Genomic DNA, 57,671 nt, shown 5'->3' with positions numbered 1-57,671 from the left:
AGCTGGTTATCGTGAAGGGTGAGTCAGCAGCCGTATCGCAATATATCGTACAGCAAGTTACAATGCATGCAGCCGAGAATAAATGTGGTGTGTTGTGCTTCAAAGAAAATGCACACCACTACGAACAGGCCGATCTTGTCCTTAGCTTAGGTAGTGTCAATCAGCTAGAGCAGGCAGCCTCGCGGTTATACGAAGCGCTTCGTAAGTTTGATGAATATGGCGTTACACGCATATGGTCGGAGGCTAGTACGACAGAAGGCATTGGAGCGGCGTTTATGAATAGGTTGTTGAAGGCTGCAGGTCACAACGTTATTAACCTTTAGAAGATGAAGTCAAAAAGTCCAGGCTTGATGACGAAGTAACTCGATGTAGTTTAATCGACGTCGAATCTTGAATTCAGCCAGGGCTTCGAATGCTCACGTACCAATTACGTACGCTGCGCTTCTCAGTCCTTAGGCTTCTTTCAACCTTCTTGGTCCTGAAGCCCGAACTTTTTGAACCCTTATTTGAAGAGGACGTTCAAAAAGTCCAGGCTTGATGACGAAGTAACTCGATGTAGCTTATTCGGCATCGAATCTTGAATTCAGCGGGCCTTCCGGTGCTCACGTACCCATTACATAATAAGTTGTCAACTTTTCCTACTTGTTCGCATATGCTTGTACGAGTATATCGGACAAGGAGATAGGGAATATGGAGATGAATGTTTGGCTAGGACAGCTCATGACGATTACGATGATAGCACTCGCACTAGGCTTTGATGCTTTTTCTCTCGGCATTGGGATTGGGTTAAAAGGGATACGTTATCTGCATATATTGAAGCTCGGTATAGTGATCGGCTTGTTCCACATTCTGATGCCGATTGGCGGTATGTTGATGGGTAAGATGATGAGCGTTGTTCTTGGGGAATGGGCGACGATAGCTGCTGGAGTTTTACTTATTATACTTGGACTGCATATGATTATTCACTCCTTAAAGGAAGAGGAAGCACAGCTCTTTGATCATCGAACGATATGGGGCTTGTTGCTATTATCCTTTAGTGTAAGTGTCGATTCCTTCTCCGTAGGCATCACGCTTGGTATGTTTCAACTACCGCTATGGCTGACGGTATTGCTGTTTGGATGCTTTGGTGCTGTGATGGCAATGCTAGGCTTGACATTAGGGAAGAGAGTTAGTCATTCACTTGGAGACTATGGTGAAACGCTAGGTGGTGTCATTCTAGTCGTTTTTGGAATTTACTTTATTGTATAATAGAGAACGTAAAGGAGTTGGCGATGATGAAACAAATATTGTTCTTATGCACCGGCAATACATGTCGATCTCCAATGGCCGAAGCGTTTTTTAGAAGCTTGGCTCAAAAGAAAGGGCTGGCAGTTACCGTTCGATCCGCTGGCATCTCAACCGTTGATGGCATACCTGTATCAGCGAACTCTGTTCATGCTTTGCAGCAGCACGGCATTCAGCATCATGGTCATTCTACGGCATTGAATGATGAGGTGCTGCAATGGGCTGATCTGATCTTAACGATGACAGCTGGTCATAAGCGCGAAATTATTCGGCGCTATCCCGCAGTGATGGATCATATCTACACGGTCAAGGAATTCGCATATATGGACGATCAGCTTCAGGCTAAGCTTACAGAGCTAGAAGGGATATATTCTGATCTTCAAATGCAGCAAGCGTTAGGCCAGCCACTAGATGAGATGAAGCGTCAACGCGCAATGGAGCTTGAGCAAAGCATTCCAAGCTTTGATGTGGCAGATCCGTTTGGAGGTTCTCAATTCGTATATGACGAGTGTGCGAAGGAGCTAGAGGAAGCAATTCACAAGGTAGTGGACAGGCTTATATCGATGAAGACTTCTTAATTAGATGTGAATAATCATATCCGATAAAGTTAGCGTACATTTTCATCTTAGGTGATTGATATTTCAACAAAGATCGGATATTATAAATATAACATAACGGTCTTCGATGTAACTGGCGACTTCAGTGGGTAACCACAATGGAGCATCGAAGTATACGGCCGGTCGCCTGGGCAAAGAGCAGCGTGCTGTCATTCAGCATGTCTTGCTCTTTTTTCATTTTTTTCGAAAAAGCGTTATACTACTACTATAAATATAAGTTCAAAGTTCGACTTTCAGTACCGATTCGTGATCAAAGTCGGCCCCTTTGAACAACCATAAGTATGACGTAACTGCATCAAGTTCCTTATCCTAACAGAACGAAAGGGTGTTTTACCTTGAAAATTGCAATAAGCGCTGACCATGGCGGCTTTCGCTTAAAAAATGAAATCGTACCGTTCATCCAGTCATTAGGACATGAAATTGTTGATTTTGGCTGTGACTGCGATACATCAGTTGACTATCCAGACTATGCACTTCCTGTATGCGACCTTGTTGCAGAAGGCAAAGCAGATCGTGGAATTTTAATTTGCGGTACTGGCATTGGGATGTCGATCGCAGCTAACAAGCGTGCGGGCATTCGTTGTGCACTCGTTTCTGATACATTTTCTGCCCATGCAACGCGTGATCATAACGATACGAATGTATTGGCGCTTGGCGAGCGTGTACTTGGCCCTGGCCTTGCCCTTGATATCGTTAAAATCTGGTTGGAAACTCCGTTCTCAAAAGGTGAGCGCCATGTCAATCGCATCGGTAAAGTGATGGAGATCGAAAAGCGCTACATTAAAGGGGAGTAGTTGTATGTCCTATTCACTAGATACAATTACTGCCGAGGTAGCTAAAGTAACGAGTGAATTAATGGAAAGATGCCAATGGACCAAGGCGAAGCTTTTCATCATTGGTGCCAGCACAAGTGAGGTAGCAGGAGCGCATATTGGCTCAGCTGGCGCAGAAGATATTGCGGAAGCGATCTACTCTGGCATTCAGCAAGTAGCTAGCAGCTATCCCCTTATACCTGTGTTCCAATGCTGTGAGCATTTGAACCGCGCGATCGTTATCGAGCAGGAGCTGGCTGAAAACCTAGGACTCACGATTGTACAGGCACGGCCTATCCCCAAGGCAGGCGGATCTATGGCTGCATATGCTTACAATCAACTGAAGCAGCCTTGTCTTGTAGAAAGCATAGCTGCTGACGCTGGAATTGATATTGGAGATACCTTTATTGGCATGCATTTGAAGCAGGTTGTTGTACCGTTCAGAGCATCGATTCAATCGATTGGATCAGCACATGTTACGCTAGCTTTTACACGCCCGAAGCTAATTGGCGGCGAGCGAGCAGTATATGAATAAATTGAAATTATTTAGGGAGGCATTTTAATGGAGCATTTACGTAAGCAAGACCCACAGGTTTTAGAAGCACTTGGATTAGAGCTTCAGCGTCAACGCGATAATATTGAACTAATCGCATCGGAGAACATCGTAAGTCCAGCAGTATTGGAAGCAATGGGATCTGTTCTAACGAACAAATATGCAGAAGGATACCCTAGCAAGCGTTACTATGGCGGCTGTGAGCATGTTGATATCGTAGAAGATATTGCTCGCGATCGTGCGAAAGAGCTATTTGGTGCAGAGCATGCTAACGTACAGCCACACTCTGGCGCTCAAGCGAATATGGCTGTGTACCTGGCGGCATTAAAGCCTGGCGATACTGTGCTTGGTATGAACCTTGCGCATGGTGGTCACTTAACGCATGGTAGCCCTGTTAATGCTTCCGGGCTTCTATACAATTTCGTAGCTTATGGTGTGCAAGAGGATTCCTTCACGATTGATTATGAAGAAGTTCGCAAGCTTGCCTTCAAGCACCGTCCACGTCTAATCGTAGCGGGTGCTAGTGCATATCCACGTATTATTGATTTTGAAAAGCTTGGTCAAATTGCTAATGAGGTTGGCGCATTGTTCATGGTTGACATGGCTCATATCGCAGGTCTTGTTGCTGCTGGCTTGCATCCAAACCCAGTACCACATGCTCACTTTGTTACGACAACAACGCACAAAACACTTCGCGGACCACGCGGTGGTATGATCCTTTGTCGTAAAGCTTGGGCTCCAGCAATTGATAAAGCAGTATTCCCTGGCTCACAAGGCGGCCCGCTTATGCATATCATTGCTGCAAAAGCTGTTGCATTCGGCGAAGCATTGCAGGATGAGTTTAAGCAATATGCTACTAATGTAGTGAACAACGCGAAGGTGCTAGCTGAAGCGTTAAGCGCACAAGGCATTAATCTAGTATCAGGTGGAACGGACAACCACTTAATGCTTATCGATACTCGCAACCTAAACATTACTGGTAAAGATGCTGAGCACGTACTAGATGAGGTTGGTATTACGGTTAATAAAAATGCGATTCCATTCGATCCTACTAGCCCATTTGTAACAAGCGGTATCCGTATCGGTACGCCAGCTGCTACAGCGCGTGGTATGGACGCAGCTGCGATGAGTGTCATTGCAGAAGTAATCGCATCAGTGTTGAAGAATCCACAGGATGAAGCAGTTAAAGACGCAGCTCGTAAAAAAGTACGCGATCTAACAGCAAAATTCCCTATCTACCCTGGATTAACTTACTAATATTCATAACGAATAACGGAAACCATAAAAAGGTAAACCTATACCTTTTTATGGTTTTTTTATTTGCAAAAGTAGCTGTAAATCATTGAAAAATTGTGTATATCTCAACGCATAAAATGCATGATTATGACAATTGAAGTGTATAGAGCAGTGTAATTATGCAAATAGTAAAATAGAAAACGTGGCAAAATAGGTAAATTATTTATCATGTATTTCCAATGCAGTTAAATTAACACATCCATTAACTGTATTCGAAAGTTGTTCACAAAGTGTAAATAGCTGCTTCAATTTCAGTAATAACAATTGGTTCACAAATTTGACCTTGTAGGGAGTCGCTTTCATAGGCCGGCTGCTGTCTTGACAGAGGTGTTGAATTAGAGTTATATTCATCTCCGTCTTTTTATTAAGGAATTGTAACCTTGCATTACAAGTAGGAATATTAAGGCGATTGAATATTCATACATGCATGATGGCTATCGTCAATTTCTTTACTGATGCATTCACTCGATTCCACACCAAGTGCTTTATACATCAAGAAAAAGGGGAGTATCAGCATGAAGAAGAACAAATTGGTTTCCATGCTCTCGTTGGTGCTAGTGCTAGCGCTTGTTGTTACAGGCTGCGCATCTGGCTCAAAAAATGAGAGCGGAGCAAACAACAATGAGTTTCGCATCAATTTAGCAAGTGAACCACCAACTCTGGATCCTGCTCAGGCAACAGATCAGGTGTCATTCACAGTCATTAATGCGATCTACGAGGGCTTGACGATCATTGATGAGAATGGAAACGTACAGCCAGGTATTGCTGAGAAATGGGATGTGTCTGAGGACGGTAAAACGTACACATTCACTATTCGTTCTGATGCAAAATGGAACAACGGTGATCCTATAACAGCACATGACTTTGAATTCTCATGGAAACGTGCACTAGATCCGAAGCTAGTTCCTAAGCCATCTCAATATGCTTACCAAATGTACTATATCGAAGGTGCAGAAGCATATAATACGGGCTCTGGCTCTGTCGACGACGTAAAGATCAATGCGACAGACGATCATACATTAGTCGTAACGCTTAATGCTCCGACCGTGTATTTTGAATCCTTGCTTTCTACAGCAATCTACTTCCCAGTTCACCAATCGGTAACTGAGAATGAAGCATTTGCTGCAGCAGCAGATACAATGATTACCAACGGTCCATTTACGATGACGGAGTGGAAACGTAATACATCCATCGTCCTAGAACCAAGTGAATCTTATTATGCTCGTGATGATATTAGATTCGCTAAAGTATCCTTCACGATGGTTAACGATTCTAACTCTGAGCTTAATATGTATGAGACTGGTAAGCTGGACTATGCTGGTTACCCTACAGGTGCTCTTCCAACCGATCAGTTTGCGAGCTTGAAGGAGAAATATCCTAATGAGTTCCAAATTAAAGGTACAGCTAGCTTGTACTACTATTTGATCAATACAACGGAAGCGCCATTTACAAACAAAAAAATTAGACAGGCATTGTCTCTATCCATTGATCGTGCAGCGATTACTGAAAAAGTAACGCTTGGCGGACAAATTCCTGCTTACGGCTTAGTTCCTCCGGGTATTAAAGGCGTTGAGGATGAATATCGCAATGAAGTCGATGATAACTACTTCCAAGAGGATCTTGAGCTTGCAAAACAATTGCTTGCAGAGGGTCTTGCTGAAGAAGGACTTACAGAGCTTCCAGCTTTCTCATTAACGTTTAACACGAATGAACTACACCAAAAGGTTGCTGAAGCTGTCGTTGATATGTGGAGCAATAATCTTGGTGTTAACGCTCAAATCGGTAACGAAGAGTGGGGCGTATTCCTAGATAATCGTACAGCAATGAACTATCAGGTTGCACGTGCAGGCTGGGGTGCTGACTACAACGATCCGATTTCATTCATTGGACTCTTTACTTCAAAAAGCGGGAACAACAACACGGGCTATGCTAACGCTGAATACGACGCGCTTGTAAGACAAGTGGATCAGTCAACAGACGCAGCTGAACGTGTTCGTTTAATGGCCGAAGCTGAAAAAATGATTATTGATTCGCATTCGATCATTCCAATTTACTACTACAGTACAGTGTATCTAATGAAGCCTGACGTTAAAGGTGTTTACGTTGACTATAAAGGCGATGTTATCTTCACGCGTGGTTATTACGAAGCAGAAGCAGAATAAGTACGTTAGAAAAATCGAGGGATATATGCGCAGTTGGTAGCATATATCCCTTTCTTTCAGCATGATATGGAGGTGTACAAGCAATTGGTTCGATACGTTATCAAGAAGATACTGTTTATGCTGCTATCGCTTTTTGTATTAGCTTCAGCAACATTCTTCTTAATGAAGGCCATACCCGGCAATCCGTTTCAATCTGAAAAAAACATTCCTCCAGCTATTCAACAAATGCTGATGGAAAGATATGGATTTGACCAGCCTTTATGGAAGCAGTATATCACTTATATTGGTAATTTACTGCAGTTTGACTTGGGTACATCAATGAAACAGCAGTACGTTACCGTAGAAAGCGTAATAAAAAATGGCTTTGCCTATTCAATGCAACTTGGTGTGTTAGCAATTTTAGTATCTATTGTTGTCGGGGTGCTGCTTGGTCTTGTCGCAGCATTGAATCATCGTAAGTTTCTAGACGGATTTACTATTTTTATAGCCGTACTAGGAGTTTCTATTCCTAACTTTGTCGTTGCTTCTGCATTGCAGTATATATTTGGTGTTCAGCTGCGCTGGTTTAATGTAACCGGCCTGTATGGACCGCTCGATTATGTTCTACCTGTGATCGCACTCTCTTTCTTGCCTACCGCGTTTATCGCTCGATTAACGAGATCCAGCATGCTAGAGGTGCTTTCGGCTGATTATATTAAAACGGCTCGCTCAAAAGGCTTGTCGGGCAGAGTTATTCTCGTAAAGCATGCTTTGCGTAATGCGATTTTGCCTGTTGTAACCTATGTAGGTCCTATGACAGCTAACATTATTACCGGTTCAGTCATTGTCGAACAGATTTTTGGTATCGGCGGACTAGGTAAAGACTTTGTAAGTAGCATTACGAATCGTGACTATACACTCATTATGGGCTTGACGTTATTCTATGCTGTCATCCTCATGATTGCACGTCTCATTACGGATGTCGCCTATGGCTTTGTTGATCCTCGGATCAAACTAACAGGCGGGAAAGGAGGTTCGTAATGTCAGATCAAACGCTAAAAAAGCAAGATTTTGCTAAATTAAACAGATCCGAGCAGCCGAAAGAGCTCGTTGTACGTGAAAGTATATCGGCTTGGAAGGATGCGTGGCTTCGTCTAAAAGAAAATAAACTAGCGATGATTAGCTTGTATGTGTTAATCGTTATTGCTTTGTTTGCGATTTTTGCTCAGTTTATGACACCGTATGATTATAAAACAAATGATCTTTCAAGTACGAACCTGCCTCCTGGTCCTGACCATTGGTTTGGTACTGATGCACTTGGCCGCGATATGTTCGAGAGGACGTGGATGGGCGCAGGGATCTCCTTGCAGGTTGGTCTGTATGCTGCACTTGTAGACCTTGTGCTTGGTGTCATTATTGGCGGCATTATGGGCTACTATGGCGGTAAAGTCGATGAAATCTTAAACCGCTTTTGTGAAATTATGTACTCAATTCCTAGTATGCTCGTTGTCATTCTACTCATTGTTGTTCTAGAGCCTAGTATGTTTACGATCGTTCTCGCACTAAGTATTACAGGCTGGATCAATATGGCCTGGATTGTACGCGGACAAGTCATGCAGCTAAAAAACCAAGAGTATGTGCTTGCTGCACGTACGATCGGTGCAAGTACAAGCCGCATAATGTTTAAGCATCTTATTCCGAATGCGCTAGGACCAATTATCGTTACGATTACGATGACTGTGCCATCAGCAATATTCGCAGAGGCTTTTCTAAGCTTTCTTGGCTTAGGTGTACAATCGCCTGCTGCTTCCCTAGGTACGTTGATTAATGACGCCTTGAAGGCGATGACTGTATATCCATGGCGGATGCTGTTCCCTGCCATACTCATCAGCTTAACAATGCTTTGCTTTAATATTTTTGGAGATGGCTTACGTGATGCGCTTGATCCGAAGATGAAAAAATAGGAGGTGGAAACATGGAAAAGCTACTTGAGGTTCATGATCTAAAGGTTAACTTTAATGTTCGCGGTGGTGTCGTACAAGCAGTACGCGGCGTGAATTTTCATATTAACAAGGGTGAAGCAGTAGCTATTGTAGGTGAATCAGGTTGTGGTAAAAGTGTCACCGCTCAATCCTTGATGCGCCTTATTCCGAGTCCTCCTGCTAATTTGAGTGGTGAAATATTATTTAATGGGGAAGATCTATTAAAAAAATCAGATAAAGAGATGGAAGCTGTTCGAGGTAAAGATATCGGGATGATCTTTCAGGATCCGATGACATCATTGAATCCTACGCTAACCATCGGTACTCAAATTATCGAAGGTCTTAAAAAGCACGAAAAAATAAGCAAAGCAGATGCACGAGAGCGTGCGATCGAAATGCTTAAGCTTGTTGGTATACCAAATCCAGAAAGCCGTGTAGACCAATATCCCCATCAATTTTCCGGTGGTATGCGTCAGCGTGCTATGATTGCTATTGCGCTGGCTTGCAATCCCGCATTATTAATTGCGGATGAGCCAACGACCGCGCTTGATGTAACGATTCAAGCTCAAATTATGCAGGTCATGAAGGACTTGCAGCAAAAAATGGGCACTTCCATTGTGCTTATTACACACGATCTAGGCGTTGTTGCCGATGTATGTGATCGCGTCATCGTAATGTATGCGGGTAAGGTTGTAGAAACAGGAACGAAGCATGAGATTTTCAACAATCCGCAGCACCCGTATACAAGAGGTCTTCTTCGTTCTGTTCCACGTCTTGATCAGAAGAAGGACGAGCCATTAGTTCCTATTCATGGCACACCGCCAGATTTGTTCTCGCCACCGAAGGGCTGCAGCTTCTGCGCTCGATGTGATGAGGCAATGAGAGTATGTGTGGATAATGACCTAGATCTTGTCGCAGCTGAAGAGGGCGATGAGCATACTGGTCACCGAGCAGCCTGCTGGCTGTTGCACCCTTATGCGAAGGGGGAAGTGAATCAATGAGTAAGCCGCTTATAGAGGTTAATCATTTAAGTAAATTTTTTAATCTAGGTAATAATAACATTCTTAAAGCAGTCAATGATCTTAATTTTTCGATAGAGCAAGGTGAGACCGTAGGGGTTGTAGGTGAATCTGGATGCGGGAAGTCAACTGCTGGCCGCACGATGATGCGCTTATACGAGCCAACGGAAGGTGAAGTACTGTTCAATGGAAAAAACATTTATTCGATGCGCGGTTCAGAGCTGAAGCAGCTTCGCCGCGATATGCAGATGATCTTCCAGGATCCGTACGCTTCACTCAATCCTAGAATGACGGTTATGGACATTATCGGTGAATCCCTTGATGTGCATAAGCTCGTTAGCAGCCGTAAAGAGCGTAAAAAACGTGTTGAGCAGCTGCTTGATCTCGTTAATCTTAATGCTGCGCACGCTTCACGTTATCCTCATGAATTTTCAGGTGGTCAACGTCAACGTATCGGGATTGCTCGAGCGCTTGCGGTTAATCCGAAGTTCATTATTGCAGACGAACCAATCTCTGCACTGGACGTATCGATTCAGGCACAGGTCGTTAATCTCTTGCAGGACCTTCAGCGTGATATGGGATTAACGTATTTGTTTATTGCGCATGATCTGTCTATGGTCAAGCATATTAGTGACCGAGTGGCCGTGATGTACCTCGGCAAAATCGTAGAGCTTGCGCGCAGCGAAGACCTGTATAGCGACCCAAGACATCCTTACACAAGAGCGTTGATGTCTGCGATACCGATTCCAGATCCTGATGTGGAGCAGACGAGGGAGAGAATTGTACTAAGCGGTGATCTGCCAAGTCCAATCCATCTTCCAACCGGCTGTCCGTTCCATACGAGATGCCCGATCGCTACTGATAAATGTAAAGTGGATGCTCCTAAGCTGCTAGAAGTGAAGGATAAGCATTTTGCTGCATGTCATTACGCGTAAACCACTGTTAAGGAATGAATATAAAACAAAATCGACCAAGGCAGCTTGCTTTTGGTCGATTTTGTTTAAAGTATGATATAATTTTCACTAACCTTTTCGTTAACTTCATAAAGAAATGTGGCTTGCTTGTTAACAACAAGTAAATTATGATGCAACTCGCTAATGACAGTGCTATAATAAGTTGGATTATGAGCAATATTAATAATAAGAATAAAATAGATGAATAATAGAAAAAGGATAAATTTGGGAGGCAACATGGGTAAATTATTTATTTGTGATCATCCGATGATCCAGCACAAGTTAACATTTATTCGAGACAAAAATACAAACACAAAGGATTTTCGTGAGCTCATCGATGAAGTAGCTACTTTCATGGCATATGAGATTACTAGAGATTTGCCGCTCGAGACGGTTCAGGTAGAAACACCTGTAGCTGTTACGGATGCCAAGATTGTGTCTGGACGTATGATTGGGCTAGTGCCTATTCTTCGTGCTGGTCTCGGAATGGTGGATGGGATCCTTAAGATGATTCCTTCTGCAAAGGTTGGTCATATTGGACTGGCTCGTGATCACGAAACATTAAAGCCTAAAGAATATTACATTAATTTACCTACTGATGCGCAGGAACGTCTACTTATTGTTGTAGATCCAATGCTTGCAACAGGCGGCTCTGCTGTTGCTGCCATTAACTCTCTAAAGCAACGCGGCTGTGATCATATCAAGCTAATGTGTGTCATTGCAGCGCCTGAAGGGATTAAAGCTGTACAGGATGCACATCCAGATATTGATATCTATATTGCAGCGCAGGATGAGCGTCTTAACGAGAAAGGCTATATTGTGCCAGGCCTTGGAGACGCAGGCGACCGTATATTTGGTACGAATTAACTGAAATGTAGAATGAATTGGAGTTGAGCAGTTTGTCGAAGTTGAAAGTGATGACGATTTTTGGAACGAGACCTGAGGCTGTAAAGATGGCTCCTCTGGTGCTGGAGCTGCAAAAGCGCGAGGATGAGATTGAATCGATCGTATGTGTTACGGCTCAGCATAGGGAAATTCTTGATCAAGTGCTTGAATTTTTTGAGATCAAGCCGAATTATGACTTGAACGTCATGAAGGAGCGTCAAACGTTAACACAAACGACGATAAGCGTCATTGAAGGTCTAGATCCAGTGTTAGAAGAAGCTAAGCCAGATATCGTTCTCGTTCACGGAGATACACAGACAACGTTTCTAGCCAGCTATGCTGCGTTTTTGAAAAAGATTAAAGTCGGACATGTCGAGGCAGGGTTGCGGACTTGGAACAAGATGTCTCCTTATCCTGAGGAGATGAATCGTCAACTTGCTGGCGTGTTGTCAGATATTCATTTTGCGCCGACTGAGTGGTCAGCAAATAACCTACGTAAAGAGAATAAAAACGAAGAGACGATTTACATTACCGGTAATACAGCTACTGATGTATTTCAATATACAGTGGATGAATCCTTTATGCATCCCGTCATCGATTGGGCCCGTGGAAAACGCATGGTGCTGATGACTGCACACCGTCGCGAATCAATCGGTGAGCCTCATCGTAATATTTTCCGTGCAGTTAAGCGTATCGCAGATGAGTTCGAGGATGTTGTGTTCGTATATGCTGTTCACCCTAATCCAGCTGTTCGCGAGCCAGCCAAGGAAATATTGGGCAATCACCCACGTATTCAGCTAATCGAGCCGCTTGATGTATTCGAATTCCATAATTTTTACCCTCATACATACATGATTATGACAGATTCAGGGGGCTTGCAGGAAGAAGCGCCGTCGTTTGGCGTGCCTACGCTTGTGCTGCGTGATACGACTGAGCGTCCTGAAGGAATTGAAGCTGGAACACTTGAGCTTGTTGGTACAGATGAAGAGCATGTATATGAGCGCGCGAAAGTACTGCTTACCGATTCAGAGCTATACAAGCGTATGAGTCAGGCAGCTAATCCGTATGGAGATGGGCAGGCTTCAGAGCGAATTGTTGATTCCATTCTCCATTTTTTCGGAAAATCAGCTAATCGACCTGATCCGTTCACACAACGTTCATAGTTTTTGTTTTAAGAAGATGACGTAGCCGAATATACAGTATACAGTAGTACTGTACGGTTTTCGCTGGCTAACAACCCTTATCAGATAAGGATTGTTAGCCGTAAATATAAGCATTTATATTGGAATTAGAATTGACAAACCTTCTACCGCTTCGATAAAATATATTAGGATTGACAGGAGTGTCTACCTATGACAAAGCAAAGGAAAAAAGATCGGCCAATTTTTGCTATTGCTCTTATGGGAGTATTCGGAATACAGGTCGCAATCTTCATTGTTCTTGGCTATTGGGTAGGTTCTTATGTGAGTGATTTGACTGGCAGCAAGGGTTGGCTCATCGGTGGTGTTCTAACTGGACTTGCTATTGGGATCGGATCTGCAATCTTAGTAGTATTGAAGGTGTTGGAGGGCTCCGATGGATAAAATGATGAAGTCAGCAACACGTTGGATGCTCTGCCTTCTGGTGCCGACGTTAATCGCCTATGCTGCATTGCCCCAGTGGAGATCAGTGGCATTAGGGTTAGCGCTGGGCTTACTCGCGAGTGCTATGAATGCGTTTTTATTGCAGCGGAGAGTTGTAATGTCAACTGAATCTGCAGTGCAGCAAGAAGGAACTCGCACAAGAAGAAAAGGGCTCGGATTTGGTAATCGGATCGCGACGGTTTTACTGCTTGCGATGTTCGGCTATCGATACCCAGACATAATCAATTTACCTGCAGCGCTTGTTGGCAGCATGGTGATGCCTTTTCTTATATTAGTGGCAGCTTTTATTCACACTGTGAAAGAAAATAACAGCGGAAAGGGGTGATATTGACTTATGCATTTGTTTCCAATAGTGGAATTCATGGGGATCCGCTTTGACCTTTCAGCTATTATTGCAATTGTTGTAACTTCAATAATTGTATTGGTGCTAGCTCGCTTATCTGTTCGTAATCTATCAGTTGAAAATCCTAGTAAGATGCAAAACTTCATGGAGTGGATTATCGAATTCGTTCACAGCACGATTGCAAGTACGATGCCGTTTGAAAAGGCGAAGAAGTTTGTTAGCTTAGGGATGACGATCATTGTATTTATTTTCGTAGGTAACTTGCTAGGCTTGCCGTTCCAAATCGTAACGGAAGCAACAACAGAAATTGAGTGGCTAGGTATTACGCAAGCAGTGCTTGATTCTCATGATGGTCATGCGCACATCGCTTGGTGGAAATCTCCTACAGCTGATCTATCAGTAACAGCTGGACTAGCGCTTGTCGTATTCATCATTGTGCATTCTCTAGGGTTGAAATGGAATAGAAAGCACTATTTGAAGCATTACTTTGAGCCATATCCAATTTTCTTCCCAATTAACTTGATTGAAACGCTAGCTAAGCCTTTAACGTTGGCTTTGCGTCTATACGCAAACATTCTAGCCGGTGAAATCTTGATTTCAACCATTTTGATGCTTAACTTTGTAGGTATACCGTTTATGATGGTATGGCAAGGCTTTAGTATTTTCGTAGGTGCAATTCAAGCCTTCCTATTTACCATTCTTACAATGGTGTATATCTCGCAGGCAGCCGTTCACGAGGACGATCCTGCATTGAGCCATTAATGTTAGGAACTAGCTTTGAACGAGCCTAATGGGCGGCTTCAAAGTTTGTTATACAGATTTTAATAAAAATTATTTTCTAAATTTGAGGAGGATTCAGTAATGAGTGTATTGGCAGCAGCTATTGCAGTAGGTTTGGGCGCGATTGGCGCAGGTATTGGTAACGGTATGATCGTATCTAAAACAGTTGAGGGTATCGCTCGTCAACCAGAACAAAAAGCAGCACTTCAAACAACAATGTTTATCGGTGCTGGTATCGTAGAGGTTGTACCTATCGTTGGCGTAGTTATCGGTTTCTTGGCGTTCTTCAGCGCTTAATATTTACCTCTAATGGCGGGGAAGGGCTTGCCCTCTTCGCCTTTGTTTTGATTACCTTTACTAATCGGAGGAAAGGAGTGCAGATATGGATATCGTTCTGTCATCTACCGTGATTACAATTATTGCCTTTCTACTCTTGCTCTGGCTTTTGAACAAATATGCGTTCGGTCCATTGTTTGGAGTAATGGAGAAGCGTAGAGAGTTAATTAAAGAACAAATGAATGCTGCAGAAACTAGCCGTAACGCGGCGGAAGCTTCGATGGCTGAGCAAAAGGCAGCGCTTGATGAAGCACGTAAGGAAGCATATGCAATTCTTGAGCAAGCTCGTGCAACTAGCTCGAAGCAAGCTGATGAAATTGTTACATCTGCTAAAAATGAAGCAGCTAGACTTAAGGATGAAGCACTCAAAGATATCGAGAGTGAGAAAAATAAAGCGATCTCCGCGCTTCGTACAGAAGTGGGCGGCATTTCTGTGCAAATCGCTTCCAAAATTATTGAGAAGCAAGTGGACGAGAAATCCCAAGAGGAGATTGTTAACAAGTATCTTAAAGAGGTTGGAAGTAAATGAGCCGCGATATCGTGGTAGCTAAACGCTACGCACAAGCGTTGTTCGAACTTGCAGCCGCTGGCAAGATCGTTTCTCAAGTTGAAAATGAGCTTAAGCTTATTGTTGACGCGTTAGAGAGCAATGAGCAATTGAATAAATTTTTAGCTCTGCCAAGCGTGCAGACTGAAAACAAAATGCAGCTGTTGAAGGATTCCTTCGGCGCAGAGCTGTCTGAGCTTGTATACAGCACGTTACGACTTATGATTGAGCGTGGTCGCCAATCCGTAATCCCGAATTTATATGATAGCTACGTTAAAATCGCAGGTGCAGCACTTGGTCAAGCTAAAGCGGTAGTTTATACTGCGAAAAAGCTTTCAGATGCTGAGCTGGCAGGTGTAGCTGCTCAATTCGAAGGAATTACAGGCAAAAAGATCGTTGCTGAGCAAGTCGAAAATCCAGCGCTTCTTGGTGGCGTACAAGTGCGTATCGGTGATCGCCTTTACGACGGAAGTCTAGCAGGTAAGCTGGAGCGTTTGCAAAAAACTTTAAATTCTAAAGCACTGTAGATAGGGGTGAACGAATTGAGTATCAGACCTGATGAAATTAGTACGCTGATTAAACAGCAAATTGAAAACTACAAATCTGAAATTCAAGTCGTGGATGTCGGCACTGTTATCAACGTCGGTGACGGTATCGCTCGCGTTCACGGTCTTGAAAATGCGATGCAGGGAGAGCTTCTTGAATTCGCAAATGGTGTCGTCGGTATGGCTCTTAACCTTGAAGAGAGCAACGTCGGTGTCGTTATTCTAGGACCGTATACTGATATTCGTGAAGGTGACCAAGTTAAACGTACGGGTCGCATTATGGAGGTTCCAGTTGGTGAAGCACTACTTGGACGTGTCGTTAACGCACTGGGTCAACCAGTTGACGGCAAAGGACCAATTAATACAACGGAATTCCGCGCAATTGAATCACCAGCTCCTGGTGTTATCGATCGTAAAAGCGTTCATGAGCCAATGCAGACTGGTATTAAAGCGATTGACTCCATGGTACCAATTGGCCGCGGTCAACGTGAGTTGATCATCGGTGACCGTCAAACGGGTAAAACAACAATCGCGATCGACGCGATTATTAACCAAAAGGGCACAGGCGTAAAATGTATCTATGTAGCGATTGGTCAGAAGCAATCTACCGTTGCTAACGTAGTAGAAACATTGCGTCGCCATGGTGCACTAGATTACACAATCGTAGTTACAGCAAGTGCTTCTGAGCCTTCTCCATTGCTATTCCTTGCACCATATGCAGGTTGCTCAATGGGTGAGTACTTCATGTACAAAGGCGAGCATGTTCTTGTAATCTATGATGACTTAACGAAACAAGCTGCAGCATATCGTGAGCTTTCCCTATTGCTTCGTCGTCCTCCAGGTCGTGAGGCATATCCAGGGGATGTATTCTACTTGCACTCTCGTTTGCTAGAGCGTGCTGCTAAGCTAAGTGATAAACTAGGCGGCGGTTCCTTGACTGCTCTACCATTTATCGAAACTCAAGCTTCTGACGTATCTGCATATATTCCAACAAACGTAATCTCCATCACGGACGGACAGATCTTCCTTGAGTCTGACCTGTTCTACTCTGGACAACGTCCAGCGGTTAACGTTGGTATTTCCGTATCACGTGTTGGTGGTTCCGCTCAGATTAAAGCGATGAAAAAGGTTGCAGGTACACTGCGTCTTGACCTTGCTGCTTATCGTGAGCTTCAAGCGTTCTCACAATTCGGATCTGACCTTGATAAGTCTACAGTAGCACGTCTAAACCGTGGTGCTCGTACGATGGAAATCCTTAAGCAAGGAGTTAACCAACCAATGCCGGTTGAGCAGCAAGTTATCTCAATCTACACTGCGGTTAAAGGTCATCTTGATGAAATCGCGATCGAGGACATTCTTCGCTTTGAGCAAGAGTTCCTAGCATTCCTAGACAGCAAATATCCACAAATCGGCGCGTCAATCCGCGATACGAAGGATCTTGCTGCTGACAATGAGAAGGCTCTTGTTGATGCAATTAACGAATTTAAAAGAAGCTTTGCTGCATCCGTTTAATAGACGGCGCAGCAATGCTCGTTCGACATAATATCATCTGTACGTGATGCATAGTACAGATCCCTTACCAAGCCTGGCAGCGATGCTGGGCATCGAAGGCGGGTGAAACGAATGGCAAAAGGCATGCGTGAGATTAAGCGTGAGATTAAAGGTAAACAAAATACACGCCAAATTACGAAAGCGATGGAGATGGTTGCTGCATCTAAGCTTAGAAAAGCTCAAGAGGCTGCAGTTGCTGCACGTCCATATGCTGATAAGTTGCTAGAAGTGGTGAGTAATATTGCTGCAGGCACGAAGGGTGTAAGTCATCCTATGCTTGAGGCTCGTCCAATTAAGAAAACAGCATATCTCGTCATTACTTCAGACCGTGGTTTGGCTGGTGGTTATAATGCCAATCTCTTGCGCCAATTAACGCTTACAATTAAAGAAAGACATCAATCTACTGATGAATATGTGATTTTTGTAATCGGACGTAAAGGTCGTGACTATTTCCGTCGTAGAAATATGCCGATCATCGAGGAGGTCATCGGTCTTGCTGATGCTCCAACGTTTGGTGACATTAAGTCTATTGCTGCAAGCGCGGTAAGCAAATTCTCAGACGGATCTTATGATGAGCTTTATATTTACTATAATAAGTTTGTAAACGCACTTACTCAAATTCCAACGGAAACTAGATTGCTGCCGCTAGAAAACTTTGAAGGCAATAATCAGGCTGTTTCTTCTTATGAGTACGAGCCTTCTGCTGAAGGTGTACTTGAGGTGCTGCTGCCGAAATACGCTGAAACGCTTATTTACAGCGCAGTATTGGATGGAAAAGCGAGTGAGCAAGGTGCTCGTATGACTGCGATGGGCAGTGCTACGAAAAATGCTACGAAGATGATTAACTCATTGACGTTGACATATAACCGTGCTCGTCAAGCTGCGATTACGCAGGAAATTACGGAAATTGTTGCGGGAGCTAACGCACAATCTTAAGTTCATAAATGAGGAACCAGGAGGGAAAGCAATGAAAAAAGGACGCGTTGTATCCGTCATGGGTCCGGTCGTCGATTTGGAGTTTGAACGCGGTAATCTGCCAGAGATTATGAATGCTGTAACGATTAAGCATAATGCAGAGGCTGGCGGCGGTGTAGACATTGATCTTACACTTGAAGTTGCCGTTCACCTTGGCGATAATCTTGTTCGTACCGTAGCGATGAGCTCTACAGACGGACTAGTTCGCGGTATGGAAGCAGTGGACACTGGCGCTGCTATTACAGTACCTGTAGGTGCTCCAACACTTGGCCGCGTATTTAACGTACTTGGTCAACCAATCGACGAAGCTGGTGATGTGGTAGCTGAAGAAAAACTACCTATCCATCGTCCAGCACCGACTTTTGACGAATTGTCTACTCAAGCTGAAATTCTTGAAACAGGTATTAAAGTTATCGACCTTCTTGCTCCATATGCAAAAGGTGGTAAAATCGGTTTGTTCGGTGGTGCCGGTGTAGGTAAAACCGTAACAATCCAGGAATTAATCAACAACATCGCACAAGAGCACGGCGGTATCTCCGTATTCGCGGGTGTAGGTGAGCGTACTCGTGAGGGTAACGACTTGTACCACGAGATGAAGGATTCTGGCGTATTAAGCAAAACGGCGATGGTATTCGGTCAGATGAACGAACCTCCAGGTGCGCGTCTTCGCGTAGCACTAACAGGTCTTACAATGGCTGAATATTTCCGTGATGCTGAAGGTCGTGACGTGCTTCTGTTCGTCGATAACATCTTCCGCTTTACACAAGCAGGTTCTGAGGTATCCGCGCTACTAGGCCGTATGCCATCAGCGGTAGGTTACCAGCCAACGCTTGCGACAGAGATGGGTCAATTGCAAGAGCGTATTACGTCTACGAAAAAAGGTTCAGTTACATCGATTCAAGCGATCTACGTTCCAGCCGATGACTATACGGATCCGGCTCCAGCAACAACGTTCGCTCACCTTGATGCAACGACTAACCTAGAGCGTAAAATTTCTGAGATGGGTATCTTCCCAGCGGTAGATCCGCTTGCGTCCTCTTCTCGTATTCTTGCGCCTGAAATTCTTGGACAAGAGCATTACAATGTAGCTCAAGGCGTGAAGAAAATTCTTCAAACGTACAAAGAGCTTCAAGATATTATCGCAATCCTTGGTATGGATGAGCTTTCTGACGAACAAAAATTGATCGTTGCTCGCGCACGTAAAATTCAATTGTTCCTATCTCAGCCATTCCACGTTGCAGAACCATTTACAGGTCTTGCAGGTAAATACGTACCGGTTAAAGAATCCGTACGCAGCTTTAAAGAAATTCTCGAGGGCAAGCACGATGACCTGCCAGAGGAAGCATTCCGCTATGTAGGTACAATCGAAGAAGCCGTGGAGAAGGCCAAAACGCTTGTCTAGCGAAGGGCGGGAGGAATCCACATGAGTACGTTTCTAGTAGAAATCGTAACGCCTGAGCGCAAAGTATATGGAGAGCAAGCAAATATGGTTGTTGTTACAGGCCTTGAAGGTCAGCTAGGTATTATGCCTAACCATATTCCGCTTGTTACACCTTTACGTATTGCGCCAGTAACCATTAAGCGTGATGGGATCTCGGATGTAGTTGCAGTGAATGGCGGATTCATCGAAGTTCGTAAGGACAAGGTCGTTATTCTAGCTGAAAGTGCAGAACTTGCAGAGGACATCAATATTGAACGTGCAGAGGCCGCTAAGCAGCGTGCTGAGCAGCGTTTAACCATTGCGAAAACCGATGAAATTGATTTCCGCAGAGCAGAGCTTGCTCTTCAGCGTGCAATGAATCGTCTGAACGTTACACATATTCACAAATAATAGAAAGCTGCTTATTGCTATGGCAATAGGCAGCTTTTTTATTAGATAGCGCCACCATAGACAAACTGGACAACTAGCTTGCACATTAGTAAGATTAATAGTGACTGCTCGTTAGAGAGGTGAAACAACAATATGCTTGCATGGTCAGATATCGTATGGGTGATCCCTTTTTTATATGGCTTAATATTTATTATTGGATTAACGGTTGGCAGAAGTCATCAGCGCATAATGGTAGTAAGTAGTACATTGTCTTCCGCTGCGGCATTTATCATAGCGATTGGTTTGACGTGGGAGAGAGCAACTATCCAGGCTGATGATTATAGCTACTATGTCGATTGGCTCGTTATCGGAGATACATTCTTCCGTATTGGCTATGAGTTAAACAATTTGGCTGCATGGCTGCTTGTTTTAATTACAGGGATCAATATCCTACTGCTATGTCTGCTCTATCATAAGCAGGATCAAGCCGCGATATCATCGATATATGGCTACATGGGCCTATTATTGTTTGCAGCAAGCGGAGTTGTATTAGCTGATCATGCTGTCACCTTTTTTGCTTGTGCATTGCTTATAAGCTTCAGTCTATATTTGTTGTTATCTCATCCGATATATGGCAGTAAACCAAAAGCAATCTTTCAATTTATTACGGCACAATTGGCAGGCTATGCCGCATTTCTTGCTGCACTAGTCGTTCTATATTGGTACATACCGAATCACTCATTAGAGTTTACGATGCTTGAAACGTTTTTCAGTGGCTCGGCAGCAGGATTTACGCAGCAGATGAAGCATATCATTGCCGGTGCTCTCGTTGCGAGCGCGTTGTTTATAGCAGGTCTTATTCCATATGGACATTGGATGAAGCAGCTTGAGCTTGAACGCCCGATTCTAAGAGTGGTAATTTTCTGCTTTGGCAGTGCGCTGTTGCCTATCTCTATTCTTCTTCGATTTCGAGTCGTCATTACAGAAAGTACGGATGTGTTGACATTATGTAAGTGGCTCGGTGCTATTGTCGTTCTCTGGTGCACCATACGTATACTTACGCGTATACAGGATGCAATGGCTTATATCGGCATGACCATGGTAGGCATTATGATATTTGCATATGGGCATGGTGTCTATGTTTACATGATCGCTCAGCTGACGTTTATTATGCTGTCTTTGATTGCGATCTACGGCTCAGCCATACGTACCTCCTCGGTTATTGTGTTTGGCTCTTTCCTGGTTGCCGTGCTTACACTAATTGGTGTGCCGCCATTAAGTGGCTACTGGATGCAACAGTCATTAATTGCTACCATTGCTGTGCAGAATTCAAGCTGGACAATTGCGGCTCTGCTCGTTGTCATGTGCTCGGCATTAGGCGTAACGATATCCTTTACATCATATTGGAAAAAGTTGTCTTTCCCTCCAAAAAGAGGAGCGGTCTTTATTGTAATATGGCCAGCTCTATTGTTAATTGGATTAGGGTTACTTTGGTTAGTTGATAATCAACGGCTAGAGCAATGGTTGTTTAATATGCAGACGATGGAAACGATGAAGCTTGGTCCTATGCTTTTAACTATGCTCAGTATAGCCGTAGGTGTTATGATTGCTTGGTTGTTCAGCGAACGAATTACTGGAGCGTTATCCAGTAAACTTGAATATATCGACGAAGGGCTCCAACAAAGTGGAGAGCGACTAGCTAATACGATTAGGAAGCTGGGGCGACTTGTGGCTAGAGGTGGTCAGCTTATAGAACGTGCCATCGTCCAGCTGCTTACGACGTGGCTTCCGTTTCCATTACGTTTCATTAGTCGTACCGGAGCTCAGGCTAATATTCTGCAAAGTATAGGTCTTGTTGCTGTTTTAACGATCATCATGATTGTACTATGGTATAGCGTAGGGGGGGGATAATACTGAATAATATCATATTACCACTGCTGCTTGTGATTCCTGGTGTACTAGCAGGTATTCTAGCCCTCTGCCACCGTATTAATCTACGAAGCTATCGGCGATTATCAATCGTAAGCGCGGCTACTCCCCTCATCATCCTTTCTTATATGCTTTTTGGAGCTATGCAACGAGGGATGCTCTCGGAGTTTCATATTCACCTATCGACAAAAGTGTCGATTATAAGTCTAAGCTATGGCATGGATAGCGTCTCGCTTTGGCTCAGCTTCTTTACGAGTGTTGTGATGCTAGCTGTATGTATAGCGGCTGTGCATATTAAAAAACGACATAAGCTATTCTATGTATTAGTGTTACTCGTTGAAGCCGTATTGTTACATATATACTCAATCAGAGATGGACTACTATTGTGTGCGGCACTTTTGCTGCTAGCCTTTCTATTTTTACTACTGATTGGGATATGGGGAGACGAACATTCTGAAAGAACGGCAAGACGATTTTTCTATTGGCAGCTAGCTGGAATATTTTTTATTTCGATGAGCTGCATCCTGTTGATTGGTAGTAGCGATCAGTATTTTCAATTTTCTAACGTTCAGCTTGGGGAGCTTCCGCTCGCCAGTACATTAACGGAAACAGCAGATCATGATCAGCGAATATTAGCATTTTTCATGCTGCTAGTAGGTTTAGTATGTTATATTCCCATTATCGGAATGCATCGACCTTTTTTATCAGTATATAGGCAAAGTCATCTCGTTGTATCTGTAATCTACAGTCTAGCAATAGGTTCAATAGGCATCTATATTAGCTATCGCATCGGACTAGTATATTTCGCTGATATGATGCATTGGATTAGCAAGCCAGTCATTTGGATTATGGGTTTTCAATGGCTGCTGGCTAGCATAGGCTTGTGGCGCCAACAAAATGTGAAGAGCTGGCTCGCATATATTGTATGGGGCCAATACTCTATCCTCGTTATACTGATGCTATCAGGCTCAGAGATAGGATTGACGATGATGTGGCTGCAGATGCTGTCATTCCAGCTCATTATCGCTTTGCTTTGTGTGCTGCTTACATCCCTGTATGAGAGAACATCCAGCTTACAGCTGGAGCAGTGGAATGGAGCATTAAAAGGATCGCCTTATTTGACCGGGATGTTTACAGCTGCTTTGTGTGGATTAATGGGTATACCAGGCCTATCACATTTTCTAGGAACCTACCATGCCATCCTGCTTAGCTTTCCTATTAGTAGGTGGATTACAGTTGCCGGTGTGCTTGGTATGATGAGTGTCGTTGCTTATAATGTACGCTTTTTGTTCCGCTTGCAACAAGGACAAGCTGATGCACGTATGAAGGATATAGCTGATCTTCGATTTATCGAAGCCTTGCCAGCTATCATTCTACTGACATTCATCATTGTTCTAGGATGCTATCCAATTATTGCGGTAGATTTATTGGAATATGAACTGCATCAGCTACATAAATTTTGGGAGCATGCAGTTGCAGCATTGCCAGAAGTGAATGCCAGCTTTTTATCGGTATTTGATTTTAATAGTGTAGCGTGGAAGCTGCCTGTCGTAGTAAGTATCGCAATGTCGCTAGCGATATGGCTCGTTAATAATAGACAGCGCAATATCAATCGGATGTTGATGTGGCAAGCGATCTATCATCTATTAACGCTTATTGCAGTAGTGACAAGCGCCAAAGCGATGTCAGCAGAGCTAGACATTACCCTGACGATCCTTGCTGCCATCTGGTACGCTGTTATGCTTCTCGGCTGCTACAGCATGTTTAGGACGGTGCTCGCACCAGAACATATGCAGATTCATGCATTGACTGGCTTATATCACCGCAGGCCGATTCTTGCCTTTGTCATTATGCTGTTTTTACTGGCGCTTATGTCGGCTCCTTTATCAGCAGGGTTTTCGTATCAGCTAAGCATAATTGAACTATGGAGTGCGTATGGTCAATATGGGTTAATTGCACTGTGGCTCATCTCACATACTTTAATGGCTACAATACCTTTAGAATATATAATTCGAATGTACATTACGAAGGACACATCGCACGATGTGACTGAATTAATGAGTGTTCCTGTGCATTGGTACGTCATAGGCTTCAGCTCTCTTGCAGCTCTAATAGGGCTAGCGTTTTGGTTATAAGAAGGTGAGGATGTCAATGAGTGAAGGGGTTCAAGGGATTTTTTCAATCGTCGTCGTCGTTTTGTGTATTTTATTCGTATGGATGCTGCTATCCATCGTTGCATGGGATAAAATACTTAAAAATGTGAACCATCCGAAAGCAAGGATGCTGCAAATTGTCATTGCTATCGTGCTCGGTTACCAGTTAGGAAGTTTTTTTCTGCAGTACTGGGGCTTCTCCACAATGCTCCAAGATTTTGTAGAATAACTCGAATCAATATTGCAAACACTTGGTATCAATACATGAAAAATGACGACGTCGTCTTTTGAGAAATTGTTCAATAAGTCAGACTTTTTGAATACACATTTCACTATTAAAATCGACAATATTATAACGAATTAAAATTGTTGTTGTCGATTTATAGGTAATGATGTTAAGATGAAGGTTGATGAGTGTATGATTATACTCTAAATGGAAAAATTCGGAAACCGATAAATATGATTCGCGGAGGGACGCAAGATGGCAAAGATTATCGTCCGCGGAGGTCAACGATTAAAGGGTACGGTACGTGTAAGTGGAGCAAAAAACGCGGTACTTCCTATTCTTGCGGCCTCATTATTAGCGACTGAAGGTAAAAGTGTAATTTCAGATGTTCCTGAATTAGATGATGTAATGACCATTCGTGAGGTATTAAACACTCTTGGTGCAGACACACTATTTGATCAGGAGACGATGACGATCTCTGCGGCACAGATTACGTCATCGGAAGCTCCATATGAACTGATACGTAAGATGAGAGCCTCCTTCTTAGTGATGGGGCCTTTACTTGCACGAGTTGGCAGAGTTAAAATTTCACTGCCTGGCGGCTGCGCGATCGGTTCACGTCCCATTGAACAGCATCTAAAGGGATTTGAAGCGATGGGTGCAAAGATTCAGCTAGACCAAGGTGCCATTGAAGCTACCTGTCCACAAGGGCTTCAAGGTGCAAAAATTTATTTAGATGTCGCAAGCGTTGGGGCTACTGAAAACATCATGATGGCAGCTTCCTTAGCTAACGGCACAACCATTATTGAAAACGCGGCTAGAGAACCGGAAATTGTTGATTTGGCTAACTATATCAACGCAATGGGTGGTAAAGTAAGAGGTGCAGGTACCGGAATTATTCGTATTGAAGGTGTTACAGCGCTGCACGGAGCCGCACATAGTGTTATACCAGATCGTATCGAAGCAGGTACTTATATGATTGCTGCTGCCATTACTGGCGGAGATGTATTCGTTGAAGGGGCTATTGCTGATCATTTGGCACCAGTTATTTCAAAGCTTGAGGAAATGGGCGTGAGCGTTGTTGCTCACGATAACGGTGTGCATGTACGTGCGCAGCATCCATTAAAATCAGTCGATGTTAAAACATTGCCACATCCTGGATTTCCTACAGATATGCAGTCACAGATGATGGCGTTGTTGCTAGTATCAGAAGGAACAAGCGTCGTTACGGAAACCGTATTTGAAAATCGCTTTATGCATGTCGAGGAATTTCTTAAGATGGCAGCGAACATTAAAGTTGATGGCAGAACGGCTGTTGTAACAGGTAGCACTGCTCTGCAGGGAGCTAAAGTAACAGCTACTGATCTACGTGCGGGAGCAGCATTAATCTGTGCTGGTCTTGCAGCTGAAGGCGAGACGATGATTGATGGACTTCATCACATAGATCGCGGATATGTAGATATAACCGGAAAGCTTGCTTCGCTTGGTGCGAATATTACTCGAAGCAGAGACCTGGAGGAGCCTTCTAAAATTAAGGTAAAGCATGAGTCTGTCGTTTTAACTCCAGTACAGGAATTAATGGCCTAGTCATTGAGATAGAAAGATAAACGGTGTACGTTCCAGCAAATGGACGTACACCGTTTTTTTGATCTATGATTCTATTCTTCTAGTTGTTTTCATAGGCTATAACATAGAGACGTGTTATTGCTATGGAGGAGAGTAAATGGTAAAACAATGGAGACTTTATTTAATCGCAGTTATGACCGTAGTCGTATTTATGAGCTTGTTAGTAACGTATGACCTGCAACAAAAGAGTTCACGGACAAAGTCAGTCGTATACGCACAAGGGCAATCGGAGGTACTCGTCTTACAGGAGCTGAATCATCGACATAGTAATCGTATGGGGCAAGATAAGCAGCGTGAGAGAGTAATAGAGCAAGGGCCGAAGAATAATGAGCTATCTACAAATTCCGAAAGTATCGTAACCTCGGAAAATGATAGACAACCGAAGCTAGACACGCAGCAAGCTTCACAGAAAGAACCAGTCATCGCTGTTCTATTAAGTAATGAAAATACCGTTGAACAGGTGCCGCTAGAGCAATATGTGCTCGGTGTTTCATTGGCTGAGCTGCCTGGAAGCTTTGAGTATGAAGCAATTAAAGCACAGATGATGGCGATTCGTACATATATTGTTCGTCGAATTCTTCAGGCAGAGAGGTCCGAGGAAAAGCAATCCTATATCGTAACGGATACGACCTCTGATCAGGTATATTTGTCGATAGAAGAAGTTAAAGCATATGAGGCAGATTATCCAGAGCCTTATGAAAAGTTTGTTAAAGCGCTGGAAGAAACGAAGGGGAAAATTATTAGCTATGAGAATGAACCGATTGATGCGTTGTTCTTCTCAACGAGCAACGGTTATACAGAGAACTCAGATGCTGTATGGGGGCAAGAAGTCGCTTATCTCAGAAGTGTTGCGAGCCCTTGGGACGAAGCGTTATCACCAAGTTATGAATCAGAGGTGAGCATCAGCTTTAATGAGCTGTATGAACGGCTTAATCTGAAGGAAAGCCGTAGAAACGGCAGTGTGAACATTACGAAGGTTGAACGTACGGAAAGCGGAAGAATTGAGTCCTTGACTGTTAACGGTGCTAGCTTTACAGGAAAGGAGCTGCGGGAAAAGCTAGCTCTCTCATCTACGGATATGATGTGGACCATTGATAAGCAGCAGGAGTCCGTAACATTCATATGCTATGGGTACGGGCATGGTGTTGGACTTAGTCAATGGGGGGCTAACGGTATGGCCAAGGCAGGCTATCTAGCAGAAGATATTATTACGCATTACTATACTGGAGTTAGTATTGAACAAGCTAGCTTATAAGCTTGCAAAAAACTAGTAAAAATTCATTCATGTCACGTATAAAGCTGATCAATCTGGCAACAATGGCTAGTGAGGTGATATAAATGAATGAATTCAACAATCAAAACAAATCACAATCAACAGAGGATTCTCTTAAATCTGAAAAGAGAGTTTCTAATGTTGCCGAGCCAAAAACTGGTGTGAAAAGGCTGCTAGCCCAAAAATGGTTTTCTCCAGCATTGTTTATGATTACAGCAGCTATTATCGTTACCTTACTGTGGGTATATCAGGATAATTTTACTGACCAGCCAACCACAGGTACGGAGGTATCAGAGGAAGGTACTGCAGTAAACAGTGAAACAGACAAAGATGTTGCGGCAGTAGATATGGATGCTTCCGATGAGATTGCAGCGACTGGTGAGGATATGCAGTGGCCTGTTGCTAACATCAACGATCTTCAAATCGAGATTCCATTCTATGATACGAAAGCAACTGCAGTTGAAAATGAAGCTGCACTAATCCAAGTTGGCACAACATTCGCTCCTCATATGGGTATCGATTTTGTGCATCCTGATGGCATCGCATTCGATGTTCAAGCAGCTCTAGGCGGTACAGTAACCGTTGTAGAAAAAAATCCGATCAACGGTAATCTCGTTGAGATTAGTCATGGCAATGGCCTATCAACTGTTTACCAAAGCTTAAGCGATGTGGCGGTTAATGAAGGTGACGAAGTGCTGCAAGGCACAGTAATTGCTAAAGCGGGTCGTAATGATGTTGAGAGCGATCTAGGTGTTCACTTGCACTTCGAAGCAAGATTGAATGGTGACAATGTGAATCCAGGCGATTATATCGTTGAGTAATTGCGAGAGACCTGTTCTCCTTTTTGGAGAATAGGTCTTTTTTTTGTTATATTTATGAGCCGACTTGCATAGAGACGGGATAGGACAGGCTAACGTATGCCGCTTGAAAAAATATTTATTGCATTTGTTACGCTCCAAGCTTGGACACAACGAATATCTGTAAGACCTACTCATATAATGTACCAAACTTAATACGAGTAGGGAGGCGGGAGCGTGCACGATTACATCAAGGAGCGAACGATCAAAATCGGTCGTTGTTTAGTCGAAACTAAGCAGACGGTCCGAACGATCGCAAAAGAATTCGGTGTATCTAAAAGTACGGTGCATAAAGATTTAACAGAGCGATTGCCAGAAATTAACCCTGAGTTGGCGGATCAAGTGAAGCACATTCTCGAATATCATAAGTCTATCCGTCATTTGCGCGGCGGAGAAGCAACGAAAATTAAGTATAAAAAGAATACGCCTAAAAAAAGAGAGGTGCTAACAGTAGGGAATCCGAAGTAAAGAGGTCGCAACTTTCCTTTATGAAGGAAATACCAATATAAAATATTTTTTAAGGAGAGGATTTTCTGATATTTTGGCGAATAATGTTATTAACTGTGATTATTTCCGGGGAAAAATAATACATTATTCGTTGGAGGAAAATGACCTAATGTTTAGTAAGGATATTGGTATTGATCTCGGTACAGCGAACGTATCGATTCATGTAAAGGGAAAGGGTGTTGTACTCGACGAGCCTTCTGTTGTTGCCATCGAGAGCGATACTAAAAAAGTACTGGCCGTTGGGGAAGAAGCTCATCGTATGGTAGGTCGTACTCCAGGCAATATTGTGGCAATTCGTCCGCTTCGTGATGGCGTAATTGCTGATTTTGATATTACAGAAATGATGCTGAAAGAATTTATCCATCGTGTAGATGGACGTACATGGTACTCACGTCCGCGCATCCTAATCTGTGCACCTACGAACATAACCTCTGTTGAGCAGAAGGCCATTCGTGAAGCAGCAGAAAGAAGCGGTGCGAAAGACGTGTATTTAGAAGAAGAACCAAAGGCTGCCGCAATAGGGGCTGGAATGGATATCTTCCAGCCTAGCGGCAATATGGTAGTAGACATCGGCGGTGGTACAACAGATGTGGCCGTATTGTCCATGGGCGATATCGTAACGGCTTCTTCCATCAAGGTTGCGGGAGACAAGTTTGACGAGGCGATCATGAAATATATTAAAAGCAAGTACAAGCTGTTAATCGGTGAGCGTACGAGCGAGGATATTAAAATTCGCATCGGGACTGTACTTGAGCAAGCACCTGTAGAAGAAATTGATATTCGCGGAAGAGACATGGTCACTGGTTTGCCGCAAACCATTACTATTCGCTCCAATGAAGTTCGTGAAGCGCTGTGGGATCCTGTTATGTCGATTGTGTCTGCTGCAAAGTATGTATTGGAGCAAACTCCGCCAGAGCTGTCAGCCGATATTATCGATCGAGGCGTAATATTGACGGGGGGCGGCGCTTTGCTGGGCGGATTCGATTCGCTGCTAGCAGATCAGCTGAAGGTACCCGTTCTCATTGCAGAAAATCCTATGCATTGTGTCGTTAAAGGCACAGGCATCCTCTTAGATAATTTGGACAAGCTGAAAAGATAAGCCGAACACGAATAAGCACTGGTAAGACGTCATAAGGGGGACGTGCTGAAGTGCTTATTCGTAATTGTTCGCGCTATTCACTAACGTCGTCCTCTATCCGATATATACGTAGAGTGCGTGACCAAAGATAGACGTTATGAACGACCTCTTATAAGTTCGGATACCGATGATGATGAAGGAGGAGCAACATGCTTAGAGGGCTCTATTCTGCTGCATCAGGGCTTACTAGCCAGCAGCGCCGACATGACACCATTACAAATAATATTGCTAATATAGAAACAGCAGGGTTTAAACAAAACACAACACCACTTCGTTCATTCAATGAGATGCTTCTATCGATGACGGGTGTAGACAGTAACCAGCCGAAAACGATCGGAACCTGGACAGGCAACGTCTTTGCAGAAGAAAGCTTGACGTATCACTTGCAGGGTGATTTAACACAGACGAATAACCGCTATGACTTTGCGATTATTTCTAATATTGCAGTCGATGGCCTTATCTTCGATCAATCAGGCAAAGCCGTAACAGATAACGGAGAGGTTGTCTATCAGCCACAGGCGTATTTCACTGTGCAAAATGAGCAGGGTGAACGTCGCTACACAAGAGGCGGTCAATTTTCCGTAAATAGTGAAGGCTTTTTAACGACGAGCACGGGAGATTATGTGCTAGGAACCAACGATGAGCCAATCGTTCTTCCTGCTGGCGTCAGTATCGAGGATTTGACACTAACGAATGATCGTCGTCTTGTTACATCAGCAGGCACGGATACGGGAATTCAACTACTCATCTCTCGTATAGACAACCCTCATGGTCTAGTTCGCGAGGGTGATGGCAGCTTTAGATTAGAAGAAGGTGCAGCTGCTGCAATTACGGAAGATGATGCAGTAGAGGTGCGTCAAGGCTATATCGAACAATCTAACGTTGATATCACGCAGGCTTCTGTAGACTTAATGGCTGCACTTCGCGCCTATGAAGCGAACCAGAAGGTTATTCAATTCTATGATACAACGCTGCAAAAAACAGCTAATGACATTGGCAGAATTAGCTAGGGAGGTAATGATTCATGAATAGCTCCATGATAAAAGCGCTAAATTCGATGAACTCCTATCAGATGAAGCTGGATCTGATTGCTGATAATGTAGCGAACTCTAACACAGTAGGATATAAAAAGAAATCAGCTGTATTTGAAGATTTGCTAAACACGGTAAAGGAGCAGCCAGATAGCTTTGCGTTAGATGGACGTAAAGCTCCGCTTGGATTTAATCAAGGCTGGGGCTCTAGAGTGACAGGCATTGCTACGGACTTTACCCAGGGCACGATGAAGGAGACCGGCGTATTAACAGACCTTGCCATTGAAGGAAATGCACTATTCCAAGTGCAGGTGGATGCAGCAGGGACAGCAGCCTATACACGAGATGGCTCGTTCCAAATTAGCATCAACGAAGCGGGAGAGGCAGTACTTACAACCTCTCAAGGCTATCCAGTTGTTGCGACGCTTCCTGATGGTTCACAGGGCAGAATTGTTGTGCCAGAGGGCTACGCGATGCAGGTTCGAGCGGATGGATCTGTGAATGCGGTAGATGAGATCGGAGATACTATTCCGTTAGGTCGTATTCGTTTGGTGGAGGCTGTACGTCCGGATGCATTAGTTCAAGCTGCTGACAACCTATTTGCATTAGCAGCTGGTGCGGATGCTGATCAAGCGGTAGCAGAGGTCATACCTAACACTGACAACCGATTGGCAGTTCGTCAAGGATACGTTGAGCAATCTAACGTAGATCTTTCCACAGAAATGACAGATATGATCAGAGTTCAGCGTGCATATCAGCTAGCTGCGAGAGCATTAAGCTCCAGCGAGACGATGATGCAAATAGCGAACAATCTGCGTAGTAATTAGGTGAAATTATGAATGAGAACCGTAACGATGAAGACAATTGGAAAGGTCCAGATGAAGCTTCATTGCAGCAAGAGACTTCTTTAACGAGAGCAAAAAAGCATTCATCAGCCACTGGAGGCAGATTTCAGCAGCTATGGCGTAGAAATAAAACACGTCAAGAATTGCCAAACGAAGAGAGAAGAGCGTCCACTCATGACGACGAGAAGCTGGCAGTCGATGCACCTGTACGCCGATATCCATTGTGGGCACGGACATTGCTTTGGATTTTAAGAAAAAGCATAGCACCTCTCATCATGATCGTCATGCTGCTTGCGGGGCTGTATATCGGTTATGTCATTATGGGGGATCAACCGAAGGAAGAAGCGTTTAAATTCAGTACCTACAAGCATTTGTGGGATTTAATATTTGCTGAATCATAAGCGACATAATTGCATATAGATGATGAATAATAATCAGTCAGCAGCCTGCTGGCTGATTTTTACTTTCCGTTAAGTTTTCATTTTAACTGAGGTAGTCTATAATAGTTGAAAGCTAGGTAAAATCATACACACACAAAGAGGCTTGCTTACCATTGAACATTCGTTCCAGCAAGCAAGCCTCCTTATCTCAACCTTCATTTCCTGCAGGACACTGAAGGGTATCTATAGTATGGGGACAAGTAGCAAAATTTATACGCATGAATGAACAAAGTGGTTGTTTCAATTTAATCCCTTGGATTAAGCAGCAATGTGAACTGCGATATTGAAATGGATTGTTGAAGCTTATGAAACACGCAATTAAAGGAAAAGAGGGACATACTAATGATGGATATTAATGAAATTCAAAAGATTATTCCACACCGACCACCATTTCTACTTATTGACCGAATCACAGAGGTTGTGCCTGGAGAGCGTGCAGTCGGAATTAAAAACGTGACAATGAATGAACCTTATTTTGTCGGGCATTTTCCAGGATATCCCGTAATGCCTGGTGTGCTAATTGTTGAGGCATTAGCCCAAGTGGGCTCTGTTGCGATGCTCATGCTTGAAGCCAACAAAGGTAAGCTAGGGTTCTTTGCTGGCATTGATGGCTTCCGTTTCCGTGGTCAGGTGACACCTGGCGATACATTAACGCTTGAGGTTGAAATCACGCGTCTAAAGGGCTCGATTGGCAAAGGTAAAGGTACGGCAAAAGTGGATGGCAAGGTCGTAGCAGAAGGCGAGCTTATGTTTGCACTATCCGACCCAGCGAAGCAATAAAGGAATAAGAAAGAAGGTATCATATGACACGATTAAATCAGGAGCAAGTCAACCATAGATATGAAAGCTGGATGAATGATCCATCCATCGATGCGGCAACGAAGCAAGAGCTAGCTGGTCTAGCTGGTAATGATCAAGAAATTATGGATCGTTTCTATAGAGACTTAGAATTCGGTACAGGCGGATTACGTGGGGTAATGGGCGCTGGAACCAATCGTCTGAATGCTTATACGGTTGGAAAGGCTACCCAGGGCTTAGCGAACTGGCTGCTCGCTCAAAAGCTTGAACAGCCTTCAGCTGTAATTGCTCATGATTCGCGCAATAATTCTCCACAGTTTGCATTGGATGCAGCGCTTGTACTAGCTGCCAATGGAGTGCGTACTTATTTATTCCGTTCACTACGTCCAACTCCGCAGCTGTCTTTCGCTATCCGTCATCTTAAAGCAAGCACAGGTGTGGTTATTACAGCTAGTCATAATCCGCCTGAATATAATGGCTACAAGGCGTATGGGGCAGATGGCTGTCAGCTTGTGCCTGAGGATGCGGAGCAAGTGATAGCGGCGATTGCTGGCATAGCAAGCTTCGATGAGGTAAAACGGATGTCTCAAGCAGAAGCCGAAGAGCAAGGCTTGCTTGTATGGCTAGGCGATGATATTGACGAAGCGTACGTGAATACTGTCGTTGCTCAAAGCGTCAATCAACCGCTATTGCAAGGTGAGCTTGGCGAAAGCTTCAAGGTCGTATTCACGCCGCTGCATGGATCGGGAAATATGCCTGTTCGTCAAGTGCTTGCTGCCGCTGGCTTTAAGCAAGTGCATGTTGTAGCAGAGCAGGAGCAGCCAGACGGTAATTTTAGCACGGTCAAATCTCCTAATCCAGAAGAGAAGGAGGCATTCACACTAGCGATTGAGCTAGCTCGTAAAGTAGGCGCTGATGTTATCGTTGGCACCGATCCCGATGCTGACCGCATGGGTGCTGTTGTAAAAAACAACGATGGCGAATACGTCGTGCTGACAGGTAACCAATCTGGTGCATTGATGATTCATTACTTGCTTAGTCAGCTAAAGGAACGTGGCCAGCTGCCTGCTAACGGAGTAGTGATCAAAACCATTGTTACAAGTGAAATGGGCGAGGTTATCGCTAAGCATTATGGTGCTAGTGTTGAAAATACATTAACAGGGTTTAAATACATCGGCGAGAAAATGACGAGATATGAACAAACAGGAGAAAAGACTTTCCTGTTTGGCTATGAGGAAAGCTATGGTTACTTGACTGGAACCTATGCGCGTGACAAGGATGCGATTGTCGCTTCTATGTTGATTTGCGAGGCTGCAGCATATTACAGCACACAAGGGAAAACACTTTATGACGTGCTTGTTGAGCTGTATGAGCAATTTGGCTATTTCCTAGAAAGCCAGCAGTCCCGGACATTAAAAGGTATTGATGGTGTGGCGCAAATCTCAGCGATTATGACAAACTTCCGTGAACAGCCGCCGGCTCAAGTGGCTGGAATTGAGATTGCTGAAGTGCTTGATTACTCTCAGAGCATTGATGGGTTACGTCCTGAGAACGTACTGAAGTTCATCTTGAAGGATGGTTCATGGTTCTGCTTAAGACCTTCAGGCACAGAGCCTAAGATTAAAGTTTACTTTGCCGTAAAAGGCACCTCTGCTGAGGATGCAGCTGCCAAACAGGCTGCATTAATTGAAGATGTAATGAAACGTGTAGATGGAATCTAATTTCGTTATGATATAGGTAGATACGTATATTAGCATTAGGATTGCCTACGAAGATGTAGCAGGCAATCCTAGCTTTGTTATGAGTAAAGGTTAGAAATGGAGGACTATCGTGCGCTGGAAGCAATGGAATAAAAAAGCAAGGACACTGCTATGGATCATTACGTTAATAGGAGTATTAGCAGCGTTACCTTTAGCATTCTTAAGAGTTGAGATGGAACAATCGGCCGATACCGTTGAATATGTATTCGACTATCGGGATTTAGAGGAAATTGCCAACTATCAAAGCAATGTTTCACAATTTATTGATGAGAAGCTGCTTGCTTTGAAAGACGCTGGAGTACAATCTATGTCGTTGTATGAGAGCTCCTTACGTGATCTTATGCAGTCAGGCCGTCTTGTCTATTATTCAGAGAAGGAAATGGCTTCTCTGCTAAGTAAAGTGCTCGACACCAATGTTAACCACACGTATGTTGTATTTACCGGAGAGCATGAAGCGGAGATGATCAAGCCGATCATAGAGCGCGAGTATGAACGACAAGGCGTGAATGTTACCGACTGGACTTATGAAGGTAAGCCAGCTTTAATTATCGAAGAAGCGGTCAATGCTGCGACGCTAAAAACATTAGACTTTGACCCGATTGCAGTGGAGAAGCTATCAAGCTATGGCTTCCAAATTATTGCAAGGTTCTCGGATCGCGTACAGCCATACAATATGGAAATGGCTGAGCAGCAAATCAAACGTCTAAGTGAGTATGGTGTGACGCGAATCATTTTTGATGGTTCTAAGGCTAAAGGTGCAACTGACCAAGCCGAATTAAAAAGCTTGAATCATTTTGGAGCTTTGCTAAAGCAGCATGGTATGGGCGTTGCGGCCATTGAAAATCTTAAAGTTCCTCAAGCGGGCATGAGCACGCTTTCGTATTTACTTGATTATGATGTGGTGCGACTATATTCCTTGTCTGAGAATGATAGCTTTACGATGACAGCCGAAGGGATGACCGATCGCTTCAAGCTTGCTGCCAAGGACCGTAACATTCGTATGTTCTTCTTGAATGTTGGCATCAAAGCTAACGGTAATACGGGAGTGTTAGAGCACTCTGCGGACAAGCTTATCGAGACGCTTTCTGGAGAAGAGGGTGTCATTGCTCAGATGGAAAAAGCCGGCTACCCTGATGGCATGGCTAGCGCCTTTCAATATGAGAACCCATCATGGACGAAGCTTGTACGTATGATCGTAGCACTGGCTGCAGTAGCGTTTATTACGCTGCTTGTTGGAGCATTTTTGCCAGGAACAGAAATCATCGTATTCGTATTAGGCTTACTAGGTTCAGCAGGACTATATGTGCTGAATAGCTCGTTAATGGAGCAAGCGTTAGCGCTTGGCGCCGCAATCAGTGGTCCGACGCTAGGTGTCATCTGGATGCTTAACCGTATATATTCACGTACCATTGGTGAACGTCGAATGCTCGGCAATACCAACTGGACGTTAAGTGGTACTACGCCAATTCATGATGGGACGGTGGAGACTGATCGCTGGATCTTCCCTGAGCTTCCACTATCTCGCAGACTTGGCTTAACGCTGAACTGGTTTATCGTAGGTACGATCATTACGCTATGTGCTGTACCGATCGTATTCGGACTGTTGTTTAACATCACGTATAGCTTAGTTATTGAGCAGTTTAGAGGAGTTAGCTTACTTCACCTAGGTCCAATTGCGCTCGTTGCGATTTACGTGCTGTTGTATCGAGGTCAAGGAGCGAAAGGCTCCATTACACGCCTTTGGAAGCTTCTTATGACACCAATTAGCTTATTATGGGTAGTCGTTGCTGTTATCGTGGCGGCAGTTGGGGCATACTACTTATCTCGCACAGGCAATAGCGGTCAGGTATCAGCGATCGAGATGATGATCAGACAATGGCTTGAAACAACTGTCGGCGTACGTCCGAGATTTAAAGAGTTTATGCTAGGACATCCTCCGCTTATTCTTGGATTGTTCTTAGCTTTACGTTATAGAGCGTCCTGGCTGCTACTAATTGTCGGTACATTAGGTCAGCTAACTATGGTAAGCACGTTCACACATATTCATACACCAATTATGATGTCAACATTGCGTACTCTGTTAGGCTTAGGAATAGGTATTATTTTCGGCTTAGTGCTGATTGCGATATGGACAGTATTGGAAGGAGTTTGGCGTAAATGGGTATGGCCGAAGCTTCAACAACGTTTCGAGTAGTAATTTCAGGCTATTACGGCTTTAAAAATAGCGGGGATGAGGCAGTGCTCAAGTCCATATTATTAGCATTAGAGGAGCAGGGTAAAGCAGCAGGCATTACCCTTGCTCCAGTCGTGCTAAGTGGAGATCCGAGCTGGACATCAAAGAAGTACGGTGTGGAAGCTGTGCCACGCATGCACCCTGCGTCCGTGTGGCGTGCGATATCTTCTTCTGATGCGTTAATTAGCGGTGGGGGAAGCTTGCTTCAAGATGCAACTGGCATGAAAAGCATTCCATACTATACAGGGATCATTAAGCTGGCACAATGGCTCCGCAAGCCAACCTTTATCTATGCACAAGGAATTGGTCCTGTTCATCGTCAGTCAATGTACGCATTTATTCGTTCCGCGATGAATAAGAGTCAATATGTTTCGGTGCGTGATGAACAATCTTCACAATTTTTAAGCTCGATCGGTGTAAACGCTAAGATTGAGGTCGTACCAGACCCGGTTATGGGAATGCCGCTTCCTGAGCAGCGCCAGCGACTGCTGCCTGAAGCAAGTGGTGTACAACAGATCGGTATATCCGTTAGGTTTTGGAACAAGAATCGCTCAGACCTGCAGCGGATTGGCGAGGCACTTATAGCGCTAACCGAGCAACGTAACGTGATGCTAACATTTTTACCCTTCCATCTTCCTGAAGATATCGAAGCGTCACAGTTTCTAATCGATCAGATCCAATCACGGATCGGAGCAGGAAGCAGTATTAAGCTAATGGATCTACCCGATGACCCCATGCTGATGCTGCAGGCTGTATCGGAGTGTGATGCATTGTTCGGTATGAGGTTGCATGCGCTAATCTATGCAGCTAACCAGCGAGTACCGATGCTTGGCCTGTCCTATGATCCGAAAATTGATCAGTTTCTAAAGCGAATTGAAGCTAAAGTGGTAGGCACAACAAATGAGCTCGAGTCTAAGGAATTTGTGGAGCAGATGGGGAATATTTTAGATCATCGTGACCAATGGCTGGAGCAGCGAAGTCGACAAATTCAAACATTAAAAGAACAATCCCAAAAACCAGCGCAACAAATCAGTCAATTTTTGCGTCAGAATATATCGAGGTGATTTCCTCATGACGAAAACTATACCTAAAGTTCATATTTTCGGTATTCCTTTTTCGAAGATGGGAATGAAGGATACGGTTCAATACTTAACGGACCGAATTAATGCAAGAGAGCAAACACATGTCATAACAGCTAATCCGATTATGATCATGAGTGCACTGGAAAAGCCAAACTATAAAGAAATGATGCTAAAATCAGATCTTATTGTGCCTGATGGTGCGGGAGTCGTTTGGGCTGCACAAAAAGGCGGTGATCCTGTCGCTGAACGAGTCACTGGTATCGAGCTGCTTCACGAGCTGCTTAAGGTCGGTGAATCGCATCATTGGAAGGTGTACTTACTGGGTACTACACAGGAAATTATTGAAGCCGCAGCACAATCCCTTCAGATGCAGTATCCGCAAGTGCGTATTGTCGGTTATCGCAATGGTTTCTTTGGTGCCGATGAAGACGATGAGGTCGTTGCTTCTATTGCCGAGCTGAAGCCTGATTTATTGTTTGTTGCTCGAGGTGCAGAAACGCAGGAGCCATGGATCGTAAAGCATCGCGAGGCGCTAGGCGTACCGCTTATTATGGGCGTTGGCGGAAGCTTCGATGTCATCTCAGGTAAGTTGAAGCGAGCACCTGAGTGGATACAGAAGCTGCGCATCGAGTGGCTGTTCCGTTTGCTTCAGGAACCGAAGCGTTTGCCACGCATGCTGGTTCTGCCAAAGTTTATGTTAAAAGTGATGCGTAATAAAGAGAATGTTACAAAACATATTGAAAATTCGTAAAAACAGGCTAATTTCTGTTTTTTAGGTAAATTTCGATAGTAGTATTTTGTTTTCATTGAGAGTATAATTCAACACGATGCTTATAAGAAACGAGATATCTATACAAATGGCATCAGAGACGCTGGATAAGTTGATTGTCTACGGCTAATGATAACGGTAGACAACTTAATCTCGCTTGTAAATCCAGAGGGGGAGAATCTACACTATGTCTATTGGAGTCATTTATGCGATTGGATTCGCAATTGCTCTTATCGTTGCTTTACTTATCACACCGCTCGTTAAAAAATTCGCTTTTTTTGTAGGCGCAATTGATAAACCTAACCATCGCAAGGTCCATACGCGTATTATGCCAAGAATGGGCGGTCTCGCTATTTATCTTGCATTCGTGGTTTCGTTCTTTTGTGTTATCACGATATTTCCAGAGGGGACACTGCTCGGTAAGGACTTGAATTTACTTAAGGCAGTGCTGGTAGGCGGTACAATTATTATACTGACTGGTGCGTTTGACGATCGCTTTGAGCTTTCAGCAAAGCTAAAGCTTGTCTTGCAAATTATTGCCGCATGCGTTGTCGTTTTTGGCTTTAACATTTCGATTGAATTTGTAAGCCTGCCGTTTGGCGAAGATATGCAGCGAATCAATGATTGGATCGGCATCCCTGTCACCATTCTATGGATTGTCGGAGTTACGAACGCCATTAATCTAATTGATGGACTGGACGGCTTAGCTTCCGGGGTATCAGGTATTGCGATAGCAACGATTTTAATTATGGCGATTATTATGGGCTTCACGCCTGTTATTTTACTGAGCACGTTACTGCTCGGCGGAATCATTGGATTTTTACGATATAATTTTCACCCAGCGAAAATTTTTATGGGTGATTCAGGATCATTATTTCTAGGGTTTTGCTTAGCGATGCTCTCATTAATTGCCTTTAAGCAGGTCACGCTTGTTTCATTTGTTATTCCATTGCTTATTATTGGTGTGCCGCTATCGGATACGTTCTTTGCTATTATCCGCAGGCTTGTCAACAAAAAGCCGATCTTTGCACCCGATAAGGGGCATCTGCACCATCGCTTGCAGGATTTAGGCTATGGACATCGCAAGACCGTACTCATGATTTGGGGCATCGCGGCTATATTCGGCTCGATGGCTATTGTACAGTCCGCAGTCATTAAGTTTAACGGAGCAAACTGGATTACATTTGCCGTTGTATGTATTGTCATCTTCCTAACTCAAATTGGGGCTGAGGTAATCGGCATTGTAGACAAGTCACGTCGACCGCTGATCGGGTTATTGCATAAGCTGGGACTCAAGCTTGGGATCGTCAATTCACAGTCACGTAGTAAATAATCTTTTTCAATATAAAGGTGCTCAGGATCATTGAAGGATGATCCTCGAGCACCTTTTTTGTCATTTCGGAACGAAAGTTGTCATTAGCAATAATTTCATATTACGACCACTTTAAATCCAACCTCATCCTACCGATATAAATGATACGGAACTTTTTAGCAAAACCTGCGTCTAATGTAGTAGGGCAAGTAGTAAATTGTGGGAAGGAGTTACTGTAGGACATGCCGTTCATGCTCATGTGATATGCACAGTGTGCAGTTCATATAGAAAAAATATCGAAAAATGTCATGAAGAGAGGAGTATTCACTTGAAAAAACTAGTATCGATCTTTTTAGCACTGGCACTCATCGTTACATTAATTCCAGTGTACGGTCCGGCGAGTCAAGTTGATGCCGCAGGGAGTTTCTTTATCTTCCCGAATGAGAAGGATAAGAAAGATTCTGCCCGTATTGTTTCTAGTAAATACGTAACACTAAACGGAACCATTAATGGCGTTGTAGGTTCTTCTATCAGCTATAAGGTAGAGCAGATTACTGCAATCAATGACACTGTATTGAACTCTACAGAGGATATTACAACAGGAATAACAACGACAGGTGATAACCAGCTTACGGTTTCTAATGTAGAACTCTTTCCAGGCTTGAATAAAATTACTTTCAAAGGAGTAGCGGGAACTTCTACACAAGAAGAGTCGATATACATAGAATTTCGTGACAGCCCGATGCTGAATGATTTGCGGATTTTATTTGAAAATCAAGCGTATGACGTGCTAGAGGATGGCGTAACGATGCTTTACACTAGTGCCCAAACTCAAGCATCTACAGGGGTTATTACCATTGATGGTTATGCTCCTAATGCCACGAAGGTAACTGTCGATATCAACAATTACAGCTATGATTTTAACGTTTCCCAAACGGGTAATTTTCGCTTTACAACATCCCAGCTTACCATTAACAAAGGGATGAACGCAATTACGTTTAAGGTAACAAATGCAGGACAGATTATTGAAACAACACGCCAAGTTATGCTTTATAGTGGCGAAGTAACATACTATAATGAGAAGCTTGATAACAACAACATTGTCTATGATCTGAGTAATAACGGTAATTACTCTGTAGATATGAGTGAAGATCTTAAGCTGACAGGTAAAGCTATTATCCCTTGGCCGTTATATGATGTTGTGAATAATGGGACCACTGAAGTACCTATTAGTGATATTAGGAATGTACTTGAACGTAACATGAGTATGGAAATAGACGGAGTGACTCCCCAACCAACGTTGGAAGTAATAGGTTGGGATCCGGTAACACCAAATGACAAGACACGATACATTACTGTAGACTATAGTTACTTACTGCCAAGTACATTGTCTTTCAATACACCTATTAAAGTGACTATGATATCACCAAATTTTACTCAATTTGATGATGAGACTACTAGACAGTTTACTTTAAGAGATGGTACAAAAGCTTTCATCGCAGACGTTAACTATTTATCGGGTTATGATGCAAATATAACTTCAAGAGATCGCATTATAGCTCTTCAATCAACCGATATAGACCCTCTTAAGGGAGTAGAAGTATATGCTATGCCGATGGCGGTTGAATTGCTAATAGCTAATCATTCAAAACTAGGTCTTCCTTCAACGATTGAAAGCCAGTTGTCTGCAACGATTAACGGCATAAGCTATCCAGATAAACCATTTAAACTTATTAAGGATACGAATGGTAACCTTATTACTGAAGAAATTACGAGAAAAGTAGATGGTATAGATGTAACGTATCTTCGCGTGTTCCTTGAGTTTTCAAAGCTTGATAAGTCAGGGACAAATAATATCGGCTTTACGTTTACCGATGCTACTAATGCATCGACAGATGTGAAATATGCTATCTTTAAACTTCAGTATGGACCATATGTGAAGTTCGACAACATTGTGAATGGTATGAGTGTCAATTACGATTCTTATAAAGATGACAGTGAAGATATTATTAAACGAATTGGCTATTTAGTAGGCCGCATCATGAACATTGCCAACAATGAAGATATCGTTTATAAAGATTTCACAACAGCAGATGGTAGACAGAAACGGCAAACAGTATTTTTATACTTGAATAATGTTGAAATTCCGATTAATAATTACAATGAATCTAATGATAAGTTGCCGTTGTTCCGTCCAAATGGGGTTACCATGGATGTCAATGGAAATGTAACAACCGTTGATGATGATCTTATTAAACTTTTATCGTCTATTATTAATCATGCCGGAGAAAATACAGTTAAGTTTGTATTTCGTTCAAGCGACTATAGTTATGAAAGCACGATGAAGTTCAGTGTAGTTCCGACAAACTTACCGTCGGTTCCAGCTCCTAATACAGATGGCGTTTATCCATATACAACAAGTAACTGGCCTCCTTCGTCAAGTGATTCAAAGTTCACTTATACCAATGGAGTTTATACAACAACAGAGGCTCAATTTAACGTATTTGGAACGTTTGATTTTATTGATTTAGGAACATCTGTAGATAATGTCAGAGATTCACTTGCTAGTCCAGATATTCCAAAGGATAATTATGCTGTCCATATAAGTAATCCTAATTGGGGAAATGAAAAGATTGAGTGGAACTTAAGTATGCCATTCAAATCAACGGACAAGCAGCGTAAAGTTGACAAGCTAGGTGGAGAAGATACAGCGGATATAATATATAATAGCGGACAACGAGACGCGTCAATCCCTCAAGCTAATGTTACATTTTATTATAATCGTACAGATCAAAACTTTTTCTTTAATATTACGAATCAGGAAATGCCTGCAGATGGAAGCCCGTTAGTGTATGTTATAACGGTGTACAATGCTGGTGAAAGTGGTCCACGAGCAACGTATCGCTTAGAGATAAACCCAATCTCTATTCCTTTTAGTATTAAGTCACCAGTAGAAGAAGAACGTGTGGTTAATAAAAACTTTGTAGAAGTGATTATTTCATCTCCTGGTGCTGAATCAATTACGATTGGAAAGCAAACGATGGAGAAGGTTGATTATTATGATTACGATAAAGGTACATCATCAACTTTCCAGGCTTTCCGAGCAGTAGTGAGTGATTTAAAAGCAAACAAGGACACAAAGATTACATTTACTATTAAGCGCGGCGAAACAACTACCACAGGTAGTTTTAATGTGAAGTATGTACCGACAAATATACCGGGTGCGCAGTATCTTGAGACGATGAAAAGCTCTCATAAGGTGTTTAATAATACTTTGGCCTTAACGTTCCCTAAAAATACGAACTTAATACGTCCGAAGTATAATGAAGCTGCTAATTATGCAACTCAGGTATTTAATAATCATGAAGTATTGTTTGCCATTGCCAATCCAAACGATGGTATTGTGAATCGACATATGTTCGAAACACAGCCACCAGATTATTCAGCGAATAGTCAAGCAACAGGCGATCTTCATATTAAGACGAGATTTGAAAGCTTTGCGAACCGCTTCATTAAAGCAAGTCCATTGTTCTGGATTGACGCTGGTCTAGCCGATGATCCGGATATATCTTCACCACAGTACGACCCAATTACAAGCGGTTTAGATCCATTCCCATTTCCGAATATTGTAGGGAAGCATACAGGCAACTTTGCTAGCCGCTATGGTCAGGTGAATCGTGAGCTTGTTCCAAGTAACGCAGGCTCACTATCAATAACGTACGATAAAAGCATTGTACAAAGCGCTGGAACGTCGATAACGGTCTTCCGCTTTGATCCATACGCTAGTACGTGGGAGAACATTGGCGGTGTCGTTGACGATAAGAAGGGTACAATCACTGTTCCTTTCGAGAAGTTCGGGTACTATGTGGCCGTGAAGCTAACTCGCAGCTACAACGACATCATTGACCATAGCTACGCACGTGAAGCAATGGAAGCGATCTACTCTAAAGGAGTCATGAACGCGGTTGAGCCGGTGAATCGCTTTGGTGGAGATGAGTACATTACACGTGGAGAATTTACACGTATGATTGTGCGTGCACTTGATCTTCCGCTGAACTACTCTGGAAGCCTGCATTTTACGTACTATCCAGAAACGATTACGAATGCAAGCAATTCCAACTCTATCTATGATTATCGTTACATTGAAACAGCTGCTCGTGCGGGCATTGTAAATGGAACAAGACCTGGCTTCTTCGGTGAGGATGTGTCCATTACTCGTCAAGACGCGGCAGTTATTCTGGCTCGTGCATTGGAGCTTAAGCTAGAAACGAACTCAACAAAAGCAAGACAACAGCTAGATAAAGCATTCCTCGATGGAGGAAACTTCGATTTCTATGCGATTCCTGCAGTACTTGCAATCCAGAAGAAAGGCTTTATTGTAGGTAAGCCGATTAACAGTGCTGATCCAAAAGCGGGCTCGATCTTCGATCCAAAAGCGAGAATGCTGCGTAGTGATGCGGCAATCATCATGGCACGTGTTATGAACAGCTTGAAGAAGCTGCCTGCAATTTATAATTAATTTGAAGCAAGAGCGGTATGAGAGGAGACTCTTGTACCGCTTGGTGCTATAATGAAACGATGGTAAAAGTTTGGTATCGACTTCAATTCTAGTACAGGCTATACTATTAATAGAAATTTGAAATAAAAATTTCCATCACACTTCCTGAGCCAGCTACATAAAAACTTCTGATTTGAACGCAACCTTTTCACTTTTCGCGCGTCTAAATGAATGTAAGTTTGATTGAGAGGTCAGGGAACCTGGAATTCGGAAAGATTTGGAATGAAAATTCAACTTCCTCTTTACGGTCTGGGCACAACATTGTATAATGTTATAGTGATACACGTAATCTAGCACCAATCTCTCATTGTTTACAAGTTTCTACAGCGTGTAACTTATCTAACAGTCATGCTCGTAGACATCATTTAATATTACGTGCTCTACTCTAGGAAGGGGGTGAACTGGCTATGAGTAAAACGAGCCATTTATTATCAAAACAAAACTCTCAACAACCGAAGCAATTTAGAGGAGGAGAAAAAAAGGTTATGAAAAAAAGTTTATCTCTATTAGTTGCAATTGCAATGGTATTCTCCATGTTTGCAACTGTTGTATCTGCTGACGGTAAAGCAGCAGGTCAAAAACTCCAAGATCTTGGAGTGATTAAAGGTACATCCGCAGGTCTTGACGAAGACAAAGAATGGTTACGTCAAGATGTAACAGTTCTTGTTGCACGTCTACTAGGTGCTGAAGAAGAAGCTAAAGCACACGCTAATACACACGGCTTTGAAGATCTTGATTCTAAGTTCTACAACGGTTTTGTGTCTTGGGCTAAAGAAGAAGGTTATTTCACTGGCGAAACTACTACTAGATTCGGCGTAGGTAACCCAATCACTAACCAACAATTTGCAGCAGTTCTTCTTCGCGTTCTTGGCGCAGATAAAGACGTTGCATATGCTGACGTATTCGAAAAAGCAGTTGAACTAGGACTAGTTTCTGAAGATCTTGACAAAACTGCTAACGCTATCCGTGGCGACATCTACAGCTCTCTAGTAACTGCTCTTGATTACAAAATCGATGGCAAAACACTAGGTAATATCCTTGGTCTTAAAGGATATGAAATTACTGAGCTTGACATTGCAAAAGCTTCAGCTGTAGTTTCTAAAACAATTACGGTAGAATTCAACACTGAGCTTGAAGCTCTTAAATCTGCTGATGTTTCTGTGAAAAATGCTGACGGTGTTAACCTTCTAATTGAGAAAGTTTCATTCGAAGGTAAAGTTGCTACAATCGCACTTAGCGACAAGCTTTCTAGCACTAAAGCTTACACTGTTACTATTGCTGCTGCAAAATCTAAAGAAGGTTTTGAAGCTCAAAACCTATCTGCTGAAGTTACTTACAACAAAGCAACTCCAGCAACAATCGCTTTCCCTTCTAAAACTGTAGTATCTGGCAAGACACTACAAGTTTTAATCAAAGATGCTAACGGCAACGATGTAACTGCTGATTTCATCGATAACGTAGATGTTTATACTACTAACGACAACGTTATTAAAAGTAATCTTGAAGCTGATCAAACTGGCGATTCTATCGTAAACGTATCTCTAGTTATTGACGAAGATGAAAATGTTAAGATTGAAACAGGAAATGAAATTATTTCTGTAGTTGCTCTTACTTCTCTTGGCGTAACTGATGTTTCTATCGACAGTGACAAAGCATCTGACAACAACGTAACTCTATATCAAGATAAAGAAAAACCTCTAAATATTCTTATTGCTGCTAAAGACCAAAGTAATAATGAATATAAAAGTGTAGAAGGCGGTTTGGGCGCGTTTGACGCTATCACAATCAAATCTCTTAACCCAGCTGTAGTTTCAGTGGATAACGAAACACTTACAGCTAAAGCACTTCAAACTGGTTCTGCAACAATTCAAGTTACTGCTGAATTTGGTGGTGTAAAATCTACTAAAAACGTAGTAGTTACTGTTAAAGCTGCTAAAGCTCTTGCTGGTCTTGAGCTAAGTACTTCTAGCCTAAGAATTGCTGCTGGCGATGAAGTTAATGTTGACTACACAGTAGAAGTTAAAACTGTTGACCAATATGGCGAGCCAATCGACTTTGCTGGTGACATCACAGTTGATCCTAGAAATGACAAATTTGATGCTACTGAAATCAAAAACGATAATGATGGTACACGCGAGTTTGAAGTAACTGGTACTGAAAATGGTTCTACTACAATTAGATTCTCTATATCAAAAGACGGCAAAACTTATACAAAAACTCTAAGTGTTACACGTGCTGACGTTAACGGTCTTGGTGGTTACCTAACTGATAATAAAGATGTTCTAGATTTAACACCTCTAGACACTAACGCCGCAAAAGGTGCTTCTGATACTACTACAATCGAAGTATTCAAAAAGGACAGAAATAACGTTAAGTTTGCTACAGTAAACGACGCTAAATTTGCTTCCTTGAATACTGACATTGCAACTGTGGATGAAAATACTGGTTTAGTTACAGCAGTTAAAGCTGGTAAAGCAACAATCACAGTAACAGTTGGTAACAACATCGTTGATAGAGTTATTATTGAGGTAATTAAATCTGAATCTCAACTTAAAACAGTTAAGCAAGTAAAAGAAACAATTAAAGTTACTGCGGGTAACTCCATTGTTGGTGAGCTATTCGGTAACGGTAAAGCTCTTGAGCTAGTAAACCAATACGATAAAGAGTACACAGTTCAAGCTGGCGATTACACAATTGCTACTTCTCACTCTGGTATTGTAGATGGTAATGGTCTTGCAATTGACAAAGGTACTGCTACAATTACTGTTGGTATCAACGGTACATTCTATGTAGTAAACGTAGTAGTTGAAGAATAGTCAATTTGATATTCTCTAAAAGATTCCCCTCAAATGAGGGGAATCTTTTTTTGTTACGTGCAACTTTTTAGTAGTTTATTTCGTTATACGTAGTAGAAGAGGAGGGGTATTGTTGTTCATAAATAATAAGAAATTGAAAAATTTGTTTATGGTTATAATTGTTTTTTGTTTTTTACAAGGTTCATTAGTGTCACAATCGACAGTTGTGGAGGCAACAGGAATCGATTCATCAGTTACGATTCGTTCTGGAGTGCACGTAACTCTATATGATGCTCAATTAGTAAAGGATGAGACGGGCAATCTTGCTGCTTACACTATCGTAATTCATAACAATTCTAACAGTACAGTTAACCTTATTGATTATTGGGCAAGAATTAAAGGAAGCGATGGTAAGTCTTATGTAACGAAACTAATTAGTGAGGATATGGAGAAAAAATATGTAATCCCTAAGACGACTACATATCTTACGTATTATGCTTATGTTGATGAGAAAGAAAAACTATCTGATCTTAAACTTGATTTGATCCAATGGGACTTTGGAGTTAATAATTACGAAAAAGTAATTGGACATATTAAGACAACCTCTGATGGTACAACACCATATAAGCAAGCTGAAGAAATAAACATAAACAAAACTTTGCTTAATGTTCTAGTAAGCAGTTATAAGATGTATTCAGATAAGCAGTACACATATTTAAGTTTTAATACTACGATTCGTAACAAGGCCAATAGCGCTATTGATTTAAGCACTTTAAAGTTTTACTTGAATGATGGTAAAGGAACGTTAGTTGAATTGTCATCTAATGAGCTCTCATTAAAACCCCAAGAGCGTAAAAGCTTTATATTAAACGGTGTTGTTGCGAATAACTTTGTTAATAATAACGTATCTTTAGTTGTTATGCATCATAACGAAGCTTCAGCTTTTAGCGTTCCTAAAGCAACGTTAAAATTACCTAAGCTTTCTAATACATCCGTAAACAATGCAAATATAGAAACTCAATATAGTATTGGCAGTACAACATTAGCTTTGACGATGAAAGAAAGCTCATTGAGTTACACGAATAATAAAGCAACACTCGACTCGAGTGTGGTATTCGAAAATAAAAGTAATAGTAGCGTTAATTTACCTGATTTTGAATTCTTCGTTAAGACGTCAGAAGGATTTTTATATCCTTTAGCTATGTCCGAAAAAGAATCGATCAGTCTATTGCCAAAAATAAAAAAAGAAATTAAGCTTGAAGGTGAAATTCCACAAAATATAAAGCTTAGTACAAGTGAAATTATTGTTTTCATTAAAGGTGACGAAGGTAGTCAAAGTAACTATTTGGGAAGTTATAATATATTAGTCGGTACCTCTGATGAAACGGTACAAAACACATCGAGCTCTGCAAAATATAATGAGATGCTAATTGAACAGGTTTCGTTGCAACGTACACCTAATGGAGTAAATGACTTACTTATTGCAGAATTTAAAATAACGAATCAGGGTAAGCAAGGAAAGGGTAAGCTTCCTATAACAGGTGTTTTTGAATTAGACGGAGTTAAGCTTTCTTCTGAAAGTACTAAGCTCGTAAGCTTAGATCGTCTCGTAGCTGTATCTCCAGGTCAAAGCTATCGTGTGATTGCTTATACCGAAATTCCTTATGTTCAGGAGGCAGAAAAAATTGTATTTAGCATGAAGGAACAAGCAGATGAAGGAGTTAAGGACATACATGCATTCGAAGTATCTAGATTAAGTAATGCCCAGCTTCTTGCGAGCAACCAAAACTATGTGATTGACACATTGGGCGGTCGTGGTGAAGTCGCTATACTTAGCTCTTCTATTTACGCAGGAAAACAAACCGATCTTTTCCTTGCTAAACTGCAATACACGAACAATGAAAAACGTGCTACAATACCAACTCAATTGAAAGGTTATATAGAGAATAGCAAACAAGATATTGTTGATTTGGATATCAAAAACTATGACACAAGATTATTGCCCGATGGACGGGTGATTATTTATGTGTCAGCACAAATTCCTAAAAATTATGAGGATAAGAAAATTAATCTATACTTTGGTGAAGCTTTAGGTGGAACAGAAGAGGAGCTTGCGAATGTAGTTATTAATCCTGCTTATACATCTCATATTGTGCACTCTGCAACTCCATTAAATGAATTAAGCGAAATACCGATCATGCAATACGACTTATCAATATATGATGTTCAAACTATAATAACAAGTTCGGATGGTTGGTCAATTGATACGATTCAATTAGATTTTAACTATGATCTCGTTGTTAGGGAAAATTCTGATTCCTATAGTGATATTGAGAAGATAGTTGTTGAGTATGTTGATGCTGAAGTAGCTTCAGTGAACTTCTCTAAGTCATACAGTGTGGGAGATCAGTCGGATGAAAATGGATTGCACTTAGGAAATAAAAAGACGATATCAATGAATTATAGAAACTCAGTTATTAATGCCTTAAGTCTTAATAGATTTAAAATCAATGTATATGCTGAGTATAAAGACCATAAAAAATTAATTGCTACGAAAGAGCTTCAATTCGGAACAATAAACTAACGAACTCTCTAGCAATTCTTCTCTTAATCTAGTATCTTAATATAAGAGAGAGGAGATGAACGTATGAAACAGATGTCATTAAAAAAGCTAGGGGCTGCATCTATTCTAGCCATTGGTATCATTACTGGAGTCGTACTCGGTAATGCATTGACGGTTGGAACGAGCTCAGTGACACCAGGAACCGTTAATGATCCTGTCGTTACGAAAAGCTATGTCGATGAGCAGATCGCTAAGCTAGGCGGCAGTGGTGCTTCTGGAGGTGGTTCATCTTCGGCAAGTCAAGCACTAGAGGTTGTAACCGTTCCTGTTGGCAAAACGTTAATGGTGAATGCTGGTAGTGAAGCTGTCGTTCGCGGAGGCAAAGCTATCGCATACAGCTCAGATGCTAACGGTATATCGGATGTAACGGCGGGTGTTGATATTAAAAAAGGTTCACCTGTACCTGCCAATCATCTAATATGGTTCCCTCGTGAGGGTCGTGGTATTCAAGCTTCTTCAGATTCAAAAACATCATTAATTGTTTTAGTTAAAGGCACTTATACTTTAGAATAATTTTATAGGATGATTGAAAGGCTGCTCTAGGTCGATGAACTGACCATATGAGCAGCCTTTTTCTTTTGAACATTCTAACAGATATTCGCGTATGCAACTCAATTGGATAAAGAGCAAAGATTAGCCAAGCTTGTCAAAACTTCATCAGCGTATAACCGTGGCTCACAGCCATACTATGTTTGTAATCATCTTCTAATGTTAAAAGGAGGAATTGACGATGAGCAGACGAAATCAAGTCGTTGTTCCAGAGGCGAAGGCTGCGCTTGAAGCGATGAAGTATGAGCTAGCAGCGGAGCTTGGATTATATGCCGCACCGGCTCAAGATCTTAATTCAGAATTCGCTGATGAATTAGGGGCAGCAGCGACTCCTGTGAAAGGCTCAATTGACTGGGCAACTGTATCGACAAGAAATGTAGGATATATTGGTGGTTCCATTACGAAACGTCTCATACAGCAAGCAGAGCAAGTGTTAGGCCGAATCTAGGTTTTGCCGCAACGTAATCTAAGATTCTGCATAATAACTGGGAATTTGACTTGCATTGACACGAAGCTTGATTTTCTGTATTATTCTATCTTAGAAGTGTTGTAATCAACCTTTTCCTACGGGAAAAGGTTCATTTTTTGTGTATAAGGTTATTCTTATATATATAAGCTATGGGAGGTTGATACGGATGTCGGTAAAAGGACGCCACTTATTCACATCAGAATCAGTAACAGAAGGTCATCCCGATAAAATTTGTGACCAAATATCTGATGCGGTTCTAGATGCATTTTTGGAAGCCGATCCTAATGCGCGTGTTGCATGTGAGGTTTCTGTTGCGACAGGCTTAGTGCTTGTTATTGGGGAGATTACGAGTAAGGCTGATTATATTGATATTTCAGCAATTGCTCGTCGTACAATTAAGGAGATCGGTTACACACGTGCAAAGTATGGCTTTGACTACAGCACCTGTGCAGTATTGACGTCACTGAATGAGCAGTCCGCTGACATTGCTCAAGGGGTTAATGCAGCGCTAGAGTCTCGTGATGGTAAAGATGTTAATCAAGAGAATGAGGACATTGGTGCTGGTGACCAAGGTTTAATGTTCGGCTTCGCAACGAATGAGACGCCTGAGCTTATGCCGCTTCCAATCGCGCTATCACACCGTATCGCCCGTCGTCTGTCTGAAGTACGTAAAAACGGTAAATTAGATTACTTACGTCCGGATGGTAAAACACAAGTTACGATTGAGTATGAGGATGGCAAGCCGGTTCGTGTAGACACAATCGTTGTTTCTACTCAGCATGCTGAAGAGATTACTCTTGCTCAAATTCAATCTGATATTATGGAGCATGTTATTAAGCCAGTTGTACCTCAAGAGTGGCTTGATGAGCAAACAAAATATTTCATTAACCCAACTGGCCGCTTTGTTATTGGTGGACCACAAGGTGATGCTGGTCTAACAGGCCGTAAAATTATCGTAGACACGTATGGCGGTTATGCACGTCATGGCGGTGGAGCATTCTCCGGTAAGGATCCAACGAAGGTTGACCGTTCCGCTGCATATGCTGCTCGCTACGTAGCTAAAAACATCGTTGCTGCTGGTCTAGCGGATAAATGCGAAATTCAATTGGCTTATGCGATTGGTGTTGCACAGCCTGTATCCATCAACGTAGATACGTATGGTACTGGTCATGTTGCTGACGAGAAGCTAGTTGAGATCATTCGTAAAAACTTTGATCTTCGTCCTGCAGGAATCATTAAAATGCTTGATCTTCGTCGTCCTATTTACTCTCAAACGGCTGCTTACGGACATTTTGGCCGTACAGATATCGATCTACCGTGGGAGCGCGTAGATAAAGCTGAAATTTTGAAGCAAGACGCAGGTCTTTAATCCCATAAGTTAGAAACTTTTAAGTCAGATTTTACGTCTAATGTGATTAGATGCAGAGTCTGGCTTATTTGTTTTGGAAAGGAGCATGCACATCGTTTTGTGACTTAAGACCCTTCATTTTGAAGACGAAAAAACCGACAAATATGGTACGAGTGTAATTTGAGGAGTGTGAATGATGCGGGGAAAACAAAAACTATCTTTGATCATTGCAATTATTATGTTATTACAAATAGCGCTTCCTGCGAGCCTGGTACAGAAGGAAGCAGCTGCGGCTACTTTGGGACCAGTCGTCGTCAGCTTAAGTCCAGCAGACGATTCAACGAATGCACCATTGCGCCCAACTTTTAGAGTAACGTTTGATGAAAATATCGTGAAGCACGATAACAACAAAAAAATAACGGTATATCGTTACAATGATAATGCTGAGATTGATTCGATTACGATGAGCAACTCAAGCATTTCGATCTCGAACAATGTATTATCATTTAGCTTTAAGAGCAATGCATTTGCGCTAGATACTGAATATTATGTGCTCATTGAAGCAGGAGCAGTAGCTAACGAATCTAATGGTGCATTGTTTACAGGTATTCATTCGCCTATTCAGTGGAACTTTAAAACTATTGCAACAACCGATACGATAAAGCCTACACTAACAAGCTCTAATGGTCTATGTTTGACTTCCGGCACGTGCAATACGACATTGCCCATTAATACGTCACTTACTTTCACATTTAGTGAACCAGTGTACGTAGCGAGTGGAAGCATAACACTTTCGAGTACCTCAGACAATCGTTCTATTCCGGTGACTTCTTCAGAGATCGTTGGGAGTGGTACGAATACCATTACGATTACTCCAAGTACAGTATTAAAGCCACTAACGTTATATACAGTTAAAATTGACAGTAATAATATCATTGATGCATCTGGTAATACGTATGCGGGTGGAAGCTGGAGATTTAACACGGCAGATAGTCCTGTAAAACTAACTTCTGTATTTCCTATTAATGGAGCAACAAATGTCAATCTATCAAGTAATCTTGAACTGGAATTTGATAAAAACGTTCAAGCAGCTTCCAACAAAAAGATTCAAATTCGTAACGTAGCAACGAATGAGTTGGTTTTCAACGAAAATGCAACGAGCTCACGTGTGAAAATAGACGGCAATAAGGTAACGATTGATCCATCTCGTGATTTCAACAGAAACTCAACATACTATGTGACAATCGAATCAGGTGCTTTTTTCGTGTCAGGCAATCCTGCCGAGGTTTACTATGGCCTATTAAATGCAACGGATTGGAGATTCCAGACAGGATACGGTAATGATACGACAGCCCCTAAACTGGATACCTATTCACCGAGCAGAAACAGTACGTCTGTTGGGTCAGCTGAAAAACTAATTTTAACGTTTTCTGAACCCGTGTATGTAAGAAGTGGAAATATCGAAATCCGTGAGTATAATTCTGGAGCGATTTATCGCAGCATTGATGTAACATCGAGCCGTGTAAATGGTGGTGGAACAAATCAGCTAACCATTGATCCTCACGTAGCACAAACAGGAGAAAGCTCAAAGTCTTTCACGGTTGGTACTCGTTATTATGTAACGATCGATAAGCAGGCACTCGTTGATGTTGCAGGTAATGCATTTGAAGGTATAACGAATAAAAATTACAGCTTTACAGTTTCTTCGCAGCAAACAGGTCCACAACTAACATCTCTATCACCTGTGAATTTAAGTACAACGGTAGCAACGACAAATGAGAAGTTTAAGCTGACATTTGATAAGCCTGTACAGGTGAATCAACATAGCAGCGGGGCAACGATCTATAGCGTTTCAAGTCGATCAACGGATGTGACAGCGGTTCTTACGGTCGATCCAAAGGACAGCAAGGTTGTCAATCTAACACCTGCAAGTGCGCTTGATCCTAACACAGATTATTATATTCATATTGAGCCAAACTCTATCGTCGATCAAAGCGGCAATTATTTTGTAGGTATTAAAAATCAGTATCAATGGAAATTCAAAACACTAGGTGGAGATACAACGCCACCATCAATCATAAAAACAGAGGTAAGCGGCAATACGATTCGCATCGTCTATAATGAGCTGCTGAAGGAAACATTGAATCCTTCACCTGCTAGCTATTATGTGACGGTTGCAGGTAATGCGCGCAATATTAACAGTGTAAAAGTGGAAGGAAACGTCGTATTCCTTACCTTGTCATCGAGTGTGACCAACAATCAGCAGGTACTCGTGTCCTACAGTAAGGGCAGAACTGGGCAGATTCAGGATCTGACAGGCAACGAAGCACCGGATTTTGCTAATCGAGTAGCTACGAATGGATTCACAGAAGCGAATCCAGTTGTCACATCCAGCAGCTATAGTGGAAGCACAATTACGTTAACCTTCAGCGAAACGCTAGACACGCTTAACTCCTTAGCGTATACACAGTTTGTCGTTACGGCTAATGGGCGAGCTGTTACGATTCAGCGGTTATCTCAGTCAAATAATAGTCTTGTATTTACGATGAATCAATCGATCGCTTCGAACTCTACAGTTATCGTTAACTATGTTCAAGGGCTATATCCGATAAGCGGCTTATCTAACAATAAGGTTGCGTCATTCTCGCACACTGTAGGAACGACAAACAACAGCGGTGGCGGTGAAGTAGCAGGACCACCTACGCTACAAACGATATCAGTAGTTGCTGATAAGCTGTTCTTGAAATACAACAAAACGTTGAACTCTAGCACCAAGCCAGGTACTTACCAATATTCCGTGCTTGTCAACGGCCGTACGACTTCGGTTCGTTCTGTTGATCTGACGACGGATACCGTTGTGCTGACACTTTCTTCAACGCCAGCTGCAGCAGATACGGTATACGTTACTTACTACGGTACGGGATCAACACTGCATGATAATAGCAACAATGCTGCAGCTTCATTCTCTAGTGTGAAGGCAACGAACGGTACAACCGATGGAGGCAGTGACAAAACAACCGTATCCGTACAAGGGGCAGTGATTAAGGGAGACACCATAACGATTAATTTCTCTGGTGCATTGGATGCAGGCTCTGTGCCAAGCGAGACTAATTTCCTTGTTCGAATATCAGAAAATGTAAGAGTAATCTCTAATATAACGATTAATGGATCGCAGGTGACATTGAAGCTGAATAGCGCAGCGAAAGTCGGCGAAACAGTAAAGGTATCTTACTTTAATACGAATAGCTCGCTTCGCAGCTCTGCAGGCATAGCGGTCAATGGCTTTACCGACCTGAACGTTGCGAACCAAACAACCGTGCTTGATGCTCTGTCGAACGACTATGCGTCCCATGCGAACGGCATTATTATTAAAACATCAGCAAGTACAACAAGCAGTGACATCTCACCAGGCGGATATACAGTTAATCGATATACGATCGCAACAGAAAAGCTTACAACGGCGATCTCAACGTTATCGGATGCAAAGCTTACGGAGTCACAGCTAATCTTCGAGGTGCCGGCATCAGAGCGCGCAGCGATTGTTGCGTATTCGATCTCTGCACTGGAGTATGCCGCAAGAAAAGGCGACTTTACATTAGTGGTGAAGCATGGTGACAAAACATACTCGCTTCCAGTAAGCTCTATTGACGTCAACGCGGCTGCAAGAGCACTTGGAGGAAGCTCTGTTTCTAACTATTTGAAGGTTGTGCTTGAAGAAGGAGATACACCAGCGACATCCTCACTCGTTACGGCAATTAACCGAAGCGGTGCTACGCTGCTGGAAGGACCGTATTATTACGATGCACTTATCGTAAACGGTTCGCAAACTCAACCTGCGAAAATAACGGGTAATCTTACACGTACGGTGAACACGACGCGTTCCATTACGTACAATAACACGACAGCCGTGTTCTATGATGAGGTCGTTGGTCAGATCTCTTACGTACCAACAACGTTTAGTAAATCAGGCAACACGACAACGATAACGTTTAAGCGTCCAGGCAACAGCGCCTACGCCATTGTCTCCAACAACAAGCTATATAGCGATTCATCTAAGCATTGGGGTCTTAGCTCAATCTCATTGATGACACGTAAATTTATAGCGGAAGGTCACAGTGCAACGAACTTTAATCCAAAAACAAATATTACACGCGGTGAGTTCGCTACGTATATTGTTCGTGGATTAGGTCTAAGTGCGAATAAAGATGCAGCGAAAAAATTCAAGGATGTGAACAGCAATTCGGTAATGGGCGGCTATATCGGTGCTGCTGTTGAAGCTGGCCTTGTCTCAGGTGTATCAGCGACATCCTTTGAACCGAACAGCTACATCACTAGACAGGATATGGCACTTATGATGATTCGCATGGCCAATGCCGTTGGTCTTGATACGAAGCTGAATGCTACAGCTGATAGTGTACTAAGCGGCTTCAAGGACAAATCATCCGTGAGCTCCTATGCAAGAACTGGTCTTGCGCAAGCTATCGAAATTGGCATTATCTCTGGTACATCAACAACGGCTCTATCACCTAAGAGTAATGCTGAGCGTGTACAAGGAATCATTATGATCCAACGTGTACTCGAGCGTGCAAATTATTTACAAAAGTAATCGTACACAGCATATAGAAGAGGCTGGGACAAAACTAGCTTCTCATAAACAAGACAGGGATGAAATCGATTCAGATTTCATCCCTGTTGCATATTGCTTGTTATTATCGGTGAAAACTTACGTCCTCACCGCATACTTTCTCAAGTTAACAGCCATTAATGCTAGTCCAATATCATATTCGACTTTAGATTTCCCTCGAAGCATAAAACGAGTGAAACCTAAATTAGCCTTCAAGAAGGCAAAAACTGGCTCTACGTCAATTTTTCGTTGGCGGTAGAGCTTGTTTGTTTTGTCTTCTGAAAGCTTCTCTCTCACATAGGCTTTTTGCTGCTCCCATGTTTCATTGATCATGAGCGTACGATTCGTTCCCTCTTGTGCTTTGGTGCAGGTAGAACGGAATGGGCAGCCTGTACATTCTTCACATTCATATAGCTTAAATTTTCGCATAAAGCCTGAGCGGTCTCTGCGCGTAACATAGCGCTGAAATAGAAGTTTCTTCTCATTGGGGCACAGATAGTGATCTTGCTCTGCATCGTACTCCCAATTACTCGTTTGGAAAGGGTCTGTCTTGAATCTTCTTTTTTGCTCGTTCAAGTAATGAGCATACGTGAGCAGAGGTGTACGGTTGATCTTCGTTAAAATATGATCATAATTTTGTTCACTGCCATAGCC

At 42.6% G+C, this 57,671-nt stretch carries 47 protein-coding genes, 1 pseudogene and 1 riboswitch (2 of these 49 only partly in view); of the genes and pseudogenes, 47 read left to right on the top strand and 1 reads right to left on the bottom strand.

Annotated features, from left to right (window positions below):
* The 47 genes from NSQ99_RS01825 to NSQ99_RS01595 form a co-directional block, all read left to right on the top strand.
* On the top strand, positions 1 to 323 hold the end of the coding sequence (locus NSQ99_RS01825) for an L-threonylcarbamoyladenylate synthase (protein ID WP_340834658.1). Its footprint begins 742 nt before the window's first position; 323 of the gene's 1,065 nt are visible here — the last part of the coding sequence; its start codon lies beyond the left edge, outside the window; its stop codon occupies positions 321 to 323.
* 367 nt (positions 324 to 690) lie between these two features.
* Positions 691 to 1,248: a manganese efflux pump MntP gene (locus NSQ99_RS01820; protein WP_251670127.1), complete on the top strand. Its 558-nt coding sequence runs from the start codon at positions 691 to 693 to the stop codon at positions 1,246 to 1,248.
* 23 nt (positions 1,249 to 1,271) lie between these two features.
* Complete coding sequence (locus NSQ99_RS01815) at positions 1,272 to 1,862, top strand: low molecular weight protein arginine phosphatase (RefSeq protein ID WP_340834656.1); 591 nt, start codon at positions 1,272 to 1,274, stop codon at positions 1,860 to 1,862.
* Between the two features lie 98 nt (positions 1,863 to 1,960).
* Positions 1,961 to 2,041, top strand: a riboswitch (ZMP/ZTP riboswitch).
* Between the two features lie 195 nt (positions 2,042 to 2,236).
* Positions 2,237 to 2,695 (top strand): ribose 5-phosphate isomerase B, encoded by a 459-nt coding sequence (rpiB, locus tag NSQ99_RS01810; protein ID WP_251670125.1) that lies wholly within the window; start codon positions 2,237 to 2,239, stop codon positions 2,693 to 2,695.
* A 4-nt stretch (positions 2,696 to 2,699) separates the two neighbouring features.
* The gene (locus NSQ99_RS01805; protein ID WP_251670123.1) at positions 2,700 to 3,248 is read left to right on the top strand and encodes a TIGR01440 family protein; all 549 of its coding nucleotides are present in this window, start codon (positions 2,700 to 2,702) and stop codon (positions 3,246 to 3,248) included.
* 27 nt (positions 3,249 to 3,275) lie between these two features.
* Entirely contained in the window at positions 3,276 to 4,523 is a 1,248-nt protein-coding gene (gene glyA / locus NSQ99_RS01800) for a serine hydroxymethyltransferase (protein ID WP_251670121.1), read from the top strand.
* 554 nt (positions 4,524 to 5,077) lie between these two features.
* Positions 5,078 to 6,724, top strand: a complete 1,647-nt coding sequence (locus NSQ99_RS01795) for a peptide ABC transporter substrate-binding protein (RefSeq protein ID WP_340834652.1) — start codon at positions 5,078 to 5,080, stop codon at positions 6,722 to 6,724.
* An 84-nt stretch (positions 6,725 to 6,808) separates the two neighbouring features.
* Complete coding sequence (locus tag NSQ99_RS01790) at positions 6,809 to 7,744, top strand: ABC transporter permease (protein ID WP_251670118.1); 936 nt, start codon at positions 6,809 to 6,811, stop codon at positions 7,742 to 7,744.
* Entirely contained in the window at positions 7,744 to 8,667 is a 924-nt protein-coding gene (locus tag NSQ99_RS01785) for an ABC transporter permease (protein ID WP_340834649.1), read from the top strand. Before NSQ99_RS01790 ends, NSQ99_RS01785 begins: the two co-directional genes overlap by 1 nt.
* Before the next feature lie 11 nt (positions 8,668 to 8,678).
* Entirely contained in the window at positions 8,679 to 9,686 is a 1,008-nt protein-coding gene (locus NSQ99_RS01780; protein ID WP_340834647.1) for an ABC transporter ATP-binding protein, read from the top strand.
* A complete protein-coding gene (locus tag NSQ99_RS01775; RefSeq protein ID WP_251670113.1) occupies positions 9,683 to 10,639 on the top strand; it encodes an ABC transporter ATP-binding protein in 957 nt (318 codons plus the stop codon). Before NSQ99_RS01780 ends, NSQ99_RS01775 begins: the two co-directional genes overlap by 4 nt.
* A 255-nt stretch (positions 10,640 to 10,894) precedes the next feature.
* Positions 10,895 to 11,524 carry a uracil phosphoribosyltransferase gene (gene upp / locus NSQ99_RS01770; protein ID WP_251670111.1) on the top strand — a complete coding sequence of 210 codons (630 nt, stop codon included), beginning with the start codon at positions 10,895 to 10,897 and terminating at the stop codon, positions 11,522 to 11,524.
* A gap of 32 nt (positions 11,525 to 11,556) precedes the next feature.
* Positions 11,557 to 12,705: a non-hydrolyzing UDP-N-acetylglucosamine 2-epimerase gene (gene wecB / locus NSQ99_RS01765; protein ID WP_340834644.1), complete on the top strand. Its 1,149-nt coding sequence runs from the start codon at positions 11,557 to 11,559 to the stop codon at positions 12,703 to 12,705.
* A gap of 189 nt (positions 12,706 to 12,894) precedes the next feature.
* On the top strand, positions 12,895 to 13,125 hold the full coding sequence (locus NSQ99_RS01760) for a hypothetical protein (RefSeq protein WP_251670109.1): 231 nt from the start codon (positions 12,895 to 12,897) through the stop codon (positions 13,123 to 13,125).
* The gene (locus NSQ99_RS01755) at positions 13,118 to 13,510 is read left to right on the top strand and encodes an ATP synthase subunit I (RefSeq protein ID WP_251670107.1); all 393 of its coding nucleotides are present in this window, start codon (positions 13,118 to 13,120) and stop codon (positions 13,508 to 13,510) included. The genes NSQ99_RS01760 and NSQ99_RS01755 overlap by 8 nt, the downstream gene beginning before the upstream one ends.
* A gap of 9 nt (positions 13,511 to 13,519) precedes the next feature.
* On the top strand, positions 13,520 to 14,290 hold the full coding sequence (gene atpB, locus NSQ99_RS01750) for a F0F1 ATP synthase subunit A (RefSeq protein WP_340834639.1): 771 nt from the start codon (positions 13,520 to 13,522) through the stop codon (positions 14,288 to 14,290).
* Positions 14,291 to 14,389: 99 nt separating this feature from the next.
* A complete protein-coding gene (gene atpE, locus NSQ99_RS01745) occupies positions 14,390 to 14,605 on the top strand; it encodes a F0F1 ATP synthase subunit C (RefSeq protein ID WP_251670102.1) in 216 nt (71 codons plus the stop codon).
* Between the two features lie 85 nt (positions 14,606 to 14,690).
* Positions 14,691 to 15,173: a F0F1 ATP synthase subunit B gene (gene atpF / locus NSQ99_RS01740; protein WP_340834635.1), complete on the top strand. Its 483-nt coding sequence runs from the start codon at positions 14,691 to 14,693 to the stop codon at positions 15,171 to 15,173.
* Positions 15,170 to 15,718, top strand: a complete 549-nt coding sequence (locus NSQ99_RS01735) for a F0F1 ATP synthase subunit delta (RefSeq protein ID WP_251670098.1) — start codon at positions 15,170 to 15,172, stop codon at positions 15,716 to 15,718. The genes atpF and NSQ99_RS01735 overlap by 4 nt, the downstream gene beginning before the upstream one ends.
* Positions 15,719 to 15,733: 15 nt before the next feature.
* Positions 15,734 to 17,248, top strand: a complete 1,515-nt coding sequence (gene atpA, locus NSQ99_RS01730; RefSeq protein ID WP_251670095.1) for a F0F1 ATP synthase subunit alpha — start codon at positions 15,734 to 15,736, stop codon at positions 17,246 to 17,248.
* A gap of 111 nt (positions 17,249 to 17,359) precedes the next feature.
* Complete coding sequence (gene atpG / locus NSQ99_RS01725) at positions 17,360 to 18,223, top strand: ATP synthase F1 subunit gamma (protein ID WP_340834632.1); 864 nt, start codon at positions 17,360 to 17,362, stop codon at positions 18,221 to 18,223.
* A gap of 31 nt (positions 18,224 to 18,254) precedes the next feature.
* Positions 18,255 to 19,664 (top strand): F0F1 ATP synthase subunit beta, encoded by a 1,410-nt coding sequence (atpD, locus tag NSQ99_RS01720; protein ID WP_251670091.1) that lies wholly within the window; start codon positions 18,255 to 18,257, stop codon positions 19,662 to 19,664.
* A gap of 21 nt (positions 19,665 to 19,685) precedes the next feature.
* The gene (locus tag NSQ99_RS01715) at positions 19,686 to 20,093 is read left to right on the top strand and encodes a F0F1 ATP synthase subunit epsilon (RefSeq protein WP_251670090.1); all 408 of its coding nucleotides are present in this window, start codon (positions 19,686 to 19,688) and stop codon (positions 20,091 to 20,093) included.
* 132 nt (positions 20,094 to 20,225) lie between these two features.
* Positions 20,226 to 21,983, top strand: a complete 1,758-nt coding sequence (locus NSQ99_RS01710; protein ID WP_340834628.1) for a hypothetical protein — start codon at positions 20,226 to 20,228, stop codon at positions 21,981 to 21,983.
* 209 nt (positions 21,984 to 22,192) lie between these two features.
* On the top strand, positions 22,193 to 24,136 hold the full coding sequence (locus NSQ99_RS01705; RefSeq protein ID WP_340834626.1) for a proton-conducting transporter transmembrane domain-containing protein: 1,944 nt from the start codon (positions 22,193 to 22,195) through the stop codon (positions 24,134 to 24,136).
* A 16-nt stretch (positions 24,137 to 24,152) separates the two neighbouring features.
* Positions 24,153 to 24,383, top strand: a complete 231-nt coding sequence (locus NSQ99_RS01700) for a DUF1146 family protein (protein WP_340834623.1) — start codon at positions 24,153 to 24,155, stop codon at positions 24,381 to 24,383.
* Between the two features lie 252 nt (positions 24,384 to 24,635).
* Positions 24,636 to 25,967 (top strand): UDP-N-acetylglucosamine 1-carboxyvinyltransferase, encoded by a 1,332-nt coding sequence (gene murA / locus NSQ99_RS01695; RefSeq protein ID WP_251670083.1) that lies wholly within the window; start codon positions 24,636 to 24,638, stop codon positions 25,965 to 25,967.
* Between the two features lie 136 nt (positions 25,968 to 26,103).
* Positions 26,104 to 27,261, top strand: coding sequence for a stage II sporulation protein D (spoIID, locus tag NSQ99_RS01690; RefSeq protein WP_340834620.1), 1,158 nt, complete (start codon positions 26,104 to 26,106; stop codon positions 27,259 to 27,261).
* 83 nt (positions 27,262 to 27,344) lie between these two features.
* Positions 27,345 to 28,100, top strand: a complete 756-nt coding sequence (locus NSQ99_RS01685; protein WP_251670078.1) for a M23 family metallopeptidase — start codon at positions 27,345 to 27,347, stop codon at positions 28,098 to 28,100.
* 213 nt (positions 28,101 to 28,313) lie between these two features.
* On the top strand, positions 28,314 to 28,604 hold the full coding sequence (gene spoIIID, locus NSQ99_RS01680; RefSeq protein WP_251670075.1) for a sporulation transcriptional regulator SpoIIID: 291 nt from the start codon (positions 28,314 to 28,316) through the stop codon (positions 28,602 to 28,604).
* A 148-nt stretch (positions 28,605 to 28,752) separates the two neighbouring features.
* Positions 28,753 to 29,742, top strand: a complete 990-nt coding sequence (gene mreB / locus NSQ99_RS01675) for a rod shape-determining protein MreB (protein WP_251670073.1) — start codon at positions 28,753 to 28,755, stop codon at positions 29,740 to 29,742.
* Between the two features lie 188 nt (positions 29,743 to 29,930).
* Positions 29,931 to 30,791 carry a flagellar hook-basal body protein gene (locus NSQ99_RS01670; protein WP_340834615.1) on the top strand — a complete coding sequence of 287 codons (861 nt, stop codon included), beginning with the start codon at positions 29,931 to 29,933 and terminating at the stop codon, positions 30,789 to 30,791.
* Positions 30,792 to 30,805: 14 nt separating this feature from the next.
* Positions 30,806 to 31,639 (top strand): flagellar hook-basal body protein, encoded by an 834-nt coding sequence (locus NSQ99_RS01665; protein ID WP_340834613.1) that lies wholly within the window; start codon positions 30,806 to 30,808, stop codon positions 31,637 to 31,639.
* 8 nt (positions 31,640 to 31,647) lie between these two features.
* Positions 31,648 to 32,058: a DNA-directed RNA polymerase subunit beta gene (locus tag NSQ99_RS01660; RefSeq protein ID WP_340834610.1), complete on the top strand. Its 411-nt coding sequence runs from the start codon at positions 31,648 to 31,650 to the stop codon at positions 32,056 to 32,058.
* Positions 32,059 to 32,439: 381 nt separating this feature from the next.
* Positions 32,440 to 32,877, top strand: coding sequence for a 3-hydroxyacyl-ACP dehydratase FabZ (gene fabZ / locus NSQ99_RS01655; protein WP_251670065.1), 438 nt, complete (start codon positions 32,440 to 32,442; stop codon positions 32,875 to 32,877).
* A 23-nt stretch (positions 32,878 to 32,900) separates the two neighbouring features.
* The gene (locus NSQ99_RS01650) at positions 32,901 to 34,616 is read left to right on the top strand and encodes a phospho-sugar mutase (protein WP_340834608.1); all 1,716 of its coding nucleotides are present in this window, start codon (positions 32,901 to 32,903) and stop codon (positions 34,614 to 34,616) included.
* A 109-nt stretch (positions 34,617 to 34,725) separates the two neighbouring features.
* A complete protein-coding gene (locus NSQ99_RS01645) occupies positions 34,726 to 36,849 on the top strand; it encodes a DUF5693 family protein (protein WP_340834606.1) in 2,124 nt (707 codons plus the stop codon).
* Complete coding sequence (gene csaB / locus NSQ99_RS01640; RefSeq protein ID WP_340834604.1) at positions 36,813 to 37,952, top strand: polysaccharide pyruvyl transferase CsaB; 1,140 nt, start codon at positions 36,813 to 36,815, stop codon at positions 37,950 to 37,952. Before NSQ99_RS01645 ends, csaB begins: the two co-directional genes overlap by 37 nt.
* A gap of 7 nt (positions 37,953 to 37,959) precedes the next feature.
* Positions 37,960 to 38,721: a WecB/TagA/CpsF family glycosyltransferase gene (locus NSQ99_RS01635; RefSeq protein WP_340834602.1), complete on the top strand. Its 762-nt coding sequence runs from the start codon at positions 37,960 to 37,962 to the stop codon at positions 38,719 to 38,721.
* Between the two features lie 205 nt (positions 38,722 to 38,926).
* Positions 38,927 to 40,072, top strand: a complete 1,146-nt coding sequence (locus NSQ99_RS01630) for a glycosyltransferase family 4 protein (protein WP_340834601.1) — start codon at positions 38,927 to 38,929, stop codon at positions 40,070 to 40,072.
* A gap of 307 nt (positions 40,073 to 40,379) precedes the next feature.
* Complete coding sequence (locus NSQ99_RS01625) at positions 40,380 to 44,570, top strand: S-layer homology domain-containing protein (protein WP_340834599.1); 4,191 nt, start codon at positions 40,380 to 40,382, stop codon at positions 44,568 to 44,570.
* A gap of 446 nt (positions 44,571 to 45,016) precedes the next feature.
* The gene (locus tag NSQ99_RS01620) at positions 45,017 to 47,425 is read left to right on the top strand and encodes an Ig-like domain-containing protein (RefSeq protein WP_340834598.1); all 2,409 of its coding nucleotides are present in this window, start codon (positions 45,017 to 45,019) and stop codon (positions 47,423 to 47,425) included.
* 133 nt (positions 47,426 to 47,558) lie between these two features.
* Entirely contained in the window at positions 47,559 to 49,988 is a 2,430-nt protein-coding gene (locus NSQ99_RS01615) for a hypothetical protein (RefSeq protein ID WP_340834597.1), read from the top strand.
* Between the two features lie 63 nt (positions 49,989 to 50,051).
* Positions 50,052 to 50,540 (top strand): hypothetical protein, encoded by a 489-nt coding sequence (locus NSQ99_RS01610; RefSeq protein ID WP_340834596.1) that lies wholly within the window; start codon positions 50,052 to 50,054, stop codon positions 50,538 to 50,540.
* A 217-nt stretch (positions 50,541 to 50,757) separates the two neighbouring features.
* The gene (locus NSQ99_RS01605) at positions 50,758 to 51,024 is read left to right on the top strand and encodes an alpha/beta-type small acid-soluble spore protein (protein ID WP_251670047.1); all 267 of its coding nucleotides are present in this window, start codon (positions 50,758 to 50,760) and stop codon (positions 51,022 to 51,024) included.
* A 187-nt stretch (positions 51,025 to 51,211) separates the two neighbouring features.
* Complete coding sequence (gene metK / locus NSQ99_RS01600; RefSeq protein ID WP_251670045.1) at positions 51,212 to 52,414, top strand: methionine adenosyltransferase; 1,203 nt, start codon at positions 51,212 to 51,214, stop codon at positions 52,412 to 52,414.
* 172 nt (positions 52,415 to 52,586) lie between these two features.
* Positions 52,587 to 56,999, top strand: coding sequence for an Ig-like domain-containing protein (locus NSQ99_RS01595; protein ID WP_340834595.1), 4,413 nt, complete (start codon positions 52,587 to 52,589; stop codon positions 56,997 to 56,999).
* A gap of 132 nt (positions 57,000 to 57,131) precedes the next feature.
* Here NSQ99_RS01595 and NSQ99_RS01590 read toward each other — a convergent pair.
* Positions 57,132 to 57,671: pseudogene (locus tag NSQ99_RS01590) on the bottom strand (IS1182 family transposase) (its annotated part continues 1,014 nt past the right edge of the window); the annotation flags it as partial.

Source organism: Paenibacillus sp. FSL W7-1287 (assembly GCF_038004245.1).
Taxonomy (GTDB): Bacteria; Bacillota; Bacilli; order Paenibacillales; family Paenibacillaceae; genus Pristimantibacillus; species Pristimantibacillus camelliae.
Note: the sequence above shows the minus strand (reverse complement) of the source record. Positions and strands in the feature narration are given on the sequence as shown.

What these genes read in the sequence shown, in the direction of transcription:
- NSQ99_RS01795 (WP_340834652.1), top strand. Translation starts at nt 5,078, where the DNA reads ATGAAGAAGAACAAATTGGTTTCCATGCTCTCGTTGGTGCTAGTGCTA.
- metK (WP_251670045.1), top strand. Translation starts at nt 51,212, where the DNA reads ATGTCGGTAAAAGGACGCCACTTATTCACATCAGAATCAGTAACAGAA.
- NSQ99_RS01700 (WP_340834623.1), top strand. Translation starts at nt 24,153, where the DNA reads ATGAGTGAAGGGGTTCAAGGGATTTTTTCAATCGTCGTCGTCGTTTTG.
- atpF (WP_340834635.1), top strand. Translation starts at nt 14,691, where the DNA reads ATGGATATCGTTCTGTCATCTACCGTGATTACAATTATTGCCTTTCTA.
- fabZ (WP_251670065.1), top strand. Translation starts at nt 32,440, where the DNA reads ATGATGGATATTAATGAAATTCAAAAGATTATTCCACACCGACCACCA.
- upp (WP_251670111.1), top strand. Translation starts at nt 10,895, where the DNA reads ATGGGTAAATTATTTATTTGTGATCATCCGATGATCCAGCACAAGTTA.
- NSQ99_RS01665 (WP_340834613.1), top strand. Translation starts at nt 30,806, where the DNA reads ATGAATAGCTCCATGATAAAAGCGCTAAATTCGATGAACTCCTATCAG.
- NSQ99_RS01670 (WP_340834615.1), top strand. Translation starts at nt 29,931, where the DNA reads ATGCTTAGAGGGCTCTATTCTGCTGCATCAGGGCTTACTAGCCAGCAG.
- murA (WP_251670083.1), top strand. Translation starts at nt 24,636, where the DNA reads ATGGCAAAGATTATCGTCCGCGGAGGTCAACGATTAAAGGGTACGGTA.
- NSQ99_RS01735 (WP_251670098.1), top strand. Translation starts at nt 15,170, where the DNA reads ATGAGCCGCGATATCGTGGTAGCTAAACGCTACGCACAAGCGTTGTTC.
- NSQ99_RS01630 (WP_340834601.1), top strand. Translation starts at nt 38,927, where the DNA reads ATGTCTATTGGAGTCATTTATGCGATTGGATTCGCAATTGCTCTTATC.
- NSQ99_RS01815 (WP_340834656.1), top strand. Translation starts at nt 1,272, where the DNA reads ATGATGAAACAAATATTGTTCTTATGCACCGGCAATACATGTCGATCT.
- atpB (WP_340834639.1), top strand. Translation starts at nt 13,520, where the DNA reads ATGCATTTGTTTCCAATAGTGGAATTCATGGGGATCCGCTTTGACCTT.
- NSQ99_RS01805 (WP_251670123.1), top strand. Translation starts at nt 2,700, where the DNA reads ATGTCCTATTCACTAGATACAATTACTGCCGAGGTAGCTAAAGTAACG.
- glyA (WP_251670121.1), top strand. Translation starts at nt 3,276, where the DNA reads ATGGAGCATTTACGTAAGCAAGACCCACAGGTTTTAGAAGCACTTGGA.
- NSQ99_RS01775 (WP_251670113.1), top strand. Translation starts at nt 9,683, where the DNA reads ATGAGTAAGCCGCTTATAGAGGTTAATCATTTAAGTAAATTTTTTAAT.
- NSQ99_RS01595 (WP_340834595.1), top strand. Translation starts at nt 52,587, where the DNA reads ATGATGCGGGGAAAACAAAAACTATCTTTGATCATTGCAATTATTATG.
- NSQ99_RS01660 (WP_340834610.1), top strand. Translation starts at nt 31,648, where the DNA reads ATGAATGAGAACCGTAACGATGAAGACAATTGGAAAGGTCCAGATGAA.
- NSQ99_RS01685 (WP_251670078.1), top strand. Translation starts at nt 27,345, where the DNA reads ATGAATGAATTCAACAATCAAAACAAATCACAATCAACAGAGGATTCT.
- atpD (WP_251670091.1), top strand. Translation starts at nt 18,255, where the DNA reads ATGAAAAAAGGACGCGTTGTATCCGTCATGGGTCCGGTCGTCGATTTG.
- NSQ99_RS01605 (WP_251670047.1), top strand. Translation starts at nt 50,758, where the DNA reads ATGAGCAGACGAAATCAAGTCGTTGTTCCAGAGGCGAAGGCTGCGCTT.
- mreB (WP_251670073.1), top strand. Translation starts at nt 28,753, where the DNA reads ATGTTTAGTAAGGATATTGGTATTGATCTCGGTACAGCGAACGTATCG.
- NSQ99_RS01755 (WP_251670107.1), top strand. Translation starts at nt 13,118, where the DNA reads ATGGATAAAATGATGAAGTCAGCAACACGTTGGATGCTCTGCCTTCTG.
- NSQ99_RS01650 (WP_340834608.1), top strand. Translation starts at nt 32,901, where the DNA reads ATGACACGATTAAATCAGGAGCAAGTCAACCATAGATATGAAAGCTGG.
- NSQ99_RS01785 (WP_340834649.1), top strand. Translation starts at nt 7,744, where the DNA reads ATGTCAGATCAAACGCTAAAAAAGCAAGATTTTGCTAAATTAAACAGA.
- NSQ99_RS01610 (WP_340834596.1), top strand. Translation starts at nt 50,052, where the DNA reads ATGAAACAGATGTCATTAAAAAAGCTAGGGGCTGCATCTATTCTAGCC.
- NSQ99_RS01710 (WP_340834628.1), top strand. Translation starts at nt 20,226, where the DNA reads ATGCTTGCATGGTCAGATATCGTATGGGTGATCCCTTTTTTATATGGC.
- NSQ99_RS01635 (WP_340834602.1), top strand. Translation starts at nt 37,960, where the DNA reads ATGACGAAAACTATACCTAAAGTTCATATTTTCGGTATTCCTTTTTCG.
- NSQ99_RS01780 (WP_340834647.1), top strand. Translation starts at nt 8,679, where the DNA reads ATGGAAAAGCTACTTGAGGTTCATGATCTAAAGGTTAACTTTAATGTT.
- spoIID (WP_340834620.1), top strand. Translation starts at nt 26,104, where the DNA reads ATGGTAAAACAATGGAGACTTTATTTAATCGCAGTTATGACCGTAGTC.
- NSQ99_RS01620 (WP_340834598.1), top strand. Translation starts at nt 45,017, where the DNA reads ATGAGTAAAACGAGCCATTTATTATCAAAACAAAACTCTCAACAACCG.
- atpG (WP_340834632.1), top strand. Translation starts at nt 17,360, where the DNA reads ATGGCAAAAGGCATGCGTGAGATTAAGCGTGAGATTAAAGGTAAACAA.
- csaB (WP_340834604.1), top strand. Translation starts at nt 36,813, where the DNA reads ATGGGTATGGCCGAAGCTTCAACAACGTTTCGAGTAGTAATTTCAGGC.
- NSQ99_RS01760 (WP_251670109.1), top strand. Translation starts at nt 12,895, where the DNA reads ATGACAAAGCAAAGGAAAAAAGATCGGCCAATTTTTGCTATTGCTCTT.
- atpE (WP_251670102.1), top strand. Translation starts at nt 14,390, where the DNA reads ATGAGTGTATTGGCAGCAGCTATTGCAGTAGGTTTGGGCGCGATTGGC.
- NSQ99_RS01715 (WP_251670090.1), top strand. Translation starts at nt 19,686, where the DNA reads ATGAGTACGTTTCTAGTAGAAATCGTAACGCCTGAGCGCAAAGTATAT.
- NSQ99_RS01820 (WP_251670127.1), top strand. Translation starts at nt 691, where the DNA reads ATGGAGATGAATGTTTGGCTAGGACAGCTCATGACGATTACGATGATA.